Source organism: Pseudomonas sp. CBZ-4 (assembly GCF_000346755.1).
In the GTDB taxonomy this organism is placed as follows: Bacteria; Pseudomonadota; Gammaproteobacteria; order Pseudomonadales; family Pseudomonadaceae; genus Aquipseudomonas.
The window spans coordinates 1-57,671 of sequence record NZ_ANNV01000066.1; the positions used below are offsets into that span (position 1 = coordinate 1).

27 protein-coding genes (1 of these 27 running past the window's edge) are annotated in these 57,671 nt (G+C 62.5%); 6 read left to right on the forward strand and 21 right to left on the reverse strand.

The window, feature by feature from the left end; genetic code table 11:
- The 12 genes from B348_RS0107820 to B348_RS0107870 form a co-directional block, all read right to left on the reverse strand.
- Positions 1-806: hypothetical protein (locus B348_RS0107820; protein WP_017735576.1), on the reverse strand; the 806-nt coding region annotated here is incomplete at its 3' end.
- The gene (locus tag B348_RS0107825; RefSeq protein ID WP_017735577.1) at positions 799-2,835 is read right to left on the reverse strand and encodes a lipase family protein; all 2,037 of its coding nucleotides are present in this window, start codon (positions 2,833-2,835) and stop codon (positions 799-801) included. The genes B348_RS0107820 and B348_RS0107825, both read right to left, overlap by 8 nt.
- Complete coding sequence (locus B348_RS1000000131515) at positions 2,832-3,380, reverse strand: hypothetical protein (protein WP_157356484.1); 549 nt, start codon at positions 3,378-3,380, stop codon at positions 2,832-2,834. Before B348_RS1000000131515 ends, B348_RS0107825 begins: the two co-directional genes overlap by 4 nt.
- Positions 3,381-3,391: 11 nt before the next feature.
- The gene (locus B348_RS0107830) at positions 3,392-6,718 is read right to left on the reverse strand and encodes a type VI secretion system Vgr family protein (RefSeq protein WP_017735578.1); all 3,327 of its coding nucleotides are present in this window, start codon (positions 6,716-6,718) and stop codon (positions 3,392-3,394) included.
- A gap of 2 nt (positions 6,719-6,720) precedes the next feature.
- On the reverse strand, positions 6,721-9,351 hold the full coding sequence (gene tssH / locus B348_RS0107835; protein ID WP_017735579.1) for a type VI secretion system ATPase TssH: 2,631 nt from the start codon (positions 9,349-9,351) through the stop codon (positions 6,721-6,723).
- A 101-nt stretch (positions 9,352-9,452) separates the two neighbouring features.
- Entirely contained in the window at positions 9,453-9,944 is a 492-nt protein-coding gene (locus tag B348_RS0107840) for an Hcp family type VI secretion system effector (RefSeq protein ID WP_017735580.1), read from the reverse strand.
- Positions 9,945-9,966: 22 nt separating this feature from the next.
- Entirely contained in the window at positions 9,967-11,682 is a 1,716-nt protein-coding gene (locus B348_RS0107845; protein WP_026136648.1) for an OmpA family protein, read from the reverse strand.
- A gap of 7 nt (positions 11,683-11,689) precedes the next feature.
- On the reverse strand, positions 11,690-12,367 hold the full coding sequence (gene tssL / locus B348_RS0107850) for a type VI secretion system protein TssL, short form (RefSeq protein ID WP_026136649.1): 678 nt from the start codon (positions 12,365-12,367) through the stop codon (positions 11,690-11,692).
- Positions 12,364-13,713 (reverse strand): type VI secretion system baseplate subunit TssK, encoded by a 1,350-nt coding sequence (gene tssK, locus B348_RS0107855; RefSeq protein ID WP_017735583.1) that lies wholly within the window; start codon positions 13,711-13,713, stop codon positions 12,364-12,366. Before tssK ends, tssL begins: the two co-directional genes overlap by 4 nt.
- 23 nt (positions 13,714-13,736) lie before the next feature.
- Positions 13,737-15,275 carry a type VI secretion system contractile sheath large subunit gene (gene tssC, locus B348_RS0107860; protein ID WP_026136650.1) on the reverse strand — a complete coding sequence of 513 codons (1,539 nt, stop codon included), beginning with the start codon at positions 15,273-15,275 and terminating at the stop codon, positions 13,737-13,739.
- A gap of 33 nt (positions 15,276-15,308) precedes the next feature.
- Entirely contained in the window at positions 15,309-15,806 is a 498-nt protein-coding gene (gene tssB, locus B348_RS0107865) for a type VI secretion system contractile sheath small subunit (RefSeq protein ID WP_017735585.1), read from the reverse strand.
- A gap of 468 nt (positions 15,807-16,274) precedes the next feature.
- Complete coding sequence (locus B348_RS0107870; protein WP_017735586.1) at positions 16,275-17,906, reverse strand: hypothetical protein; 1,632 nt, start codon at positions 17,904-17,906, stop codon at positions 16,275-16,277.
- A gap of 142 nt (positions 17,907-18,048) precedes the next feature.
- Here B348_RS0107870 and pvdM point away from each other — a divergent pair, with 142 nt between their 5' ends.
- Genes pvdM through B348_RS0107885 form a run of 3 tightly spaced genes read left to right on the forward strand, consistent with a single transcriptional unit; the run spans position 18,049 to position 21,589 of the window.
- Positions 18,049-19,398: a pyoverdine-tailoring dipeptidase-like protein PvdM gene (gene pvdM, locus B348_RS0107875; protein ID WP_017735587.1), complete on the forward strand. Its 1,350-nt coding sequence runs from the start codon at positions 18,049-18,051 to the stop codon at positions 19,396-19,398.
- Between the two features lie 18 nt (positions 19,399-19,416).
- The gene (locus tag B348_RS0107880; protein ID WP_017735588.1) at positions 19,417-20,685 is read left to right on the forward strand and encodes an aminotransferase class V-fold PLP-dependent enzyme; all 1,269 of its coding nucleotides are present in this window, start codon (positions 19,417-19,419) and stop codon (positions 20,683-20,685) included.
- Positions 20,686-20,716: 31 nt separating this feature from the next.
- Positions 20,717-21,589, forward strand: coding sequence for a formylglycine-generating enzyme family protein (locus B348_RS0107885; RefSeq protein ID WP_017735589.1), 873 nt, complete (start codon positions 20,717-20,719; stop codon positions 21,587-21,589).
- Positions 21,590-21,713: 124 nt separating this feature from the next.
- Here the strand turns inward: B348_RS0107885 and B348_RS0107890 are convergent, their stop codons facing one another.
- Positions 21,714-22,538, reverse strand: coding sequence for a N(5)-hydroxyornithine transformylase PvdF (locus tag B348_RS0107890; RefSeq protein ID WP_017735590.1), 825 nt, complete (start codon positions 22,536-22,538; stop codon positions 21,714-21,716).
- A 199-nt stretch (positions 22,539-22,737) separates the two neighbouring features.
- On the opposite strand from B348_RS0107890, the gene B348_RS0107895 reads away from it, so the two are divergent.
- Entirely contained in the window at positions 22,738-24,390 is a 1,653-nt protein-coding gene (locus tag B348_RS0107895; protein ID WP_017735591.1) for a cyclic peptide export ABC transporter, read from the forward strand.
- A gap of 154 nt (positions 24,391-24,544) precedes the next feature.
- Positions 24,545-26,911, forward strand: a complete 2,367-nt coding sequence (locus B348_RS0107900) for a TonB-dependent siderophore receptor (RefSeq protein WP_017735592.1) — start codon at positions 24,545-24,547, stop codon at positions 26,909-26,911.
- Between the two features lie 249 nt (positions 26,912-27,160).
- Here the strand turns inward: B348_RS0107900 and B348_RS01000000129830 are convergent, their stop codons facing one another.
- From B348_RS01000000129830 to B348_RS0107915, 3 genes are all read right to left on the reverse strand, one after another.
- A complete protein-coding gene (locus B348_RS01000000129830) occupies positions 27,161-40,714 on the reverse strand; it encodes a non-ribosomal peptide synthetase (RefSeq protein WP_017735593.1) in 13,554 nt (4,517 codons plus the stop codon).
- A 3-nt stretch (positions 40,715-40,717) separates the two neighbouring features.
- The gene (locus B348_RS0107910; RefSeq protein ID WP_017735594.1) at positions 40,718-51,643 is read right to left on the reverse strand and encodes a non-ribosomal peptide synthase/polyketide synthase; all 10,926 of its coding nucleotides are present in this window, start codon (positions 51,641-51,643) and stop codon (positions 40,718-40,720) included.
- A 266-nt stretch (positions 51,644-51,909) separates the two neighbouring features.
- Positions 51,910-53,082 carry an MFS transporter gene (locus B348_RS0107915; RefSeq protein ID WP_017735595.1) on the reverse strand — a complete coding sequence of 391 codons (1,173 nt, stop codon included), beginning with the start codon at positions 53,080-53,082 and terminating at the stop codon, positions 51,910-51,912.
- 141 nt (positions 53,083-53,223) lie between these two features.
- Here B348_RS0107915 and B348_RS0107920 point away from each other — a divergent pair, with 141 nt between their 5' ends.
- A complete protein-coding gene (locus B348_RS0107920; protein ID WP_026136651.1) occupies positions 53,224-53,811 on the forward strand; it encodes a TetR/AcrR family transcriptional regulator in 588 nt (195 codons plus the stop codon).
- Here B348_RS0107920 and B348_RS0107925 read toward each other — a convergent pair.
- The 5 genes from B348_RS0107925 to pncB all read right to left on the reverse strand — a co-directional run.
- Positions 53,795-55,150: an MATE family efflux transporter gene (locus B348_RS0107925; protein WP_017735597.1), complete on the reverse strand. Its 1,356-nt coding sequence runs from the start codon at positions 55,148-55,150 to the stop codon at positions 53,795-53,797. The genes B348_RS0107920 and B348_RS0107925 overlap by 17 nt on opposite strands.
- A 19-nt stretch (positions 55,151-55,169) precedes the next feature.
- Positions 55,170-55,748, reverse strand: a complete 579-nt coding sequence (locus B348_RS0107930; RefSeq protein WP_026136652.1) for a DUF2239 family protein — start codon at positions 55,746-55,748, stop codon at positions 55,170-55,172.
- Between the two features lie 156 nt (positions 55,749-55,904).
- Positions 55,905-56,681 carry a hypothetical protein gene (locus B348_RS1000000131720; RefSeq protein WP_177325319.1) on the reverse strand — a complete coding sequence of 259 codons (777 nt, stop codon included), beginning with the start codon at positions 56,679-56,681 and terminating at the stop codon, positions 55,905-55,907.
- A 129-nt stretch (positions 56,682-56,810) separates the two neighbouring features.
- Positions 56,811-57,638, reverse strand: a complete 828-nt coding sequence (nadE, locus tag B348_RS0107940; protein WP_017735600.1) for an ammonia-dependent NAD(+) synthetase — start codon at positions 57,636-57,638, stop codon at positions 56,811-56,813.
- Position 57,639: 1 nt separating this feature from the next.
- Positions 57,640-57,671, reverse strand: the final stretch of a protein-coding gene (pncB, locus tag B348_RS0107945; RefSeq protein WP_017735601.1) for a nicotinate phosphoribosyltransferase. It continues 1,186 nt past the right edge of the window; the window shows 32 of its 1,218 coding nt (coding positions 1,187-1,218); its start codon lies off the right edge, out of view; the stop codon is at positions 57,640-57,642.

Sequence of the window (57,671 nt, forward strand, 5' to 3'; positions counted from 1 at the left end):
CACTCGCGGGCGCGGCCGGTGCGTAGGGTTTGGAGTTTTAAGAAATCGGGTTGTGATCGGCGATCGGATACGACACTGCCGTCGGGATAGGTGAATGTAATGTAGTTCCTATCGCTCTTAACCTTTACGCCCTCTGACTTTACTAGGAAGTCGGAGTGAAACACGGGTTCGAAATACACATTGCGAGCTTGTAATGCCCGATACATCAGATATATATCGCCCTCCCCGGCAAGACTGATATGTTTTCTATAACCGCCAATAAAGGCTTCACTCAGCCACGGATAATAGTCCCTGCGGATTGTGAGATCCCCATCAACGTTGAAATCCGCACCACCGCGTGGTGAGTTATTGCGGTCAAACATCACAACGACACCGCCGCCGCCGCCCCAAATCACGTTCTCGCCAAAACGTGTCAGGTCGGCATACTCCACGCCAAAGGTCACATTCGCCAGGTGCCAGCGGCACGCGCCCCCCCCATCCTTTGGTAGCTCTACCTGGTAGAGATCGCTCTGTCCTTGACGTTCCAACTCCTTATAAACCGAGTGATAGCCATCCCGCTCGGTGCGCTGGCCGCTGGCTCCAGTGCCGATGTGTTTACAGGTGGCCGAACGATACATGACCCAGATTGTTTTATTTTTCAGTCCCTCAGGCAGCTTTACTGTCACGGTTATCTTTTCACTGTCGGCAGGCGGCGACAGGCTGTAGTCCTGACGGCAACCACCAAGAGTGAAAAGAAGTGCGCACAAAACTATGGCCAATCGAAGGGCGCTGGTTGGGTTCTTGAGCATATTGATTTGCTTAACCATAGGTTTTCTCGTAATAGGCCCGTGGATCGGCGATGGCATCAAAACGCTCTAGTGCTTCGTTGCCTCCATCGGCTTGCTTGGTGACATGCAGGGCTTTATCTACGAGGCGTTGCAAGTCGAGAAACACACGATTGCGAGCCAACTCTTCCTCAGGAACACGCCCGTAGTAATCCTTGATCTGTTGTTCGAATTTTCGTCGTTGTATCTGGCGTTCCAGCAAGGGTTCACGCGCGGGGTTGATGGACTCCAGCAGTTGGTTGTGGATATAGGGTTGGTACTGCGACATGAAGTGGTCGCCAATCCGCAACACGCGGCCCACAGGAGTGTTGCTGTAGTGCGGAAAGTACCGGGCACGGTTTTCAGGACTCAGCGAAGCGTTGAAACGCCGCGTGGCCTCCTCGGCTTCTTGCTCATCGGTTTCACTGAGACTGGGGACCAGATAAAGCTTGGCTTTTTCAGGTAATGCAGCAGTGATCGTGCCGCGAATGGGTGCGCCATCCGGCCTACGATAGGCAGGGTATGCCACGATCTCTTGGTAGTGGTGTTGTTCCGCCCTGAAGAACATGGCGATCTTGCCGTGATGGCTGAACGCATCCTCGTGCTTGTACACCATGCCAATTAACGCTTGGCGTAGTGATCGTTGAAGTCCGAGTACGTTGCCAAGTGGGCCGTATCGGTCATACAGGTCGTTGTCCAGATCGGCTTCGGGGGGGACCCGCGGGATGGCATCGGTATCGTTGACGTGGCGGAAGTGCCAAAGGTCGCCCAAATATTGCACGGCGAGAAGAGTGAAGGTGCGGGGCATGCCGTAGGTGTAGAGCAGCGGGTTGTGTTTCAGCAGCGAGGCGGCGTGGATTAAGCCGAGAGCACCGCCGAGGCTGTGGCCGCAGATGAAGAGCTTTCTGTCGAGCGCCTTTTCAGGAATCGTTTCACCAAGCCCCTTGGCAAAAATCCTTCTCGCAACCTCAAATGCATCACGAAAACCTAGATGAACACGGCCTAGCGAAGTTAGATCTGCACAAGGGACCTTAGGCTCGCATAGCGCCGCAATCTCCGGCTTCACAGGACGAAAAGTAGCATCAGTAATTAGATCAGCAAGCCCCTCCATTTCAGTACCGCGCCAAGCAACCAACACTTGAGATGCACTGATAGCGTAAAAAAGTTGGGTATGCCCTTCCGGCGGATCAGCTTTAGCAGTGTCCAGAGCTTCGACTTCTAAATAGCGATCACTGAACGGCACATCCACCACAACGCAAGGCCACGCCTGACCACTATCCCAAACACGCAGCGTACGCGATAAATCCAGACATTGACGTTCGAAAAGCTCCTTCACGGAACCCAGATCTTCTTCACCCCGATTGCTATACGCCAAAATACTCATCAACCCCAGGTTGTAAGCATTCACCAGGCTGTACTCCTCCTGATGATGCAAAACCAGCGACCAAGCACGAAACGGGCAGACTTCCAGCACATGCCGACGATCCAACTGATCGTCACCTACAGTAAAGCCACCAAACTCCGGGTCTGGAAAATGAAATTCCGGGGAAAGCTTCGGGTCCGCCGCCGGTGGGTCAAGCGTCGGCAAGTCGTCGCTTAATTGCCCAATCCGCACATAGTGATAAGCGTGACCTTGCGCAAGCGCCTCCTCCTCAATCGGCGAAAACCCCGCGCGCTGCGGCCCGTACATCGGCGTACAATCCCCGATTCCCGGTCGGGGCGGCTCCGCACGTACAGCACGCAAACGTCGGGTTTGCAGTTGCTCCGCCAACGGGTCTGCCTCCATCCGCAACGTAATGGCCAGTGGGTGCAGCCCCTCCAGACGAATCACGCCCTCGGCATCGCTGTATCCCACGAACGCAGGCACATAGCCGCCACGCGAAGCCTCGTTCGACGCACGATAGGGCAGATTCGCCAAAGGTTGACCTCGTTCATCCAGCAACTGGAACTCGACCCAATGCTGTATCTGCTTGCCGCCAATAACGTCCTTAAAGGGATTGAGCGTATCCGTGTAATGCAGGGAGTCGTTCATTGTTCAAGACCTCTCCTGTGAGCCCGACTCGATCCATAAGCGTTACGTTTGCCACCGCATGAAGGAACGACCTGGCTACCATCCGCCAAGCGCCTGTACTGAAGAAACTCCAGCGTGCCCGTCGCCGTCTGCACGACACAAAAAATGGCTTCATAGCTATCTGTCGGATGGTCTGCGCTACTCAACGTAAAGACATAAGTTCGATTGACCACAAGCACCTGAAGCACTTCGTTAGTTTTAAAGTCATTTAACTTGTAGCCCTCAGGCAAGTGACCAAACACTAAACAGGCGCCGGGCATTAGTTTCAGTGGCTCGCCCGCCGGCAAAAGTGATGCCCCCCAGGAAGGCGGGTTTCGCCTATAACTTTCGGTCAACGAAAACCCACCCACTGCAAACCCTTCACGCGCATTGTCAGGCAGACAAATTGCCGGCCCATCATTGATCGAAACAATATTGCCAACCTCCCTGCGCCCAAATGAAGTTGCATAGGTAAAAGAGGAAACCATCCAGTAAATAACAAACATCAAAACCGTCACACGCTTCATACAACCCCCTTTCACCTTGGAAGATGCTTTTTATCCGCAGGATTTCTCAAAAACGACTCAAGCGTTGCAGCCAGGAGCACCGGACTCTTGCTGCTATTGGAAGCGCTCCACACAGCACTGGGATTACCCAACACACAGATCACGTAGTAGTCGGAGATGATTTCGCCTTGTTGTTCCATGTTGTAGTCGCAAAGCGCACTTGTTTCAGTCAAGGTATAACGATAAGCCGGCGCTCCGCGGCTGGTAACAAACAGGCCCATTAACTTGACTGAATAACCCAGCTGGTATTGCCACACATGGGTCATTTCATGCATGAACAATGCTTTGTCTTTATCACTGGCCGTCGTGGAGAAGTCATCCCTGTAATACCCGGTACCTACGGGGTAGTACATTTCACCATTAGGCGTTACCGCTGTATTTTGTATGCCTGCGAACACCCACCAACCACTGTGATGCACCTTGACCTTGGTGTAATCGATGGCATCCCTGAACAGGGTGCCGGCCATTGCAATCTCTCCTGGCGTCAAAGAACGTTTTTTGCCTTTAGGCAATGACACCTCTTTGGTTGAACGTCCCACGTCAATGTCATTTGTGGAGACACTGCTGGATGCCAGGTCAATAACAACCGGCGCTTGATCGGTTAACGCCGCGCAACAGAAAACCCCGGCAGTCTCCGGCGGGTATAGCGCGACCTGGGTAATCGGCGTCGGTGTCTTGGTCTCGATGCGCTGCGTATAACCTTGAGCGTCCGTAACCCCCTCGAACGTCAGACCATCTGCGAGCGTCGCCAAATACTTCAGTTCGCTGGCTGGCTCACCGCTCGGACCGATCAAGCGCAGTTGTTCGTCAAAGGTTGCTGAGCCTGGAAATTCAATGCTCAGCGCCCCCGGCAAAAGCGTATGAACACTCATCGTCTTGCCGTCTTTATCCGTCACCCCACTGAACACCTCGCCTTGCGCCGTGGTAATCCGGTAACGGCTGAAGCGCATGACCGCCTCTGTCGCATCTTTCAGCGTGTAGCCACCGGCATAACCCGTTGGTAACGGTGATGCGGGTGTATCGAGACGAGTGCCACCTAGCTTCTGTACGGCGGTGGCTTTCAGGTAGATATTGCCCGGTGCCCCCAGCTCGATATCGCCGCCCTTGAGGCGGATGTAGGCGCCGCCGCAGTTGAGCAGCAGCTCTTGTGGGGCGCTGATCTCAACGCGACCTGCAACGCTTTCGATCTTGATGTCGGTCTTGGCCAACGCGTGGAGGCTGTTGCCTCGGGCATGCAATTGGACTTTGCCTTGATCCGCCTTCAGTTGCAGGTCGGCCTGTTGTGCAAGCACGCTGACACCGCCCTCCGCTGCGGCGGTGATGTTGCGCCCGGCGCTGATGTCGGTGTTGTGTGCCGCCATGATGCCGATGCTTTCCGCACCCGATGACAGGCAGACGGCCTTGGGGCTGAGCATGCCAATCCCCTCTGGCGCATGAAGCAAAACACAGGGTTGCGCCAGACCTTTGAGTCGCTCGTGCAAGCCTTGTTGGCTGTCGATGTCACCGGGGGCCACTTGAGCGCTGCTGGCTGCCTGGGCCATGGAGCGAGCCAGGGACAACGCGCTTTCAAGTTGCCCGATGGCAGCGGCCATATCGAGTTGCTGCCCTTCGGCCTGGCCCTGCTCATCCGCACTGATAAACAATCCTTTCCCACCCCGAATAGCCCCCCAGCCATCCGTGCGCAGCTCAAACCCTTCGCCGCGTTTTTGCTTCCGTGCATCCACCAGATGCCCCAGGTTCAACTGGCTCTTGCCACTGTGCTCCGTACTCAACTTGATGTGCTCCTGCCCCTGCGTGTCGTCCATGCGCAACTTGTTGTTGGCCGGGGTGCGCAGCACATTGCGTTTGTAGTTGCGCAAGGTCACGTGGTCCACATGCTGGCTGTCATGCAGGGCGTGGGCGATGTAGGGGCGGTCCGGGTCGCCTTGTTCGAAGGCGATGGCCACTTCGGTGCCGGGGATCAGGGGCAGGTGCAGGCCGTGGGTGTCACCGGCGTAGGGACGGGCCAGGCGCAGCCAGAGGCTTTCTTCGCCGGGTTTCCAGGTGTCGCGGTCGAAGAGGAAGCTCACGCGGTAGCGGCCTTCCATATCGATATGAGCGTAGGGGTCGTTCGCCTGGGGGCTGGTGATGCGGGCCGGGACGGTGCCGGCGATTTGCGGTTTGGCTTGTGGGGCTGGGCGAAAGCAGAGGGTTTCCGAATAGGGGATGGCCTTGAATGTGGCTTCGAAACTGCTGTCGCGGGCCGCTGTGGTGGTCATGCACGTGATCAGCGCGCCCGGGTTGAAGGCCTGGGGCGCGCCGCCGCTGATCTTGAGGGCCTGGCCCGGCGCGAGGGTGGCGCTGCTGCTGACGCCACTCAAAAGCGTCTGCTGGTTCAGGTACTGCTCGTGGCGCAGGCGTGCGTAGAAGTAGCCGCTTTCGCTTTGCAGGTCTTCGTCTTGATCGAGTCGATTGCCGAGGACCGTGTAGGGTTCGGCGTAGTGGTACGCATCGCCGTAGGTACTGGTTGTGTAGTCGACCTCGCCGTTGAGCTGGGCGCTGGCGTCACGGTGGTGGTAGGCGCGCACGCTGACGTGTTGCTCGACCACCTGGTGGCTGGATTGCAACGCCCACACGCCGTCCTGTCCGCTGCTGCCCAGCCCGGATTGCGGGCGATGTGGCAGCTCAATGTCGAACTGGTAACCGCGCTGGCTATCGAAAAACTCGACGACGTCGATGCGCAGGCGTTCGTCGCTGGTGAAGCGATACCAGATGCCCACGTCGGCCAGCAGCCGGCTGATGAAGGCCAGGTCGCTTTCGCCGTATTGCATGACCTGTTCGCGTCGGGGGTAGTCGCGTTTGAGGTTGAAGAGGAAGTCCTGGCCTTCGAAACCGTGGCGGGTGCGCAGGATGTGTTCGACGATTTCGGGCACGGATTGGTGTTGGTAGATGCGCAACTGTCGGCCGCGTGCGAGCAGAGCGAGACGGGGTTGCAGGGTGAGTATGTAGGTGGCCTGGTCGTTGGAGCCGGACTGGCGGGCGAAGGCGGTGACGACGCCGTGCAGCACACGCAGGGGGTTGATCTTGGGTGGCGTCATGCTCAGCAACGGCAGTTTTTGCGGTGGAGCGTGCAGGCTGAAGCTGGCTGTTTTGCCCAGCAGGGAGTCGGCGGCGAGGTCGAGGTCGGGGCTGGTGAATTCCACGCAGTAGCTGAAAGGCTCGCTGAGCTGCTCGGTACCCTTGAAGGCCAGGACGTCAAGCTGCGCTGCAACCTTGCTCACCCAAACTGTGTGCCGGCTGTGATCGAAGAAAACACTCATCCTCAGGCCTCCATGATGGCGGTTTGAGATTCAGGATCGTCATCGGTGAAGCTCAGGCTGATGCCCTCCTCTTCGCTGTACTCAAGGCTGACGCTTTGGCAGCGCTGTTGCGCCGCCCGCCTTTCCAGCAGTTGCTGGCTGAGTACGGGCAGGATCTGTTCGTTGAGCAGGCTGTCGATGTTGCGTGCTCCCGTGTCGGGCAGCAGGCAGGCGGCAACCAGGGCGTCGTTGAGTGAGTCGCCCAGCCGGCAGTCGAGGTCGTAGTGCAGGCGCAGACGCTTGGCCACCTGGGCCAACTTGAGCGCGACGATGCGCTTGAGTGCGTCGGCTTGCAGCGGGCGATAGATCAAGGTCTGGAACCGTGCGAGCAACGCCGGCTGGAAGTGCTCCCGCAGGATTGGCCGCAGTTGTTCGTGCAGCACGCTGTCGGGGGCGTCGGGCTGGGCCTGCAAGCAGTTGTGCAGCAAATCGCTGCCGAGGTTGGAGGTCATGAGGATGACGGTGTTGCGAAAGTCGATCTCGCGCCCTTCGCCATCGCGCATGAAGCCGCGATCAAACACTTGATAGAACAGATTGAGCACGTCGCGGTGGGCCTTTTCGACTTCGTCCAGCAGCACGACACTGTAGGGCCGCTGCCGTACGGCTTCGGTCAGGACACCGCCCTTGCCGTAGCCGACGTAACCGGGCGGCGAGCCTTTGAGTTGGCTGACGGTGTGGGCTTCCTGATATTCGGAAAAGTTGAGGGTGATCAGGGATCTATCACCGCCGAACAGGCTGTCGGCGAGGGCCAGGGCGGTTTCGGTTTTCCCCACGCCGCTGGTGCCCACCAGCAGGAACACCCCCAGCGGTGCGTGCTCATGGGTCAGCCCGGTCTTGGCCGCGCGCAGCCGTTGTGCCAGTGCGTTGAGCGCTGGGGCCTGGCCGATCACGCGTTGCGCCAATTGTTGTTCCAGCGCCAAGAGGTGGGTTTGTTCGTCCTTGAGCAGGCTGCCCAGCGGAACCCCGGTCCAATCGGCAACGACGTGCGCCACGCTGCGCACATCGACATCCAGTGACAGCAACGGCTGAGCGCCTTGAATACTGTGCAGTTGTTGTTGCAACTGCGCACATGTGTCCCGCTGCAACGGCTGCGCTTGGCGCGCTTCCAGCAGTTGCTTGATCAGGTCGAGTTCTTGCCGGTGTTGCTGTTCCAGTGCGGTGTACTCACGTTGCAAATCAGCGGACTGTGCGTCAATCAACGTCAGGCGTTCTTCGACGCTCTCGCCACTGAGGGCCTGGTCTTGCTCCAGTGCCTGGCGCTCCAACGCCAACGCCATGCAACGGGCGTGCAGACGCACAAGCGCTTGCGGCTCACAGTCCAGGCTCATGCGCACCCGGGCGCTGGCGGTATCCAGCAGGTCCACCGCCTTGTCCGGCAGTTGACGCCCGGTCAGGTAGCGCCGCGACAGGCTCACCGCAGCCTGCACTGCCGCGTCCTGGATATGCACGCCATGGTGGCTGGCGTAGCGCACCTTCAGGCCGCGCAGCATCAGGCTGGCGTTGGTGTCGTCCGGCTCATCGACCTTGACCATTTGGAAGCGCCGTTCAAGGGCCGCATCGCGCTCGAAGTACTGTTTGTATTCACCCCAGGTGGTCGCGGCGATGGTACGCAACTCCCCACGGGCCAAGGCCGGCTTGAGCAGATTGGCCGCGTCGGTGCCACCGGCCTGGTTGCCAGCGCCGATCAGGGTGTGGGCCTCGTCAATAAACAACAACACGGGGATTTCGGACTGTTGCACGGCATCGATCACGCTTTTCAGGCGCTGTTCGAACTCGCCTTTGACACCGGCGCCTGCTTGCAACAAGCCCAGGTCCAGGGTGCGTACGCAAACGGATTTGAGGCTGTCAGGCACACGCCCCTGGGCGATGCTCAAGGCCAGGCCTTCCACCAGGGCCGTTTTGCCAACGCCGGGTTCGCCCACCAGCAGCGGGTTGTTTTTCCGCCGCCGACTGAGGATGTCGATGACCTGGCGGATTTCATCGTCACGGCCAAACACCGGGTCGATCTTGCCTTGTGCTGCCTTGGCGGTGAGGTCTTGGGTGAACCGGTCGAGCGTTGCCTGCCCGGCGGTATGTTGCATCGGCTCAATGGCTACCGGTTCAGTGGCACTCTTCAACTCGGGACGCTCCTCCGAGGTTTGATCCAGCAGCACCATCAAGCGCTGCAGTTGCGCCTGGCTGAGACTGAGCAACGGCCATGCGGCTTCACATGCCAACAGGCTGGGCGTCTCGATCAATGCCCCCAGCAGGTGTGCCGAGCGCAGGCTGTCCTGGTTGTCGTCGAGCGAGGCGCGCAGCCAGGCATTCCTGATCAGTTGTTGTAAGGGCTCGGACAGCCGCGGCTTGCCCCGCATGCTGCGTGGCTGGCTGTCGAGGTGTTCAAGCAAGCCATGCCACAGCGCGTCCAGATCCCACTCGTAACGCCGCGCGATGACCGTCAGGTCGCCCTCCCCCTGGCCCAGCAGCTTGAGCAGCCAGTGCTCGATCGTGACCTGCGCGTGCGCACTGCCGTGGCACAACGAGGCTGCCGCACTCAACGCCTGGGCACAGTAGGGATTGAGTCGCCGCAGCAAGCGGGTGGAGTCATGAACCATACGAAATACGTCCTTACCAAGGGGCTGGTTGTGCCTTCAGTCTTGAAACGCGATGTGTTCGGTTGAGCGCCCGCGCAAGCACGCTCAACCCATCACCGTCATCAGGCGCTTTGGCGTTCGCTCCAGGCATCGGAGTGAATGATGTTGCCGTCCTTGTAGGTCCAGGTGACCTTCTCGTAGCGCAACTCGATCTGTTCAAGGTGGTTGTGTTTCTCTTTGCCGGGGTCTTTGACGTCATGCATTTTCGGCGCGACCTTCACCACCTTGACTTGCTCCAGCTTGGTGATGAAGTACTCGACCTCCTGCCCCGCATCGTCGATGCGATACCACTTGAACTCGGCACTCTTGAGGGTTTGCCCGGTGGTGACGGCTTTGTAGAGGTAGGGGCTGGAAGCATCGATCTCCTTGCAGAACAGGAACGGGGTGTGCACCCGCGTCCCGGTCAACTTGCCGGTGTTGTTGTCCGTCGGGATGTACAGGCTGTGGTCCTGGGCGATCACTTCGATACTGCCCTCGCGCTTTTGCACATCCACCGAACCTTTGATGTCGGCGCCGCCGTCGTCTTGTAGCCAGAGGTAAACGGGAATTGCCATGTGAAGCTCCTTTTCTTGGGACTCAAACGTCGCGATAAGCGACAGGGGGTTGCCTGTCGGGTGCCTGGGCCGGGTGCGAGCACGCTCCCGCCGAAGGCACCAGACGGATATCGACGCGGCGGTTGGCTGCTCGCCCCGCGTCAGTGTCGTTGCTTGCAATCGGCTGGCTGGCGCCGAACCCCTGCACCGCAAAGCAGCTGTCGGGGATCCCGCCCATTTGCTGCATCCAGCCATGGACGGCAGCGGCGCGGGCGTAGGAAAGTCGGAGATTTTTCTCGGCGTCGCCGGTCGCATCGGTGTGCCCGGCGATCACAATCAGAAGGCCGGGCTGCGCCTTGATGTCGACCAACGCGTTGATCAGGACCTTGGTCGAACCCGGCTTGAGCCGGGCGCTGCCGCTGGCAAACAGCGAAAGGCTGTCCAACCGCACGGCACGGGCCGGCCCCGTAGGCAAGACAGTCATTGGCGGCTCGACATGGGCGGCCAACACGGCCAGCAAAGGCGCGCGCAAATGCTCGCCGCGATACAGGCCCAGCCCCAGGGCCAGGGGCTCGCCCTGTCGGTAGTAAGTGTCCAGGCGCCGGGCCGCATGACGCAGCGCGGTGATAGCGTCTTCACGGAGCAGGAACGCGCGTTGTTCACGGTGTGTCGGCGGTGGGATCGAGGTATAGCGGCGCAGGTCATCGCTGACCTGGCGCAGCAAAAGGGTGTTCTGCCAAGCCGAACTGGCCAGGGCAACGGCGCTGGCGCTCACCCATAACCACAACGCCACGACGCTTGCCCGTTGCAGTGACGTGTACGCGGGGCCGCGCTCGAACGCGCTGAGCAACGCATCGGGAAAGGGCAAAGCCGCACTCGCATCGCTCACCCGGCTGTCGACCAGCGCCACCTTTTGCGCAAGCCATTGGCACCACAGGTTCCCTTCCACCCCATGGGCAAGCGCCGGGACCATTTTGATCGCGCACACAAAGGCTGCATCCGTGTCGTGCTGAACGAGGCTGGGCAACACTCCATCGTGCAGCCACTGCGCGACACTGTTCAGTTGAACGCAGGCATGCAGACGTGCGGCGCGGGAGGGCGTATCAACGACTTGCTGCTGCCACTCGTCCAGCGTGGCGCACTGGTTGTTGTCCCGGGCAAAAGCCTTGGCCTCACCCTGCTCCCAGCTGAACCACGGGTCAGCACCTTGCGAGGTTTGCAGGTAACTCACCAGCAAGAGCGGCAGCTTGATCCCACGCTTGCGCACCAGGGCGGCCTGGTAGCCAAAGGTTCGCACCCGCCCCAACAACGCCGCGCTGTCAGCATGGGCACTGGGGTTGACGACAAACATCACGCAAAGTTGAGCCCCCCAACCGGGACGCAACGCGAGGATGGCGTCGCTGATCGACGGCAATTGTTCCAGGCTTGGCACGCGCACATAACAACCCGACGGAATCACCCGCAGCTCCAGCCGCTCGGCGCAGGCCGGGCCAAACAGTGCATCGAGCCCATCGCCACAGACCAGCAGCACCGGATGCCGGAAGGACGCCGCCGGCAAGGCGGCCGCATCGTCAAGCTGCACGGATGCGCGCAACGCGGCTGCCCTGCGGTTCACGGCGACCCAGGCCAAGCCGATGCCACTCAGCCCGAGCAAGACCCCGGTAGCGCGCACCCAGACGGTGAGTGGAACGATGGCCAGCAGCGCCAGGAGCAATCCCCCACCCCACAGGACGAGCACTCGATGAGAAGTGATGCTCATCTGGCCCTCACGCTTGATCAGGCAAGAGCGAAACCACCGTATCGCTCAACAGTTGATCCAACCCCCACCACATCGCCGCCAACATCACGGCGGCAGCGAGCACATGCAGCAACGGCGATCGCAGCCAGCCTAGCCCCCAGACCACGCCGCCACGCGCCTGGGTAATCAGGCTCTGGCTGAGCCTCAAGGGTGCGACATGGGCATTGAGCGCGTTCAACAGGCGCTCGCGTTCGGGGTCGTTCGGGTCACGGTAGCGACCCTGGAACCCGAGCATCAGCACACGCTGGAACACCGTCAGGACCTGCCGATCAGGCGCGGGTTCGCCTAATACGGCCTGCATGTCCTCGTATAGGAACTCGCCCGCCTGGTGATGGTTGAAGAACTCGGCCTGGAGCGGTTTTGCCCACGCGGCCTGATCGTCTTTTTTCGCAAAGGTGAGCACCGTCTCGTCCAGCAACGCGCACTGCGCGTGGGAGATGTAGTCGATGGCGCGCGGGGCCATGCCCGCCGCTGCGAGCCGCTGCCGTACCCGTTCGACCTGCTCGACACAAAGCGGCCACAGCGGCGGCTGACCCTCGGAGAAAGCGCCCTGGCGCAACTCGACCACCAGGAGATAGGTGTCCTGCAACAGCTCATCGATGTCCACAGGCAATACGCTGCGCCCGCTCGAATTGACTCGGCTCATGTGCGCAACACCGCAAACAGTTCGAGTTTGACCTCGACCAATGTGCTGGGGACGTAGAACGCACACACCCCTTCGGCCAATACCGCCTGCCCTTTCGGATGCGCAAAATTGAGCGCGAAATACTGGTTTTCCAGCCGCAGGGGAATCGCCGCGGGCACATGAGCGAGCGCCAGCAAGGGCACACCGTCGAGTGCCGCGTTGATCAGGTAATCGACCTCGTCCGGCGTTCCCACCTTGCACAGCTGCGGGAACTGCTCCTGCAACTGCGCAGCCGGCAGGCGGCTGCGTACCGACAAGTAGAAATCCGCGCCGTCAGGCTCGCGCAGGCGCGGGTCATGCAATTTGACCTGCCAACGATTGGCGCCGTGCACCTCCAGTTCCAGGGCAACCACCCGCGACGGCAGGCTGGCTTCCAGCAACAACGAAATGGTGTTCATCAGGGGCGCGAACACCACTTCCAGCTGGTCGTGATGGTAGGCCGGCACCTTGTCGATATCGTGTTCCAACGAAAACGTCAGCAGGCTGCCTGCGAGTTTGATCAGTTCCCCATAGACCTGCTCGGGATGCCTGGCAGGAAAGTCCCGCAGATCGGCCAGTACCGGCTGGTAGGTATTCAGCGCATTGAGCAGCCAGAACAACGAAACGTCGGCCACGGCAAAGTCGGCCATGCGTTGGTTGCTCTCACGCCGCATGCCCATGAGCCGCTGCCGTTTCGCGGCCAATTGCGTCAACAGGTTGTCCAGCTGGCGCAGCAAGCCTGGATGCGCCGCAAAACTCAGCAGCGGCGGCACATAGACCGGGTCAAGGCTCCAGGCGCCCTGCCCGTCGCGGGCCAGGCGCGCAATGGGACAGGTGACGTAATCGGCGTTGTCATCACTGTGCAGGCGCAGGCTCAGGGTGTGCTCCAGCACGCCGATGGATTGCTTCTCATCGGCGTAGAGGTCCTGGACTTCGCGCCAGTCCTGGCGATAGCGGGTGGGCCGGTCGGGGTTGCCACCGTCAAACAGGCAGTTGTTGCCATTGGCCTGTTCCAGCGGCAACGCCACGTGCACGAGCACCGCTTGATCGGCCGGCAACGGTGCCAACTCCAAGGCAGGCGGCAGGCGGTCCACAGCGTCGGTATCGACCCACGTACCGTCAGGCAGGCGTACACACAATTGGCTGGCCTTGAGTTTGCCCAGGCGCAAGGCGTCCAGATCAAACCCGACCGCCTGGACACCCCACGGGTGCACCAGGCTCAGATGAGCGAGCTGTTGGTGGGCCCAGGCCTCCCATCGGGCCTGTTGCTGGAACTGCTGCGCCGACAGCAATACGCCGCTGGCCCATAGTGGGCGATCAATCTTCATGGCATCGTTTCCCTACGATGGACTCAGGCCTTGGCCTTGGGCATTTGCGAAACCAGCGAGAGGTTCACGTCCATGCCCTCCACCTGGAAATGCGGCACGGCGTACAACTTGACGCGGAAGAAGCCCGGGTTGTCGTCAATGTCCTCCACCGTCACCTTCGCCTCGCGCAGCGGGTGCGAGGCCTGCAGGTCATCGCCGGGATCGGTCATTTCGGTGACAAGCCCGCCAATCCATTTGTTGAGTTCCAGCTCCAGCAGGCGCCGGTCTTTGGTGGTGCCGATGTTTTCGCGCTGGATCAACTTCAGGTAGTGGGCGATGCGCGACAGCAAGAAGATGTACGGCAGCCGCGCGTTGATGCGGCTGTTTGCCGTGGCATCGGCGGTGTCGTACAGGGCGGGTTTCTGCGCGGAGTTGGCAGAAAAGAAGCATGCATAATCGCGATTCTTGTAGTAGGACAGGGGGATAAACCCGAGGTTGGCAAATTCGAACTCGCGGGTTTCCGGGATCATCACCTCCGACGGAATCTTCACCTGGTTGCCAGTGCCCAGGTCGTACAGGTGAATGGGCAATTCGGTGACCGCACCACCGGACTGCGGCCCCCGGATCTGCACACACCAGCCATTGGCGATGAAGCTCTTGACCATGTTGGCGGCGAACGCGAAGGAGGCGTTGGTCCACAGGTACTTGTGGTGATCCGGCCCCTTGACGCTTTCGATGTAGTTGAAACTGCGCACGGGAACGGTGTCGGGACCATAGGGCAGCCGCCCCAGCACACGCGGCATCGTCAGGCCGATGTAGCGCGCATCATCACTGTCCCGGAACGACTTCCACTTGATGTATTCGGCACGGTCAAAATAATTGCCGATATCCTTGATCGCGGCCACTTCTTCCATGGACGCCTTGCCAAAGAACGCTGGCCCCACGGCCCCCACGAATGGCATATGGGCAGCGGCCGCCACTTTGGAGATATTGCGCAGCAGAGCTATGTCCTGGGGGCTGCGGTCGAATTCGTAGTTGGAGATGGCGGCAGCGATGGGTTCACCGCCCGGCGTGTCGTATTCCTGGGTGTAGGTATGCAGGAAGAGGCCACTCTGGGCAATTTCCGGCGCGTCTTCAAAGTCCTGTACCAGATGCTCTTTACTGATATCCAACAGTTCGATGCGCACGTTCTGGCGGAAATCCGTCTGGTCGATCAGCGATTTCACCCCACGCCAGGTCGATTCGACGCGTTGAAAGTCCGGGTGGTGCATGATTGCATCGAGTTGACGGCTTATTTGCCGGTCCAGCGCCGCGATATGTTCATCCAACAGCACCTTGTCCAAACGCTCGACTTTATGTGAAGACCGTTTCAGCAATTGCAAAAACACATTAACCGCCGCAGTAACCCGCTCATCAACAGACACTTCGGAAAGCGCTTCGGTATTTTGAAACACTTCAAGCCCGCCCAGCTCCATCACGGGATTCAAGTTGATCTTGCTGAACAGCGCAGCGTAGACCCCGCCACTGTTTTCCGACACGGCAGCATTGCCGTTGGATTGAGATCCAGAATGTTCTACCGACATAGTCAAACCTCCCTTTAAACCGATAGAAATGAATTAACGGCTTGGCGCCAGTGCAGCCAATTCAGCCCGAAGTTCATCACTGAGCGCATCGTCCTTGAGGATGCGTTCCAACTCATGGCGAAAGGTCACGTTATCCAACAGGTTGGATTTGAGATCGCGCAACAGATTGCGCATCGCCAGCAGTGCACGCAGCTGCGGGACCTGCCGCGCGACCTGCTCCGGCTCGAAGTCCTTCAGGCGCTGGAAGCTCAACTCGACGGCGGTGTCGGCGGCCTCATCCGGCAAGGTGTTTTCCACCACCAGTTTGAGCCCTGGCGAGAATTCGCCGAGGACGCTGTCAACGTTGTTCTTATTGATATTGATCTTGCCCCGCTCCGACAGCGGGCGTTGTTCCTTGCCGTTGCTGTAGTCGCCCATCACCATCAACTTCAAGGGCAACTCAACTTTCTTCTGGGCGCCGCCGGTATGTAAGTCCAGCTTGATATTTACCCGCGCCTTGGGCACTTCATTTTGAAAACTATCGAGCGTCATAACCCCTTCCTTGCCGTATGGCGAACTAATAAATCAGCCGAAGAGAGACTTTATAGTCTGCCCCTGCCGTACCGATGTCTGTCGCCGCAAGAATGGAGTATCCCGGATATTTTTTACCAGCCCCCGAAACACGCACGGGAACTTTCGCCAGAGTTTTGAGGATCCATCCTACAAAGTACCCAGATAAACTTTATTTCAACTTTTCATTTATTCACAAACAACAAACCACGAAATATCTGTCAGAAGAAGAGCTATCACCCAGATAACAAACTACAACTCGATTAATAAATTTGGGTATAGACAGATATTTCCTAGCATCAGCAGGCGTGAGTCCTACAAATACAGGAAGGGGAAGAGAACGACCGCCCGCCTTTCAAAAGGCGATACACGACCGCTACCGCAGTGGGCACATTAACGCCCCACTGCGGTTCATTGACATCGTAATAGTTGTAGTTAGGTGCAGCGCAATCAGGCCTCTGGCCGCTTCACCTTCAAATGCCGCGCATACCAGGGCCGTTGCGGCACCCGCTTGAACAACCCCTGCAGCACGTCATCCTCCGTGCCAAAGGTGATGCGCAACGCCAGTTTCATGGTCTCCGGGTCCATCTCCATCGACCGCCCCATCTGCAACCCTGGCGTGGTGCTGCAACCATGGGTATCCGGGCCTAGCCACGGGTCACCGACTTCCACCCAGCGCCCCGGCGCAAACCACGCCACGCCGTTGACCTCAAGGCGGCTGACTTCGCCCGGATTGAAGCGTTCGTGGGCACGGAACCAGTCTTCGACACGGTCGTCGATCCAGCCGTGGAAATGCCAGAACACCGGGTTCACATGGGACGAAAACGGATCGCCGAGAAAGTCGTTTTCCGCCGCATACCAGCGCGCGGCAAAGTCTGCGGGGTCGCGGGCGAACGGCACCGGGCCGCCGCTGGAGGGGTCGCGCGGCACCGAGGCCCAGCGCATGTGCAGCCAGTCGTGCAAGCCCAGTTCCATTTCGGAACCGAGCTGGCCCAGGGTCAATTTGGCCAGGTAGCGGGGATCGCGGTATTGGGATTCCCACACCTGGAAATTGCTGTGGTAGGTCTCGGCCGCCTTGATGTCGCTGACCCACTGGGTGTAGTCACCGTCTTCGGGCGCCGACCAGGTGGGCGGCAAGGCGAAGCCGTCGTGGTTATCGAAGTAGCGAACGAAGCCTAGGCGATCACCCTCCAGCGCCGGTTGTGGCTCTGGAAATTGCGGCCAGGATGGCAGGTCTTGCATCGAGCGCGCCGTGCCGAGCATATGGCGGTGCATAAAGAAGAAGTCGATGCCCGAGCCGTTGCGGTCCTTGCGTTTGCCCCGTGCATCGCGCTCCTGGCCACGCGGGCCGGGTTGCCAACCGATACCGCGCAGAGCATCGCGTTTTTCTTCGGAGAGCTTGTGCCATTGGTCACGGGTCGCGTGCCAGAGTTGGTGGAACAAGCGGTGTTCGGCGGAGATCAGCCAGGCCAGCAGGGTTGGATTCAGGCCGATGCGCTCGCGGGCTTCGGGGAACAGTTGTTTGTGCGCGACGAAACGGTGGTCGCGCTCGGTCAGGGCCAGCGGGCGATCAAGGTTGAGGATCTGCCCGCTGAGGGTGCCGCTGCCGGCGTTGCCGAACACGCCCCAGACTTCGTCGAGGGTCATCTTGAATTCATAGGCGGGCACACCGCCGGGGGCGTCGCGGTCGATCAGGCGCCAATAGAGCGTGGCGCCCTCCCCCGTAAGCAGGTCGCCAAGGATGCGGTAGCGCGGCTCCCCGGCCGCGCGCAGGTTGGCGGCGGTGTCGAGGTAACCGCGCAGGCCACGGCCACGCGGGGCGATGTCCAGCAGCAGTTCCAGGCCTTGCAGCGGCAGGCCTTTGAGGCCGGCATCGCGACCTTCCAGGCGCAGGCTCCAGACCCCGCGCAGGCTGTTCGCCAGGTGCTGGCCGGTGGTGTCGGCCAGGTCCACCGTGGCTTCGCCCGGTGTAATGGGGAATTCTTCTTCACGCGTCAGCTCGCGATGGGCATAGAAGGCCGCCGGCACGGCCGCGCCGGTCAGGGCCAGGCCTGCGATGAACCCACGTCGAGAGATCGTCATTGTCTACCTTAGGAAACGGCTTAATCAGAGCTAGAACGTTTGCTGGCCGGGGAAATTTACCGCGCGCCCTTTGGCGCCTAAATTTTTGCCCCCAGCGCTCGTTCTTCCCTGATAGCAAAGGCCGCAACTGACTGAGATGGCAATGACAAAACCACGTTCGAAAAAGGCGCTGTACATCGGCTTGCCGCTGGCACTGGCCATCGGCGCCGGGGCCGGTTTCCTGGCCTGGGATCACTGGTTCAGGGGCAACGCCGGCTACCCGCTGGAGGTGATCAAGCAGGCCAATGAGATGCAGGATCGCCTGTTGTCGTTCGACAGCCATATCACCGTGCCCCTGGATTTCGGCGGCGTCGGCAGCGAGGCCGACAAGGATGGCAGCGGCCAGTTCGACTTGGCCAAGGCGGCACGCGGGCGCTTGTCCGGCGCGGCGCTGACCATCTTCGGCTGGCCGGAAATCTGGAACGGCGAAAACGCGCCACACAAACCCACCGAGGGTTTTGTCGAAGAGGCCCGCCACGAACAGGAAGTGCGCTACAAGATCATCTCCGGCATGGTGCGCGACTTTCCCAACCAGGTGGGCATCGCCTACACCCCGGACGACTTCCGCCGCCTGCATGGCGAAGGCAAGTTCGCGATCTTTATCAGCATGCTCAACGCCTATCCGTTGGGCAATGACCTGAACCAGCTGGATTTCTGGGCGGCGCGCGGCATGCGCATGTTCGGCTTCAGCTATATCGGCAACAACGCCTGGTCCGACTCGTCGCGGCCGCTGCCGTTTTTCAATGACTCCACCGATGCCCTCGACGGCCTGTCGCCGATTGGCCAGCAAGCCGTGCACCGCCTCAATGACCTGGGGGTGATCATCGATGTGTCGCAGATGTCGACCAAGGCCCTGGAACAAGTGGCGCAATTGAGCCGCACGCCGATGATCGCGTCCCATTCGGCACCGCGTGCGTCGGTGGATATTCCGCGCAACCTCAGCGACAAGGAACTGCAACTGATCAAGCACAGCGGCGGTGTGGTGCAAGTCGTCGGCTTCCCGGCGTACCTGCGCCCGTTGAGCCAGCCGACCCAGGACAAGCTCAACACCCTGCGCGCGCGTTTCGACTTGCCGCCGCTGCCAAATCTGGCCATGGCCTTGATGCCCGGCGACGCAATCATCGCCGCCTGGCCCGAGCAGAAATTCGGCCAGTACGCCCAGGGCCTGTACGGCATCCTCGAGGAAGAACCCAAGGCCAGCCTCAAGGATTGGGGCGACGCCATCGACTACACCGTGCGCAAGATCGGCATCGATCACGTCGGCATCGCGTCGGACTTCAACGACGGCGGCGGTATCGACGGCTGGGAAAACGTCGGCGAGGTGCGCAACGTCACCGCCGAGCTGATCCAGCGCGGCTACTCCGAAGCCGATATTGCCAAGCTGTGGGGAGGCAACTTCCTGCGGGTGTGGGACCAGGTACAAAAAGCCGCCAAGCCCTTGGCCAATCGCTAATTACCTAGAAGCACGTCCATGACCGACCGCCGTACATTTCTCAAGCAGGCCGGCGTCTTTGCCGCCAGCCTGCCGCTGCTGCCCGAGGCGCTGGCCGCCACTGCCGCGCCTGCGGCAAAGAACCCATGGACGGACCTCAAGCAGCTATTCAACCAGGACCCGAGCTACCTGCACTTCTCCAACTTCCTCGTCGCATCGCACCCCAAACCGGTGCGCGACGCCATTGAACGCTACCGCCAGCAGATCGACCGCAACCCCGGGCTGGCGATGGATTGGGGCCTGGAGGAAACCTGGAAACGCGAAGGCCAGGTGCGCGAATGGGCCGGCCGTTATCTAAAGGCCGCACCCGCGCAGATCGCCCTCACCGGCAGTACCTCCGAGGGCCTGGCGATGATCTACGGCGGCCTCCAGCTGCGCGCCGACCAGGAAATCCTCACCACCGTGCATGAGCATTACGCGACCCAGAACGTGCTGGATTTTCGCGTGCGCAAGCAAGGCACCCAGGTGCGCCGGTTCCAGCTGTTCGAGAGCGCCAACCGCATCTCGGCCGACGAAGTGCTCGGCAATATCCAGCGCAACATCCGCCCCAACACCCGCGTGCTGGGCATGACCTGGGTGCAGTCCGGCAGCGGCGTGAAGCTGCCCATCGGCGAGATCGGCCAACTGGTCAATGAACACAACCGCCACCGCGATGACAACGACCGCATCCTCTACGTGGTCGATGGCGTGCATGGCTTTGGCGTGGAAAACCTCGATTTCCCGGACATGCACTGCGACTTCTTTATCGCTGGCACCCACAAGTGGATGTTCGGCCCACGCGGCACCGGGCTGGTCTGCGCCCGCGACAGCGAGAACAAATACGTCACGCCGATGGTGCCGACCTTCTCCGAAGACACCAATTTCGCCACCACCATGACGCCCGGCGGTTTCCATGCGTTCGAACATCGCTGGGCGGCGGATGAGGCCTTCAAGCTGCACCTGCAATTGGGCAAGGCGCCGGTGCAGGCGCGCATCCATGCCCTCAACAGCGAGCTGAAAGAGCACCTGCTGGCCCACCCGCAGATCGAACTGGTCACGCCGCGCAGCCCTGAACTGTCGGCCGGTTTCACCTTCTTCCGGGTCAAGGACCGCGACAGCAACGACATCGCCGATGACCTGATGAAACAGCGCGTGGTCATCGATGCGGTGAACCGCGATGCCGGCCCGGTGATCCGCACCGCGCCTGGCCTGCTTAATTCCTCCGACGAGATCCAGCGCTTCATGGCCCTGCTGAGCCCGCTGCTGTGATGTCCATTTTTCCTTTTGACAAGAGGCCCACATGATTCCATCCCGACTCAAACCCCTGGCCGCCCTGACGCTGGCGACCCTGTGCGGCGCCCTGTTGCCGGGCCTGGCCCAGGCCGCCACGCCGCAGCCGGGCAAGGTATTCAAGGACTGCAAGGACTGCCCGGAAATGGTCGTGCTGCCCGCCGGCACCTTCACCATGGGCACGCCCGAGGATGAAGTCGGCCGCGAGCCCGACGAAGGCCCGATGCACGACGTGACCTTCGCCAAGCCCTTCGCCATGAGCCGCTTCCACATCACCGCCGGCGAATGGGACAGCTACGTGCGCCAGACCGGCGTGAAGATCGCCAACGGCGACACCCGCCCCGGCCGCGAATGCATCGCCAGCAAACCCCGCTACCCGCAAGGGCCGCGCCAGCCGGCGGTGTGCATGGACATGGACGACATCAAGCAGTACGTCAGTTGGCTGTCGAAAAAGACCGGCCAGCAGTACCACATGGTCAGCGAAGCCCAGCGCGAATACGCCGCGCGCGCCGGCACCAAGGGGCCCTTCCCGTTCCCGTTTGACGCAGGCAAGGGCTACAGCATCGCCGAGCACGCCAACACCTACGGCCCGGCGGACGGCTACAGCTATTCCTCGCCGGTGGGCAGCTACGCACCGAATGGGTTTGGCCTGTATGACATGCACGGCAACGTCTATGAACGGGTTGCCGACTGCTACCACGAGAACTATGTGGGCGCGCCGACTGATGGCAGTGCCTGGTCGGAGCAGACGTGCGAGGCCTATATCATTCGCGGCAATGACTGGGGCGAAGCGCCGGTGTTTTCGCGCTCGGGCAACCGCAACAATATCTATCCGCAGACGCGGGGGGATTGGATTGGTTTCCGGGTAGTGCGCGACCTCTGAAGCACTGAATATCCGAATGTGGGAGCTGGCTTGCCTGCGATAGCGGTCTATCAGTGATTGATGTGCAAACTGACCCACCGCTATCGCAGGCAAGCCAGCTCCCACATTTAGAACTGTGTCTGCCTTACGCTTTTGCCAACAGCGCCAAACCTTCATGCAACGCCGGGAACAGGCTGTTATTGAAATTGTTCCAGCGCAATTCGAGGATGGTGTCCTCAGGCGAAATCTCCGTCTTCAACACATCGTGAAACACCTCCCCCGAATCAATGCCGTTATCCACGTAATGAAACGATGCACCGGTGAGGTACAGCGGCTCCGACGGCGTGGTGGCCTTGGTCGCCCAATCCGTCACCGTCAACCCGCGCGCGCCGTACAGCGCATTCCACGTGGCATACGCGCCGCGACGCTCGTAGGGCGATTCGATGCGGGTAATACCGGGGTGAATGTTCATGATGCGCCGCGCAAACGGTGCACCCGGCCGCACCAGTTCATCGAGGATCACCAGCAGGCCATCCAGCACCACGATGTCAGCCTTCAATTCCACCAGCGTGTCATGCAGGCGGCGTTCGAAGTCCTGCTTGCCAGCGATGTGTTCCGCACTGCCCCGTGGCAGGCGGCGATAGGTGGATGGCACGCTCAGCAGCAGGTCGTTGACCAGCTTGCCCTGCACCCGCAGTTCCGCCGGGTACAGCCATTGGCGGCCAGGTTGGTAGGCAAACCCGTAATCCTTGACCAGTTGCTGGTCCCGTGGATTCTGCTCGTCATCGTCGTACACCACGCCGACCAGGTTGTAGGCCTCGCCCAGCGGCGTGTCGTTCAGCGAACCCGCGAGGAACTCCAGCACCGACTTCATATAACGCTCGTGATCCTTGTAGGCCACCGGCTGCCCGGCCTTGTCGGCGGCGGCGTTTCTCAGGGACCACACGTACACCAGATTCTTTTTCGTCATTATTTCGCTCTCGCTGGATGGACTGCGCGCTGCGTCGGTACGCGTGCGCCTACACCACAAGAACGAACCAGCCCGCCGCCAATTTATCCACGCCGGCCACCGCCGGGCACGCCGCGCTAAATACTCGCCGCGATGCTTCGTTTGTCATGGGTAAGGGTCTGTGTGCCCAGCCCCTCTATTCACTCTCCGGGAAGTATTTATGACCGACCCCAAGCGCGGCGCCTTCAATGGTCTGCTCGCATTGCTCAGACCCTTTCGAACCCTGGTGACGGTGTCCGTCGCCCTGGGCATGGCGGGTGGCCTGGCCATCACCTTCTTGCTGGCCACCATCAACAACGCCCTGCACTCCTCCACCGGCATGACCCAGGGCGTGGTGCTGACGTTTGCCGCCCTGTGTGTGCTGGCCCTGACCAGTTCGATTGTGTCCGACATCGGCACCAACTATGTCGGCCAGCGCATCATCGCGGCGTTGCGCAAGGAGCTGGGTGAGAAGGTGCTGTCGGCGCCCATCGAACAGATCGAACGCTATCGCTCCCACCGCCTGATTCCGGTGCTGACCCACGACGTCGACACCATCAGCGATTTCTCCTTCGCCTTCACCCCGCTGGCCATCGCCACCACCGTGACCCTCGGCTGCCTGGGCTACCTGGCGTACCTGTCGGTGCCGATGTTCCTGCTGATGATTGTCGCCATCGCCATTGGTTGCAGCGTGCAGTTCATCGCCGGGGCCAAGGGTATTCGTGGCTTTGACGAAGCCCGCGACCTCGAAGACGAACTGCAACGCTACTACTCGGCAATCGCCTCGGGGGCCAAGGAACTGCGTATCCACCGGCCACGACGCTACCGCATGAACACCCACCGCATCCAGGAAACCGCCGACCGGATCAGCGATATCCAGGTGCGTTCGGTGAACATCTACATCGTCGCCAAGACCTTTGGCTCGATGCTGTTCTTCGTGGTCATTGGCCTGGCCCTCGCCCTGCAGGCCTACAGCCCCAACCCGGATCCGGCGGTGATCACCGGTTTCGTGCTGGTGCTGCTGTACATGAAAGGCCCGCTGGAACATGTGGTGGGTTACCTGCCGATCATCGGCAAGGCGCGCATCGCCTTTGCCCGCATTACCGAGCTGGCCGACCGGTTCTCATCGCCGGAACCGCACTTGCTGATGGACGCCAGCGAAGCCCCGCACCCGCAGGTGCACAGCCTGGAACTGCGCGGCGTGAGCTACAGCCCGCCGCCGGTGGAAGGCAGCGAGCCGTTCCACCTGGGGCCGATCAACCTGAGCATCAAGCAGGGCGATATCGTGTTTATCGTCGGCGAAAACGGCTGCGGCAAGACCACCCTGATCAAGCTGCTGCTGGGTTTGTATCAACCCCAGGCCGGGGAAATCCGCCTCAATGGCGACACCGTGACCGACCCGGTACGCGACGACTATCGCCAGTTGTTCACTACCGTATTTGCCGACTACTACTTGTTCGATGACCTGGTGCAAGGCAGCGCCACGCAGTCGCTGGACAGTGCGACCAAATACCTGGAGCGCCTGGAAATTGCGCACAAGGTCAGCGTCAAGGACGGCGTGTTCAGCACCACCGACCTGTCCACCGGCCAGCGAAAGCGCCTAGCGCTGGTCAACGCCTGGCTCGAAGAACGCCCGGTGCTGGTGTTCGACGAATGGGCCGCCGACCAGGACCCGGCCTTCCGCAAGATTTTCTACACCGAGCTGCTGCCGGACCTCAAGCGCCTGGGCAAGACCATCATCGTGATCAGCCACGACGACCGCTATTTCGACATCGCCGACCAGTTGGTACGCCTGCGCGCGGGCAAAGTGGTGCACGAAATGGAGCCGGCGTGAAAAAAGTTTTCCGGTTTCTCCAAGTAGGAACGTCTCACTAGTGGTAATGAGAATCTAACTCAATAAACATCTATAATCTGCCCACTAAAACATAGAAGAGAAAGCATTCATGTCAGTACGACTCGGTCTGAGCCCCCTGAGCAAAGCGCTGTCCATGCGCCGGGCCCTGCACTTCAACCTGTTGCCCAGCGCGCTGGCCCTGGCCGTGTCGCTGCCGATTGCTGGCTATGTGCAGGCACAGGAACTTGAGATCGACGTTCCGGCCCAGTCCCTGGGGAGCGCACTGCAAGAATTTGGTCGCCAGACCAACCTGCAAGTGCTGTACAGCCCGACCGACGTGGAAGGCAAGCGCAGCAATGCGGTCAAGGGCAAGCTCGACCCGGACCGCGCCATCACCAGCCTGCTCAAGGGCACCGGCGTCGGTTACGGCCTGCAAGGCAACACCATCAGCATCAGCGCCCATGCCGCTTCCGGCATGGAACTGGGCGCGACCCAGGTGACCGCCAACCAACTCGGCACCGTGACCGAAGGCACCGGTTCCTACACGCCGGGCACCATCGCCACTGCAACGCGCCTGGTACTGACCCCACGGGAGACGCCGCAATCGATCTCCGTGGTTACCCGCCAGGCGATGGACGACTTCGCCCTCAACTCGATTGACGACGTGATGCGTCATACGCCCGGCATTACTGTGTCGACCTATGACAGCGAGCGTACCAACTACTACTCGCGCGGCTTCTCCATCAACACCTTCCAGTACGATGGCATCCCGACCCTGCGTGACGCCCAGTACTCCGCCGGCCAGACCCTTACCGACATGGCCCTCTACGACCGCGTCGAAGTGCTCAAGGGTGCCACCGGCCTGCTCACTGGCGCCGGCGGCGTGGGTGGCACGCTCAACCTGATCCGCAAGAAACCGACCGCCGAGTTCCAGGGCAACATCGAGCTCGGCGCCGGCTCCTGGGACAACTACCGCTCGCAGATCGACGTCAGCGGCCCGTTGACCGAATCCGGCAACATCCGTGCGCGTGCGGTCGCGGCCTACAACGACAAGCACTCGTTTCTCGACCACTACACACGCAAGACCAGTGTGTTCTACGGGATTCTTGAAGCCGACCTCGACGAAGACACCCTGCTGACCGTCGGCGCCGACTACCAGGACAGCGACCCCAAAGGTTCCAGCTGGACCGGCAGCCGCATGATCTTCGACGCCGAAGGCAAAGAACTGGACTTGCCACGCTCGTTCAACAACGGGCCGAAATGGGGTTCGTGGGCGCAGTACACCCGCACCGCCTTCGCCACCCTGGAACACAACTTCAGCAATGGCTGGGTCGCCAAAGGCCAGTACAACCACCAGATCAACGGCTACCACGCGCCGCTGGCCGCCCTGTCCCAGGATCGAGGCAACCAAAGCTCGCTTTACGCACGTAAACACGTCGGCGAAACCACCAGCGACAGCCTGGATGGCTACGCCACCGGGCCGTTTGAACTGTTTGGCCGCGAACACGAACTGGTGGTGGGCCAGTCCGTCTCCATCAGCAAATGGAAAGGCAAGAGCTACGACGCCACCTTTGCGCCGGGCACCAACTCTGCGGACTTCTACAACTGGAACGGCAACATTCCGGAACCGGCGTGGTACCTCACCCGCGTCCTCGACCAGACCAGCCGCCAGACCGGCAGCTACGTCACCAGCCGTTTCAGCCTGACCGACGAAATGCACCTGCTGCTCGGCGCGCGCCTGGCCAACTACCAGGTCACTGGCACCAGCCGCTCTACCGAAAGTGGCAAAGTCGTGCCGTATGCCGGCCTGACCTACGACCTGAACGACAACTTCACCGCCTACACCAGCTACACCGAGATCTTCCAGCCGCAGACCGACTACCGCGACCGCAACGACCAGATGCTCGAACCGGATGAAGGCAAAAACTACGAAGTCGGTATCAAGGGCGAGTTCTTCAACGGCGCCCTGAACACCAGCCTCGCCTACTTCGAAGTGCACGAGACCAACCGGCCGGAACTCGATACTTCTGAGGGTGCGAGCCTGATCAACGACTCGCCGTACTACGGCATCAAGTCCAAGACCAAGGGCTACGAAGCGGAAATCTCCGGCGAAATCGCCACCGGCTGGCAGTTGCAGGCGGGTTACACGCACAAGGTGGCACGCGACGACAGCGGCAACAAGATCTCCACCTGGGAACCGGAAGACCAGGTCAACCTCTACACCACCTACAAACTCACCGGCCCGCTGGACAAACTGACCATCGGCGGTGGCGCACGCTGGCAGAGCGAGGGTTGGAAGTCGATCCGCAACTCTGGCCTGCGCCGCTCCGAAATCCTCACCCAAGACCCGTACTGGCTGGTTGACCTGATGGCCCGCTACCAGATCACCAAGAACCTGTCGGCGAGCGTCAACGTCAACAACGTGTTCGACAAGAACTACTACACCAACATCGGTTTCTATGACTCCGCCTACCCTGGCGACCCGCGCAACTTCATGGTCACCACCCGCTACAACTTCTAAACCCGGCGTCCAAACAAAAGCCCCGTATCGCGAGATACGGGGCTTTTTTTGTGCCTGCAAAAACACGGTGAGTCAGGTAACAAGGATGTCGTCTGTGCCGCCGCCATCGCAGGCAAGCCAGCTCCCACATTTTGAACGGTGTACACCTGACACAGCCTGTAAACCCAATCCCCTGTGGGAGCTGTCGAGCTTTAGCGAGGCTGCGAAGGCGGCGGCACAGACAATAGAGATATCGCCTGTGCCGCCGTTTTATGCCAGCGCGGCCACCAGGCTCTTGATGAACTCGGCATTATCGACAATCCGGTGGTGAGTCGTGTCGATCACCACCGAACGCTCGATCCCCGCCTGCCCAATCACTTCACGCAAACCACTTTCAATCAACGTCTGGTGCATCCCCGCTTCGCTGCGCGCCGCCCACCAGCAACTGACCGAGGCCTTGATCGGCCGGAAATCGGTAGCCTGCAAACGCTCATCGAGGATCTGCTTGATCGCCCACGACCGCTCGGTTTCACCACCGCTTTTCAGCTCGGCCTTGAGCGCCTGGAAGCTGGCGCCCAATGCCCCATCCGCCCAGTCGCACAGGTGCTGCCACTGCTGCTCCTCATCGTCATCCACCTGCTGAGCCTGCTGCCACTGCGCCTGGATCTGCTCGGCAGACGCCGGGAACATCACTTCCAGCATCTGTGCCCGGCGTTCAACCGCACTCGATTCCGGCTGCGACTGTGCAGCGCCCTGCTCCCAGAACGCGGTAAACCGCGCCGGCGGTGGTGCGTCGATCCAGCCGACAAACTCCACCGTGCGCCCGGCCTGCTCCAGCTGGTAAGCCACTTCCATCGCCAGGTTGCCACCCAGCGACCACCCCGCCAGGCGGAATGTACCCTGCGGCTGCGCGTCCAGCAGTTGCTGCGCATAGTCCGCGACCATCTGCGTCCAGCCCGGCACCGTACCGTCCTCCGTCACCAGGGCCCGGCAAATGATGCCGAACACCGGCCGTTGCTCACGCAACGCCAAGGCAATCGGCTTGTAGCAATGCACCGAGCCGAAACTGGGGTGGAACAGGTACAGCGGCGTACCTTGGGTCTGGCTGTTGAGCGGCACGATCAACGAACTGGGCGCATCACCCTCGATGCAACGGGCTTGCCCGGCCACCGTAGGGTTCAGCATCAGCTGGTTGACCGCCAGCGCGGCGCCGCAGAGACGGTTGATCCGTTCCTTGAGCAGCAACACCAACAACGAATGGCCACCCAACTCAAAGAAGTTGTCGTGCACACCGACGCGCTCAACCTCCAGCACTTCGGCCCAAATCCCCGCAATCCGCTGCTGCAACGCGGTTTGCGGCGCCGCGAATTCACGGCCTTGGCCAGCGGCATCCGGCTTGGGCAGCGCCTTGCGGTCCAGCTTGCCGTTGGGACTCAACGGCATCTGCTCCAGCACCACCCATTGCGCGGGCACCATGTAATCCGGCAAGTGCTTGGCCAGATGGCCGCTGACGTCCCCACGCCACTCGACGTCGGCGGCGTGCAGCACCACATAGCCCACCAGCTGTTTGTTATCGACCACCAGCACCGTGGCTTCGCGCACCGATGGGTGCTCCAGCAGACGCGCTTCGATTTCACCCAGCTCAATACGCAGGCCGCGCAACTTGACCTGATGATCGAGGCGCCCGAGGTATTCGATCACCCCGTCGCCACGCTGGCGCACGCGGTCGCCGGTGCGGTACAGACGCGCGCCGCTGTGGAACGGGCATGGCACAAACCGCTCGGCCGTCAACGCCGGACGCCGGTGATAACTGCGCGCCAGGCCTTCGCCGCCCAGGTACAACTCGCCGGCAACACCGACCGGCACCGGCAGCAGCTGCGCATCCAGCACATGGGTGCGCAGGTTGGCGATGGGTTCGCCGATAGGCACGGTGTCGCTGCCTTCATCGATACAAGTCCAATGGGTCACGTCGATGGCCGCTTCGGTCGGGCCGTACAGGTTGTACAGTCCAGCCTCCGGCAGCTTGGCGAAGACCTGTTGCTGCGCATCCACCGGCAACGCTTCGCCACTGCACACAATGCGTTGCAGGCTGTGGCAGGTGGACACGGCCGGGTCTTGCAGGAAAGCCTGCAACATCGACGGCACAAAGTGCAGCGTGGTGACGTGCTCGGCGTTGATCAGGCTGACCAGCCTGGCCGGATCGCGATGATCGCCCGGCGCTGCCACCACCAGGCGTGCGCCGGTCATCAGCGGCCAGAAGAACTCCCACACCGACACGTCAAAGCTGAACGGGGTCTTTTGCAGCACCGTATCCTGCCCATCCAAACCATAGGCCTGCTGCATCCAGCACAGCCGGTTGGTCAGTGCCGAATGGCGATTGCCCGCGCCTTTGGGTTGGCCGGTGGAGCCGGAGGTGTAGATCACATAGGCGAGGTTTTCCGGGTCGATCACGATGCCCGGGTTGTGCTCGCCATAACCGTCGAACCACGACTCACCCAGCACCAGGCTGTGCAGCCCCACCGGAATCGGCAGTTGTGCCAACAAATGCGCCTGGGTCAGCAGCAGCTTCACGCCGCTGTCTTCGAGCATGTAGGCCAGGCGTTCACGCGGATAGTCCGGGTCCAGCGGCACATAGGCACCGCCCGCCTTGAGGATCGCCAGCAAGCCGACGACCATTTCGATGGATCGCTCCACCGCCACGCCCACCAACACATCCGGCCCCACGCCCGCTTCGATCAAGCGATGGGCCAGGCGGTTGGCGCGACGGTTCAGTTCGGCATAGCTCAGACGGGTTTCGCCAAACGCCAGCGCCGGCGCATCCGGGGTGCGGACGACTTGCTCTTCCATCAACTGGTGTACACCGCGTTGCAGCGGATAAGCCTGCGCGGTGGCGTTCCAGTCGTGGACCGACACTTGCTGCTCGCCCTCGTCCAGCAACGGCAACTGGCCGATGTGCTGCTGTGCATCGCCGGCCATGCCTTCCAGCAGGTTCAGCCAGTGGCGTGCCATCCGCGCCGGGGTGGCCGCGTCGAACAAGTCCGTGGCATAGATCAGCGAGGCGAACAACGCATCACTGGATTCCTGGGTGCTGAGGCTCAGGTCGAACTGCGCGGTGCGGGTCTCCCACTCCAAACCGCTGACGTGCAGGCCCGGCAGCTGTTGCAGCTGGTCGGTGCTGTCGGTCTGGTGATTGAACATCACCTGGAACAACGGGTTGAAACTCAGGTTGCGCTCGGGGTGCAACGCCTCAACCAACTGTTCGAACGGCAAATCCTGGTGCGCCTGGGCTTCCAGCGCCCGTTGCTTGACCTGTTGCAGCAGTTGGCGGACGGTCAGTTGCCCGTCGATGTCGGCCTTGAGTACCTGGGTGTTGACGAAGAAGCCGATCAACCGCTCGGTTTCCTCACGGTTGCGGTTGGCAACTGGCACGCCGACGCGGATGTCCTGCTGCCCGCTGTAGCGGTGCAGCAAGGTCTGGAACGAGGCCAGCAGCAGCATGAACAGCGTGACTTCCTCACGTTGCGCCACCTGCCGCAGCTTCGCCAGCAAGGCCGGCGGCACGCTGATGTCGAGGCTCGCGCCGCGATGGCTTTGCAGGGTCGGGCGCGCATGGTCCAACGGCAATTCCAGCACCGGTTGCTCACCGCCCAGGCGCTCGCGCCAGTAGTCGAGCTGGCGGTGTTTTTCGCCGGCTTCCATCCAGCCGCGCTGCCAGCTCGCGTAGTCGGCGTATTGCAGCGCCATGTCCGGCAGTTGCAGGGCCTGGCCCTGGCTGTAGGCCGCATACAGGTGCACCAGCTCATCGACCATCACCTGCATCGACGCACCATCGGAGACGATATGGTGCTGCACCAGCACCAGCACGTGCTCATCCTCGGCCAAACGCACCAGGCTCACACGCATCAGCGGGCCGTGTTGCAAGTCGAACGGCTCGGCGATCTGTGCTTCCACCAGCGCCTGCAAGCCCGCCTCATCGGCCTCCAGTCGCAGGATCTCGACGTCGGCGTGCGCGGCAATCACCTGCACCGCGCGCTCGCCGTCCTGTTGCACGTGGGTGCGCAGGCTTTCATGACGGGCCACCAGGGTGTCGAAACTGCGCTGCAACGCGGCCGTGTCGAGGTGCCCCTTCAGGCGCAAGGTCCCGGGGATATGGTAAGCAGCGCTGTGCGGGTCCAGCTGCCAGAGGAACCACTGGCGCTCCTGGGCATAGGACAGCGGCAACGGCTCTTCACGCCCCACCGCCAGCATCGGCGGCGCCAACGGCTGGGCGTTCACGGCGTCGGCCAGCACGCTGGCGACGAAGCCGTGCAGGCGCGGCTGTTCAAACAGGCTGCGCAGCGGCACTTCGCGACCGAGCAGATTGCGCAGGCGCGAGATCACTTGCATCGCCAGCAACGAGTGGCCGCCCATTTCAAAGAAGTGGTCGCTCAGGCCGATGCGTTCGGCGCCGAGGATGTCGGCCCAGATTGCGGCGACTTGTTGTTCCAGTGCGGTGACCGGTGCGACCCAATCCTGTTGCGACTGGCTGGCGTCCGGCTTAGGCAACGCCTGGCGGTCCAGCTTGCCGTTCGGGTTGAGCGGCATGCGGTCGAGGAAGATCAGGTGCGCGGGCACCATGTAGTCCGGCAGTTGCTCGCGCAGCACGGCTTTCAGGGCTTCGGCATCTGTTGAGGCGGCGACAAGATAGGCGACCAATTGATTGTCAGCGGCCAACACCAGGGTTTCGCGCACACCTTCCTGGGCCAGCAACAGCGCCTCGATTTCCCCCAGTTCGATACGGAAACCGCGGATCTTCACCTGATGGTCCACGCGGCCAACGTATTCGATCACGCCGTCGGCGCGGTAACGCGCAAGATCACCAGTGCGATACAAGCGATCACCGCCGAACGGATCGGGGACAAAACGTTCGGCAGTCAGCAACGGACGATTCAAGTACGCCCGGGCCAGACCGCACTCGCTGCCGATGTACAACTCGCCGACAGCACCCAACGGCGCCAGATTCAAATCGCGATCCAGCACGTACAGCGCACGCCCCGGCAACGAACGACCAATCGGGCTGGCGGTGGCACCTATGGTTTCCGCGCCGCTGGTGCAATCCAATACGCTCGACACCACGGTGGCTTCCGTCGGGCCGTAGGTGTTCAGCAGACGTACATGACCAAGACCCGCCTTGAGCCACTGCGCCGGACCGTCCAGCGGCATCGCTTCGCCGCCGATATGGATCTGACGCAACGCCCCATAAGAACGCGGCCCCGCTGCCAGGCAATCGAGCAGGAACAGGTTCCAATAAGCGGTCGGCAAGTCCGCCAGGGTGATGCCTTGGCGGATGATTTCCGCGTACAGGCGGCCGCTGTCCCACAACTCCGCACCGCGCAAAACCACGGTCGCGCCATGGGTCAGCGCCGGATACAACTGCTCGACGAAACCATCGAAGTTCAGGGTAGCGAATTGCAGGACACGATCATCCTCGGTCAACCGCGAATAACCCGCCGCAATGCTGGAAAACTCGGTCAACGCCGCGTGGTTGATCGCCACGCCTTTCGGTTTGCCGGTGGAGCCCGAGGTGTAGATCACATAGGCGAGGTTCTGCGGATCAACCACTGCCTGCGGATTATCCTCGGCAAACAGAACGACCTGATCAATCGCCACGCTGCGCAGCCCTTCGGGCAACGGCATCGGCACATGGGATTGGGTCAGCACCAGGCTGACGCCGCTGTCTTCGAGCATGTGCAGCAGGCGTTCGCGCGGGTACTGCGGGTCCAGCGGCACATAGGCGCCGCCAGCCTTGAGGATCGCCAGCAGGCTGACCACCATGGCAAACGAACGCTCCACCGCAACACCGACCAACACCTCGGGGCCGACGCCTTGGGCGATCAGATAATGCGCCAACTGGTTAGCCTGCCGATTCAGCTCGGCGTAAGTCAGCGTCTGCTCATCGAGACACAGCGCAATCGCGTCGGGACGCCGTTGGGCTTGCTGCTCAAACAGACCCTGCACACCCAACGGGCTTTGGAACGCGGCGGCGCCGTTGTTCCACTGCACTTGCTCGACACCGGCCAGCAGCGGCAGCTCGGCGACCCGTTGGTGCGCATCGGCGGCCACCGCGTGCAGCAGGTGCTGCCAATGCTGCGCCATGCGCGCGATGGTCGCGTCGGTGAACAGGTCGGTGGCGTAAGTCAGCGTCGCAAACAGGCCATCGGCCGAGGCCTGGGTATCCAGGCTCAAGTCGAAATGCGCCGGATGGTTGTTGGACTCCAACCCCTCCAGACGCAGGCCCGGCAGTTGTTCGCCGCGCTGCACACGCAGCTCGGACTGGTGGTTGAACATCACCTGGAACAGCGGGTTGTGGCTCAGGCTGCGCTCCGGTTGCAGCGCTTCCACCAGTTGTTCGAACGGCAAATCCTGGTGCGCCTGGGCTTCCAGCGCGCGGCGCTTGGTCTGTTGCAGCACCTGGGCAAAGCTCATCTGCCCGTCGAGATCGGCCTTGAGCACCTGGGTGTTGACGAAGAAGCCGATCAGGCGCTCGGTCTCCACGCGGTTGCGGTTGGCAATCGGCACGCCGACGCGGATGTCCGACTGGCCGCTGTAGCGGTGCAGCAAGGTCTGGAACGAGGCCAGCAACAGCATGAACAGGGTCACGCCTTCACGCTGCGCCAGGGCCTTGAGACCGGCGACGGTATTCGCCTCCAGCGCCACATCCAGGCGCGCGCCGCGATAGCTCTGCACGGCCGGGCGCGGATGGTCGAGGGGCAATTCCAACACCGGTTGCTCGGCGCCCAACAGCTCGCGCCAATAGTGCAGCTGGCGTTGCTTCTCGCCGGCGTCCATCCAGGCGCGTTGCCACAGAGCGTAGTCGGCGTATTGCAGGGGCATGGCCGGCAACTGCGCGTCATGGCCCTGGCTGTACGCGGCGTACAGCTGCACCAACTCATCAACCATCACCTGCATCGACCAGCCGTCCGAGACGATATGGTGCTGCACCAGCACCAGCACATGTTCCTGCGCGCTCAATTGCAACAGCGTGACCCGCAGCAACGGGCCCTGGCGCAGATCGAACGGGCGGGCGATTTCCGCTTCCACCAGCGCTTGCACCTGTTCGGCGCTCGGGTGGTCGAGGGTAACGCTGTCGATGTGCAGCGTGGCCGCCGGCAGCACCTGTTGCAAGGTGCGCTCGCCGGCGCTGACAAATACGGTGCGCAGGGTTTCATGGCGCGCAAGCAGGCTGTCGAAGCTGCGCTGCAACGCCGCGCGGTCCAGTTCACCGCTCAGGCGCAAGGCGTTGGGCACGTGATAGGCGGCGCTTTGCGGCTCCAGTTGCCAGAGGAACCACTGGCGTTCCTGGGCGTAGGACAGGCTCAACGGCTGATCGCGCCCCACCGCCAGCATCGGCGGCGCCAACGGCGTTTCATCGGTTTGCAGGGCCTGCAAGGCCAGCACAAAACCTTCCAGTTGCGGCTGTTCAAACAACGTACGCAAGGCGATTTCCCGCGCCAGCAATTGGCGCACCCGCGAGATTACTTGCATGGCCAGCAGGGAATGCCCGCCCAGCTCGAAGAAGTGATCGCTCAGGCCAATGCGTTCGGCGCCGAGCACATCGGCCCAGATCGCGGCGACTTGCTGCTGCAACGCGGTGACCGGCGCGACCCACACGCCTTGAGACTGCGCGGCATCAGGTTGCGGCAGGCCCTTGCGGTCGAGTTTGCCGTTGGGGGTCAGCGGCATTTTGCTGAGGAACATGAAGTGCGCCGGCACCATATAGTCCGGCAGGTGGGTTTTCAGGGCGCGGCGCAGGGTTTCGCGGAACTCGGTTTCGTTGGCCAGCGGCGCATCGGCGGGCACGACGTAGGCTACCAGTTGCTTGCCGGTCGGGCTGTCTTGCGCGACGACGACGGTTTCACCGACGCTGTCCTGTTCCCGCAGGCGTGCTTCGATCTCGCCCAACTCGATGCGGAAACCACGGATTTTCACTTGGTGATCGACGCGGCCAAGATAGTCCACCACGCCGTCCGGGCGGCCACGGGTCAGGTCGCCGCTGCGGTACACACGGCTGCCGGGTTTGCCGAACGGGTCCGGCACGAAGCGTTCGGCGGTGAGCGCCGGACGCTCCAGGTAACCCCGCGCCACGCCCTCGCCGCCCAGGTACAACTCACCGGCCACGCCGATGGGTTGCAGGTTGAGTTGGGCGTCCAATACGTAGCCGCTGCGATTGCCCAACAGTGTGCCAATCGGTGCGTAAACGGCGCCGCATGGATCGCCACGGCGGGCCTTCCACAACAGCGGTGTGACCACGGTTTCAGTGGGGCCGTAGCCGTTGAACAGATACGTCGGCTTGAGCGCACGCCAGGCCAGATCGTAACTGGCCTGCGCCACTGCATCTCCACCGAAGCAGTAGACCCGCACAGCCGGTGGGTTGCCGTCGCGCTCGGCGTGCTCGGCCAGCTGTTGCAGGTACACCGGCGGGAACACCGCCATGGTCACGTTGTGGCGATGCATCTGCGCGTAGGTGTATTCCGGCAACCATAGGCTGTCGTCACGGATCAGCACGCTGGCACCGTTGATCAGCGGGTGCATCCAGCCTTCGTGGGAACCGTCGAAGGCGAAGGACATGAAGTGCAGTTCACAGTCGCTCGGGCTGGTTTCGTAGCGTTCGCCGGTGGCGATGATGTGTGCCACCAACGGGCCGTGGGAGACGGCGACACCTTTGGGCATGCCGGTGGAGCCAGAGGTGTAGATCACATAGGCGAGGTTGTCGCCGTCCAACGCCACTTGCGGCGCCGTCTCGGCGTAATCCTCGGTGTGATCAATCGCCAGCACTGCAAGACCTTCAGGAATCGGCAGTTGCGGCACCGCACTGCTGTGGCTCAGCAGCAACTTCGCGCGGCTGTCTTCCATCATGTACAGCAGGCGATCACGCGGATACTCGATGTCCAGCGGCACATACACGCCACCGGACTTCATCACGCCGAGGAACGCCACCAGGCTTTCGGCACAGCGCGGCATGGCGATGGCCACACGCACTTCCGGGCCGACGCCACGGGCGATCAGCGCATGGGCCAAACGGTTGGCCTGACGGTCCAGCTCGCCGTAGCTGAGGGTTTGCGCGTCGAACTTGACCGCCACCGCCTGGGGATTTTCACGGGCGCGGTCAGCGAACAGCTCATGCACCAAGCGGGCACTGGAGAAGCCCGACCCGCTGCGATCCCACAGTTGCAGGATGTGCTGCTGCTCGTCGCTATCAAGCAGGTTCAACTGCGCCACGTTCTGCTGCTGATCGGCAACCATCGCCTGCAACAGGTTCTGCCAATGCCGCGCCATGCGCGCAATGGTCGGCGCGTCGAACAGGTCGGTGCTGTAGCCGAGGGACGCCCACAGGCCGTCGCGGCTGTCGTGGGTGTCCAGGTCGAGGTCAAAGTGCGCGGTGCGCCGCTCCCAGGCCAGGTTTTCAATGTTCAGGTGCGCCAGTGCCAGCGGCTCACGCGGGCCGTCGGTCTGGTAGTTGAACATCACCTGGAACAGCGGGTTGAGGCTCAAGCTGCGTTCCGGTTGCAGGGCTTCCACCAGTTGTTCGAACGGCAGGTCCTGATGGGCCTGGGCGTCCAGCGCCCGTTGCTTGACCTGTTGCAGCAGCTGCGCAACGGTGGTCTGGCCGTCGATATCCGCCTTGAGCACCTGGGTGTTGACGAAGAAGCCGATCAGGCGCTCGGTCTCGACCCGGTTGCGGTTGGCGATAGGCACGCCGACGCGGATGTCCTGTTGGCCGCTGTAGCGGTGCAGCAAGGTCTGGAACGACGCCAATAGCAGCATGAACATCGTCACACCTTCGCGCTGGGCCAGGGCCTTGAGACTGGCCGCCAGCGCCGCCGGCAACGGCACGTCGAGGCGCGCGCCGCGATGGCTTTGCTGGGCCGGGCGCTGGTGATCGAACGGCAGTTCCAGCACCGGTTGCTCGCCGCCCAGCAGGTCGCGCCAGTAGCTCAACTGGCGTTGCTGTTCGCCAGCCTCCATCCAGTCGCGTTGCCACAGCGCATAGTCGGCGTACTGGATCGGCATGGCCGGCAACTGCGCCACTTCGCCCCTGCTGTAGGCGCTGTAGAGCTGCACCAGCTCATCCACCATCACGGCCATCGAGCCGCCATCGGAGATGATGTGGTGCTGCACCAGCACCAGCACATGCTCATCCGCCGCCAGGCGCAGCAAGGTCACACGCAGCAGCGGGCCTTGTTGCAAGTTGAACGGCCGCGCGATTTCGGTGGCGACCCGCGCGTGCAGGTCGGCCTCGTCGATATCGGCCAGCTCGATAGGCAGCGTGACCTGCGCACCAATCACCTGCACCGCGCCCTCGCCTTCCTGCTGCACATAGGTGCGCAGGCTATCGTGACGCGCGATCAGGGTGTTGAAGCTGCGCTGCAAGGCTTCGCTGTCCAGCTGGCCGCTAAGGCGCAAGGCGCTGGGGATATGGTAGGCGGCGCTGGCGGGGTCCAGTTGCCAGAGGAACCACTGGCGCTCCTGGGCGTAAGACAGCAGCAGCGGTTGCAGGCGATTGCGCGCCAGCAGCGGTGGTGCCTGTTCGACGCTTTCCAGCGCCTGCACCGCCGCGACAAAACCGGCCAGCCGGGGTTGTTCGAACACCAGTTTCAACGGCACTTCCTGCGACAGGACGTGACGCAGGCGTGAGACCACTTGCATCGCCAGCAACGAGTGACCGCCCATTTCAAAGAAGTGGTCGCTCAGGCCGACGCGTTCGGCGCCAAGGATGTCGGCCCAGATCGCGGCGACTTGTTGCTCCAGTTCGGTGACTGGCGCGACCCACGCCTGTTGCGCTTGGCTGGCGTCCGGTTTTGGCAGCGCCTGGCGGTCCAGCTTGCCGTTCGGGTTGAGCGGCATGCGGTCGAGGAAGATCAGGTGCGCGGGCACCATGTAGTCCGGCAACTGCTCGCGCAGCACGGCTTTCAGGGCTTCGGCGTCTGTTTCGGCGGCCACAAGATAAGCGACCAATTGATTGTCCGCCGCCAACACCAAGGTTTCGCGCACGCCGTCCTGGGCCAGCAACAGCGCCTCGATTTCCCCCAGTTCGATACGGAAACCGCGGATCTTCACCTGATGGTCCACACGGCCGACGTACTCGATCACGCCATCGGCGCGGTAGCGGGCCAAGTCGCCGGTGCGATACAGGCGGTCGCCGCCGAAGGGATCGGGCACGAAGCGCTCAGCAGTCAGTAACGGGCGATTCAGGTAAGCGCGAGCCAGACCGCACTCGCTGCCGATATACAACTCGCCGACAGCGCCCAACGGCGCCAGATTCAAATCGCGATCCAGCACGTACAGCGCACGCCCCGGCAACGAACGACCAATCGGGCTGGCGGTGGCACCTATGGTTTCCGCGCCGCTGGTGCAATCCAATACGCTCGACACCACGGTGGCTTCGGTCGGGCCGTAGGTGTTCAACAAGCGCACATGCCCCAGCCCAGCCTTGAGCCACTGCGCCGGACCGTCCAGCGGCATCGCTTCGCCGCCGATATGAATCTGACGCAACGCCCCGTAGGAACGCGGCCCCGCTGCCAGGCAGTCGAGAAGGAACAGGTTCCAGTAAGCCGTCGGCAAGTCGGCCAGGGTGATGCCTTGGCGGATGATTTCCGCGTACAAACGGCCGCTGTCCCACAGCTCTGCACCGCGCAATACCACGGTCGCGCCATGGGTCAGCGCCGGATACAGCTGCTCGACGAAGCCGTCAAAGTTCAACGTGGCGAATTGCAGGACACGATCATCCTCGCTCAACTGCGAATAACCGGCCGCGATGTTGGAGAACTCGGTCAACGCCGCGTGGTTGATCGCCACGCCTTTCGGTTTGCCGGTGGAGCCCGAGGTGTAGATCACATAGGCCAGGTTCTGCGGATCGACCGACACCTGCGGATTGCCCTCGGCACACCGCTGCAACGCGTCTGCGGCGTTGTCGATATCCAGCCGCGCCACGTCGGCGGGCAGCGGCAATTGCTGGGCGGACTGGCACAACACCAGGCGCACATGGCTGTCTTCGAGCATGTGCAGCAGGCGTTCGCGCGGGTATTGCGGGTCCAGCGGCACATAGGCGCCACCGGCCTTGAGAACCGCCAACAGGCTGACCACCATGGCGAACGAACGCTCCACCGCGACGCCCACCATGACTTCCGGGCCAACGCCCTGGCCGATCAGGTAGTGGGCCAACTGGTTGGCCTGGCGATTCAGTTCGGCGTAGGTCAGCGTCTGCTCATCCAAACACAGGGCAATCGCGTCGGGACGTCGTTGGGCTTGCCCCTCAAACAGGCCGTGCACACCCAGCGGGCTTTCGAAGGATGCACCGCCGCTGTTCCAGGCGTTCAGCATGTCGCGCTGTTCAGCGTCGGCCAGCAACGTCAGTTGCGCGAGACGGTTGCCAGCGCTGGCGACCATCCCGTGCAGCACGGTTTGCCAATGCTGCGCCATGCGCGCCACGGTGGCCGCCTCGAACAGGTCAGTGGCAAAGGTCCAGGAGGCCCACAGGCCGCTGTCGGTTTCTTCGGTGTCCAGGCTCAAGTCGAACTGCGCGCTCTCGCTGGCCCACTCCAGTGACGTCACGCCCAGCCCCGGCAATTGCTGCGCGCCGGCGTCTTTGCGGGTTTGCGCCTGGTGGTTGAACATCACCTGGAACAGCGGGTTGTGGCTCAGGCTGCGTTCCGGTTGCAGCGCCTCCACCAGTTGTTCGAACGGCAGGTCCTGGTGACTCTGGGCCTGCAACGTGCGTTCCTTGACCTGGGCCAGCAACTGGCGAAAGGTCATCTGGCCGTCAAGGTCGGCCTTGAGCACCTGGGTGTTGACGAAAAAGCCGATCAGGCGCTCGGTCTCGGCGCGGTTGCGGTTGGCGGTCGGCACGCCGACACGGATGTCCGACTGCCCGCTGTAGCGGTACAGCAGGGTCTGGAACGACGCCAGCAACAGCATGAACAGGGTCACGCCTTCGCGCTGCGCGAGGGCCTTGAGGCCGGCGACCAGCGCCGGTTCCAGCGCCATATCCTGACGCGCGCCGCGATAACTCTGGCGCGCTGGCCGTGGGTGATCGAACGGCAGTTCCAGCACCGGCTGGCTGCCGCCGAGTTGTTCGCGCCAGTAACCGAGTTGGCGTTCCTTCTCCCCCGCTTCCATCCAGCGCCGCTGCCACAGGGCGTAGTCGGCGTATTGAATCGGCAGTGCACCGAGCTGGCAGTCCTGGCCCTGGCTGTAGGCGGCGTAGAGCTGCATCAGCTCCTGCACCATCACGCCCATCGACCAACCATCGGAGACGATATGGTGCTGCACCAGCACCAACACCTGCTCGTCTTCGCCCAGGTTGAGCAGGTTCACCCGCAGCAAGGCACCCTGCTGTAAATCGAAGGGTTCGGCGATCAGCGCCTGCACCCGCGCTTGCAGCCCGGCTTCGCTGACCGCGCTTTCATCGATCTCGACGACGGCGTGGGCGAGCACCACCTGGGAGCGGTGGTCGCCGTCCAGGTGCAGGCGCGTGCGCAGGCTTTCATGGCGCGCCAGCAGGCTGTCGAAGCTGCGCTGCAAGGCGCTTTTATCCAGGCGCCCGCTCAGGCGCAGCACGCCGGGGATGTGGTAGGCGGCGCTGTGCGGGTCCAGTTGCCAGAGGAACCATTGGCGCTCCTGGGCGTAGGACAGCGGCAGCGCTTCACCGGCCTCGCGGGCCGCGGCAATCGGCAGTTGCCCGAAGCTCATGCCACGGGTTTGCAAACGTTGGTAGAACTGCTGGCGTTGTTCCAGAGGCAGGCGAAGAAAGCGCGACACCAGGTCGATATTAGGGTTGGAAAGCATGGTTCAAATCGCCTCTAGTTCGCTCAAAAAGTCACGAAGATCATCAAAGTCTTCCGCGCTGCCGGCACGGAATGTCGCGGCGGCCTGGACATAGGCGCGCAGCGTTTCGGTCTGGAACACTTCCACCAGCGGCACTTCCAGGCCCAGTTCGGCCTGCACCCGCGAGGTGATCTGGATCGCCAGCAGCGAATGGCCGCCGACTTCGAAGAAGTTGTCGTTCAGGCCCACTTGTTCAAGGCGCAGCACATCGGCCCAGATGGCGGCGATCTGCTGTTCCAGCTCGGTTTCGGGGGCCACGTAGTGTTGCTGCAACTGGCTGGCGTCCGGCTCGGGCAGGCCCTTGCGGTCGAGCTTGCCGTTGGGGGTCAGCGGCATTTGCGCGAGGAACATGAAGTGCGCGGGCACCATGTAGTCCGGCAGGCGGGTTTTCAGGGCGCGGCGCAGGGTGTCGCGGAACTCGGTTTCGTTGGCCAGCGACGCATCGGCCGGGACGACGTAAGCCACTAGCTGCTTGCCGGTCGGGCCGTCCTGGGCCACCACCACGGTTTCGCCGACGCTGTCCTGTTCCCGCAGGCGCGCTTCGATTTCCCCCAGTTCGATGCGGAAGCCACGGATTTTCACTTGGTGATCGACGCGGCCGAGGTAGTCGACGACGCCGTCGGGACGCCCACGGGTCAGGTCGCCGCTGCGGTACACGCGGCTGCCGGGTTTGCCGAACGGGTCCGGTACAAAGCGTTCGGCGGTGAGTGCTGGACGCTCCAGGTAACCCCGCGCAACGCCCTCGCCGCCCAGGTACAACTCGCCGGCGACGCCGATGGGTTGCAGGTTGAGTTGGGCATCCAGTACGTAGCCGCTGCGGTTGCCCAGCAAGGTGCCAATCGGTGCGTAAACGGCGCCGCAAGGGTCGCCTTTGCGGGCTTTCCACAACAGCGGTGTGACCACGGTTTCAGTCGGGCCGTAGCCGTTGAACAGGTAGGTTGGACGTAATGCACGCCAAGCCAGGTCGTAACTGGCCTGCGCCACTGCATCGCCGCCGAAGCAGTAGACCCGCACGGCCGGTGGATTGCCGTCGCGCTCGGCGTGCTCGGCCAGCTGTTGCAGGTACACCGGTGGGAACACGGCCATGGTCACGTTATGCCGATGCATCTGCGCGTAGGTGTGTTCCGGCAGCCACAGGCTGTCGTCACGGATCAGCACGCTGGCGCCGTTGATCAGCGGGTGCATCCAGCCTTCGTGGGAGCCGTCGAAGGCAAAGGACATGAAGTGCAATTCGCAGTCGCTTGGGCTGGTTTCGTAGCGTTCACCGGTGGCGATGATGTGCGCCACCAAAGGCCCGTGGGACACCGCCACGCCTTTAGGCATGCCGGTAGAGCCGGAGGTGTAGATCACGTAGGCGAGGTTGTCGCCATCCAATTCCACCTCTGGCGCGGTCTCGGCGTAGCCCTCGGTGCGATCAATCGCCAACACCTCCAGGCCGTCGGGAATCGGCAATTGCTGCAACGCGCTGCTGTGGGTCAGCAGCAATTTCGCGCGGCTGTCTTCCATCATGTACAGCAGGCGATCACGCGGATATTCGATATCCAGAGGCACATACACGCCACCGGATTTCATCACGCCGAGGAACGCTACCAGGCTTTCGGCACAGCGCGGCATGGCGATGGCCACGCGCACTTCGGGGCCGACGCCACGGGCGATCAGCGCGTGGGCCAAACGGTTGGCCTGACGCTCCAGCTCGCCGTAGCTGAGGGTTTGCGAGTCGAACTTGACCGCCACGGCCTGGGGATTTTCACGGGCGCGATCGGCGAACAGTTCATGCGCCAAACGGACACTCGGGAAGCCAGACTCGCTGCGATCCCACAGTTGCAGAATGTGCTGCTGCTCGTCCGCATCCAGCAGGTTCAGTTGGCCAATGCTCTGTTGCTGATCGGCAACCATCGCCTGCAACAGGTTCTGCCAATGCCGCGCCATGCGTGCGATGGTCGTGGCGTCAAACAGGTCGGTGGCGTAGCTCAGCGAGGCGCGCAGTTGCGCCGCCGACTCTTCGATATCCAGTGTCAGGTCGAACTGGGCGACCGCTTCGTCCCAGGCGACCGGACTGATAGCCAACTCGCCCAGGCGCTGCAAATGCCCGCCCGCCAGGCTGATATGGTGGTTGAACGCTACCTGGAACAGCGGGCTCAGGCTGAGGCTGCGTTCCGGTTGCAGTGCCTCCACCAGTTGCTCGAACGGCAGGTCCTGATGGGCCTGGGCTTCAAGGGCGCGCTGTTTGACCTGGGCCAGCAGTTCACGCACGGTGGTGTGCCCGTCGATATCCGCCTTGAGCACCTGGGTGTTGACGAAGAAGCCGATCAGGCGCTCGGTCTCGACCCGGTTGCGGTTGGCGATAGGCACGCCGACGCGGATGTCCTGCTGGCCGCTGTAGCGGTGCAGAAGCACCTGGTAGGACGCCAGCAACAGCATGAACAGCGTCACGCCTTCGCGCTGGGCCAGGGCTTTGAGGCCGTCCAATAGCTGCGCAGGCAGCGGCACATCGAGGCGCGCGCCACGATGGGTCGGCACCGCCGGGCGTTGGTGATCGAACGGCAGTTCCAGCACCGGCTGTTCGCCGCCGAGCAGTTCGCGCCAGTAATCGAGCTGACGGGCCTTCTCCCCCGCTTCCATCCACTGGCGTTGCCACGCCGCGTAGTCGGCGTATTGCACCGCCAGCGCCGGCAGTTGCAGGCTTTGCCCCTGGTTGTAGGCGGCGTAGAGCTGCACCAGTTCATCCACCATCACTTGCATCGACCAGCCATCGGAGATGATGTGGTGCTGCACCAGCACCAGCACATGTTCGTCCGCCGCCAGGCGCAGCAGGCTGACGCGCATCAGCGGGCCCTGGCGCAGGTCGAACGGCGCAGTGATGCGCGCCTCGACCAGGGCTTTCAAGCGTGCCTCATCGGCGTCCACCAGCGTGAGTTCGATCGCCACGTGCGGGCGGATCACTTGCACCGTGCGGTCGGCGTCCTGCTGCAAATGGGTGCGCAGGCTGTCGTGGCGCGCGGCCAGGGTGTCGAAGGCGCGCTGCAAGGCGGCGTGATCCAGCGGGCCCTTGAGGCGCAAGGCGCTGGGCACGTGATAGGCGGCGCTGCGGGGGTCCAGTTGCCAGAGGAACCACTGGCGTTCCTGGGCGTAGGACAGGGCCAGCGGCTGGTCGCGTTCGATGGGTTGGATCTGACTGATCTGCACCTGTGTTTCACCCAGTGCGCGGACGAAGTCGCCGAGCACGGGTTGATCGAACAGGGCCTTCAAGCCCACCTCGAGGCCGAGATCGTGGCGGATGCGCGACACGGTCTGGGTCGCCAGCAGGGAATGCCCGCCCAACGCAAAGAACTGATCGTTGAGGCCGACCTGCGCCACGCCGAGCACCTCGGCCCAGATCGCGGCGATCTGTTGTTCCCGCTCGGTGTGCGGCGCAAGGTATTCACGCGCCTGCACGTCGACTTTCGGCAGGGCCTTGCGGTCGAGCTTGCCGTTGGGGCTCACGGGCATGCGCTCAAGCGCCAGCCATTGCGCCGGGACCATATAGTCCGGCAGGTGCGCGGCCAGATGGGTGCCCAGCACTTCACGCCAGTCATCAGCGGCGTCATGCAGCACCACATACGCCACCAGGTAGTGGCCATCGACCGCCAACACGGCGCTCTCGCGCACCGTGTCGTGTTCCAGCAGGCGCGCTTCGATTTCCCCCAGTTCGATGCGTTGGCCACGCAGTTTGACTTGATGGTCGATGCGCCCGGCGTATTCGATCACGCCGTCGTCGCGGTAACGCGCCAGGTCACCCGTGCGGTACAGGCGCTCACCGGCAACAAACGGATGGGCGATAAAACGCTCGGCCGTCAGCGCCGGGCGACGGTGATACCCGCGCGCCAGGCCGATGCCGCCGAGGTACAACTCGCCCAGCACGCCAACGGGCGCGGGTTCGAAGTGGCTGTCGAGGATGTAGCAACCGACGTTGGCAATCGGCCGGCCAATCGGCACGGCGTCGCGGCCTTCATCGACGCAGGTCCAATAGGTCACGTCGATGGCGGCTTCGGTCGGGCCGTAGAGGTTGTAGAGCCCGGCCTCGGGCAGTTTGGCGAAGACTTGCTGCTGGGCGTCCACCGGCAGGGCTTCACCGCTGCACACGATGCGGTGCAGGGTGTGGCAGGTGGCAACGGTCGGTTCTTGCAGGAACGCCTGCAACATCGACGGCACAAAGTGCAGCGTGGTGATTTGCTCGGCGTTGATCAGGCTGACCAGCTTGGCCGGATCACGGTGATCGCCCGGCGCTGCCACCACCAGGCGGGCGCCGGTCAGCAGCGGCCAGAAGAACTCCCACACGGAGACGTCGAAGCTGAACGGGGTCTTTTGCAACACGCTGTCGCTGACGTCCAGCGCGTAGGCCTCCTGCATCCAGTGCAGGCGGTTGGCCAGGGCGGCATGGCGGTTGCCGGCGCCTTTGGGCTGGCCGGTGGAACCTGAGGTGTAGATCACGTAGGCGAGGTTTTCGCCGTGCAGTTCAATGTGCGGATTGACGTCGCTGTAGCCTTCGAAGGCTGATTCACCCAGCACTAGGGTGTCGAGGGTCGACGGAATCGGCAGCTGTACCTGTAAATGCGCCTGGGTCAGCAGCAGTTTGACGCCGCTGTCCTCCAGCATGTAGGCCAGGCGTTCGCGCGGGTATTCCGGGTCCAGCGGCACATAGGCACCACCGGCCTTGAGCACGGCGAGCAGGCCCACGACCATTTCGATGGAACGCTCCACTGCCAAACCGACCAGCACGTCCGGGCCCACGCCGGCTTCGATCAAGCGGTGCGCCAAGCGGTTGGCGCGGCGGTTCAGCTGGGCGTAGGTCAAGCGTTGTTGCGCGAAGGCCAGCGCCGGCGCATCCGGCGTGCGGGCAGCTTGTTCTTCGATCAGGTGGTGCACGCAATGCTGCAACGGATAGTCGCGGGCGGTGGCGTTCCAGGCGTAGACCACCTGTTGGTGTACGGCGTCGGTCAGCGCCGGTACATCCCCCAGGCGCCGAGGTGCTGGCTGGCTCAAGCCGTGCAGCAGGTGCTGGAAGGACTCGGTCAGTTGGCGGATTTCATCTTCGCCAAACAGCTGCGTATCGAAGCTGAACTCAAACTCCAACGTCGTACCCGCGCCGAGCAACACGGTGAGCGGATAGTGCGTCTGCTCCAGGTTTTGCACATTGCTGAACGCAAGCCCGGCAGGCGCACCATGGGCCAACGCCTCGGAGACCGGATAGTTTTCCACCACCAGCAGCGTGTCGAACAACGCCACACCGCCCGCCCCCGCCCAGCGCTGGATATCGAACAGCGGCGTGTGCTCGTGTTCGCGCAGGCTGAGGTTGAGGGCCTGCACCTGTTGCAACCACTCGCCGACCCACAGTTGCGGGCTCGGCGTGGCAATGACCGGCAAGGTGTTGATGAACAGGCCGACTTGCTGTTCAACCCCCGGCAAACCGGCCGGGCGCCCGGAAACGGTCGCGCCGAAGGCCACGGTATCCTGGCCGGTGTGGCGTTGCAGCAACAGCAGCCAGGCCGCTTGCACCAGGGTATTGAGGGTGACTTTGTGCGACTGCGCGAAGGCCTTGAGTTGCGCGCTGTGCGCCGGGCTCAGGTGCAGGTGTTGGCTGCCCTTGGCCGCTGCGGGCGCCGTCGAAACGCCGCGCGCCAGTTGCGTCGGCGTGTGCAGCGTTGCCAACTGGTTTTTCCAGAACGCTTCGCTGAGGGACGCGTCCTGCGCCTGCAACCAGCCGATGTAATCGCGGTAGTGCCCGTGGATCGCCGGCAACGGCTGGCCGGCATAGTGCTGCAAGACTTCGCCGAACAGCTGCGCACGGCTCCAGCCATCCAGCAGGATGTGGTGGTTGGTGTAGATCAGATGGAAGCAGTCGTGGCCGGTGCGTACCAGTTTCAGGCTGAGCAGCGGCGCCTGTTCCAGCACAAAACCCTGGGCGCGGGTGGATTCGCTCAGTGCGTCCAGCGCTGCTTGCTGATCGGGGCGCGCCTGCCAGTCGTATTCGGCGAACGGCAACGCGACATCCCGATGGACCGCTTGCAACGCTTGCGCTTGCGCGTCCTGCCAGATGAACCCGGTACGCAACATGTCGTGCCGCGCCAGCACCTGTTCCCAGGCCCGCTGGAAGCGCGGCACGTCGAGGCCGTGGATGTCGGCGCGCAGCTGGCTGACGTAGATGTCGTCCTGGCCTTGCTGGTACAGGCTGTGGAACAGCATGCCCTGCTGCATCGGCGACAGCGGGTACAGGTCCTGCACGCCACGGGGAGTGAGCGCCAACTCATCCAGTTGCGCCTGGGTCAGGCATGCCAGAGGCACGTCGGCCGGGGTCAGGCCGCCGTGTTGCGGGTCGAGGCAGTGGGCGATCAGCGCCCGCAGTTCCTGCTGGTAATCGTCTGCCAGGCGTTGAATGGTCGACGCCTGGAACATCTCGCGGCTGAAGCCCCAGCTCAGGCTCAGTTCACCGCCGTACACCTGCCCTTCCAGCGTCAGCCAGTTGGCCAGCGGCGCCTCGGCGTCCTGGGCCTGGCCGCTGCCTTGTGTGGCGGGAACGAACAGCGCGGACGCGTCGAACTGCCGGTCGAACTGCCCCAGGTAGTTGAAGGTGATGCGCGGTACTGCCAGGCCGGCCAGGGCTTCGCGGGACTCAGGCGTGCCCAGGTAGCGCAGCAGGCCGTAGCCCAGGCCCTTGTCGGGCACGGCGCGCAGTTGCTCCTTGACTGATTTGATCGCGCTCGACAATTCGCCGTCGGCCTGCAATCGCACGGGGAACAGGCTGGTGAACCAGCCGATGGTGCGGCTCAGGTCGACGCCGTCGAACAGGTCTTCGCGACCATGGCCTTCCAGCTGGATCAGCGCCGCGTGCTGGCCGCTCCAACGGCTGAGCACCCGCGCCAGCGCGGTCAGCAGCAGGTCGTTGACCTGGGTGCGATAGGCCGCCGGGGCGTCTTGCAGCAGTTGGCGCGTTTGCTCGGCGTCGAGACGGATGTCGATTTTGCTGCCCAGACGGTTTTGCAGGCCGCCCTGGGGGTTGTCACACGGCAGGTCGGCGTCGACCGACTGCGCCTGCCAGTACGGCAGTTGCGCGTCGAGGCTGTGGGCGTGGGCCTGCAACTGCTGCGCCCAGGTTTGATAGGCGCTGGTTTTGGCCGGCAAGGCGGCTCTGTTGTAAGCCTGTTGCAGGTCTTCCAGCAGGATGCGCCACGACACGCCATCGACCACCAGGTGATGGACCACCAGCAGCAGGCGCTGGGTGCCATCGGCCAGCGTGATCAAGGCGGCACGCAGCAGCGGGCCGTGTTCCAGGTCGAGGCTACGCTGGGCTTCATCGCACAGGGCGGCCAGTTCGGCATCGCTGCTGGCGTGGGATTGCCACAACGCCGCGTCGGTGACGGCTGCGCCATGGCTTTGCTGCCAGCCATCGGCCTGCTGAACGAAGCGCAGGCGCAGGGCATCGTGATGGTTGATCACCTGGGTCAACGCCGCTGCAAGACGCGCAGGCTCCAGGGCCTCACGCGGGGTCAACAGCAGTGACTGGTTCCAATACTGACGCGCCGGGATCGCCTGGGCGAAGAAGGCGTGCTGCACCGGGGTCAGGATCACCTCGCCGCTGACCGGACCTTGATCGATCAGCGCGGCCTGCTCGAAGCTCGCCACCAGCGCCAGGCTGCGCACGCTCTGGTACTGGAACAGGTCGCGCGGGCTGAGACGAATCCCCGCCTGCCGGGCACGGCTGACCACCTGGATGGAGATGATCGAGTCGCCGCCCAGCTCGAAGAAGTTGTCGTCCAGGCCGACTTGCGCGATGCCCAGCACATCGCTCCAGATCGCCGCCAAAGCGCTTTGCAAAGGGTTTTCCGGGGCACTGTAGGCCTGTTGCGGCGCGGCGTCCGGCAAGGGCAGCGCCTTGCGGTCGAGCTTGCCGTTGGCGGTCACCGGCAGCTTGGCCAGGGCGATGAAGTGGGTCGGCACCATGTATTCCGGCAGGCTGCCGAGCAGCCAGGCCTTGAGGTCGGCGGGCTCGTCCTGTTCGTGGACGAGGTACGCGACCAGTTGCTTGCCGCCGTGCACCAGCACCACGGCTTCACGCACCGCGGGGTGTTGCATCAGGCGCGTCTCGATTTCACCGAGTTCGATGCGCAGGCCGCGCAGCTTGACCTGATGGTCGAGGCGGCCGAGGTATTCGATGACGCCGTCGGCGCGTTGGCAAACACGGTCGCCGGTGCGATACAGGCGCTCGCCAGCCACGAACGGGCTCGGCACAAAGCGCTCGGCGGTAAGCGCCGGACGCCGGTGATAACTGCGGGCCAGGCCCGTGCCGCCCAGGTACAGCTCGCCGGACACGCCGGCCGGTACCGGGTTGAGTTGGGCGTCGAGTACGTAGGTGGCGAGGTTCGCGATGGGCCGCCCGATGGGCACGCTGTCGGCGCCTTCGTCGATGCAGGTCCAGTGGGTCACGTCGATGGCGGCTTCGGTGGGGCCATAAAGGTTGAACAAACCGGCCTGGGGCAACTTGGCGAAGACCTGGGTTTGCGCATCCAGCGGCAAGGCTTCGCCGCTGCACACAATGCGCTTGAGGCTGGCGCAGGCGTGCACGCCCGGCTCATGGATAAACGCCTGCAACATCGACGGTACAAAGTGCAAGGTGGTGATGCCGTGGCGGCCAATGGTCTCGATCAGCCGCGCCGGCTCGCGGTGTTCGCCAGGGGCGGCGACCACCAGGCGCGCGCCGGTCATCAGCGGCCAGAAGAACTCCCACACCGACACATCAAAGCTGAACGGGGTTTTCTGCAGGACCGCGTCACTGTCGTCCAGTGCGTAGGCCTGCTGCATCCAGCACAGGCGGTTGACCAGCGCGTGATGGCTGTTGCCGGCGCCCTTGGGTTTGCCGGTGGAGCCGGAGGTGTAGATCACGTAGGCGAGGTTCAGCGCCTGGATCGGCACGGCAGGCGATTGTGCGCTGTAGCCGTCAAGCCACGGCGCGGGCTGGTCCAGGGCGATCACCCGGATGCCTGCGGTCGGCAGTTGCGCCAGCAGGCTGTGCTGGCTGAGCAGCAGCGTGATGCCGCTGTCTTCGATCATGTACGCCAGGCGTTCCTCGGGGTACTCGGGGTCCAGCGGCACATACGCGCCGCCCGCCTTGAGAATGGCGAGCAGGCCCACCACCATGTCGATGGAGCGCTCGATGCAGATACCCACCAGCACGTCCGGGCCAACGCCGCTCTCGCGCAGCAGGTTGGCCAGCCGGTTAGCGCGGGCGTCGAGCTGGGCGTAGGTCAGCGTGGAGCTGGCGAACGTCAGCGCCGGAGCATCCGGGGTGCGCTGCACCTGGTCTTCGATCAGGTGATGAATGCCGCGCTCGGTCGGATAGGCCTCGGCGGTGTGGTTCCAGGCGACGACCTGCGCGTGGCGGTCCTCGGCGCTGAGCATCGGCAACTCGCCAATGCGTTGCTCGCCATCCGCGACCATGGCCTGCAACAGGCTGATCCAGTGCGCGGCCATGCGTGCGATGGAGGGCGCGTCGAACAGGTCGTTGGCGTAGGTCAGCGCCGCATGCAGGGTGCCGGACTTTTCGTAGGTGTCGAGGGTCAGGTCAAACTGGGTGGTGCGGCCTTGCCACTCCACAGCGGCCAGCTCCAGGCCGGAGGCGGTGCGGATGCTGGCGATGTCCGCCACCAGCGGCTGGTGGTTGTACATGACCTGGAACAGCGGCGTGTGGCTGAGGCTGCGCTCGACTTTCAGCGCTTCCACCAGGCGCTCGAACGGCAACTCCTGATGATCCTGGGCACCCAGCGCGTGCTCCTTGATGCCTTGCAGCAACTCGCCGACGCGGGTTTGCCCGGTGAGTTCGGTGCGCAGCACCTGGGTGTTGACGAAAAAGCCGATCAGGCCCTCGACTTCACTGCGGTTGCGGTTGGCAATGGGCACGCCGATACGGATATCGCCCTGCCCGGTGTAACGATGCAACAGCACGTTGAAGGCGCCGAGCAGCAACATGAACAGGGTGACGTTGTGCTGCTGGGCACAGCTGCGCAGTTGCGCGGCCAGCGCCGGCTCGATCGCGAAATTATGCCGCGTGCCCTGGTAACTGGGCATGGCCGGGCGCGAGCGGTCGGTGGGCAATTCCAGCACCGGGTGTTCGTCGCCCAGGCGCGCCTGCCAGTAGTCGAGCTGGCGCGCCTGCTCGCCCGCTTCCAGCCAGCGGCGCTGCCACAGGGCGTAGTCACTGTACTGGATCGGCAACGGCGGCAGTTGTGGTGCTTCGTTGCGCTCATGGGCGTCGTAGAGGCGGATGAATTCGTCGATCAGCACGTTCATCGACCAGCCATCGGAGACGATGTGGTGCAGGGTCAGCAAAAGCACGTGCTCCTGGGTGTCGAGCTTGAGCAGTTGCACGCGCAGCAGCGGGCCGTGTTCCAGGTCGAACGGGTGCAGCGATTGTGCGGTCGCGGCGGCATTGACGGCGGGCTCGCGCTCGGCTGCGGTCAGGGCGCTGAAATCCAGGTGCTCGATGACCAGCGAGGTCGGCGTGGCGACTTGCAGCAGGCGCTCATCGGCCTGGCGCTGGAACACGGTGCGCAAGGTTTCGTGCCGCGCCACCAGGCTGGCGAACGCCTGTTCCATGGCCTCCAGGTTCAGCGCGCCCTTGAGCCGCACCGCGCCCGGCAAGTTATAGGCGCCGCTGGCCGGGTCCAATTGCCACAGGAACCACATGCGCTGCTGCGCGTAGGACAGCGCCTGGCGATCCTCCGTCTCCACCCCTGCCGGAATCGGAAACCGGGAAAAATCCACGCCTTCTTTCTGCAAGGCTTGCAGGAACAGTTGGCGTTTTTCCAGGGGCAACCCGATAAACCGGCGAGCAAGTTTCAAGGAGTCTTCAGCATTCATTTCTTGGAGTCCGGGGCAATAGGCGGGAAGCACAAAGGCACGTCGTCCCTATAAAACGAACCGGAAGGGGAAAAATTAGCGGGGGGATGGAGGCTGCGTGGAACCGCCCTACAAGAAACCGGAGAGCCATTGCGACTCAGTAGAAATCAGCGTCGAAGACGACTGCCTGTCTGGCAAGCTTTTGTACATCGACGCCCTGCACAGTTATGAAGGACAAACCCGAAAAGAACTTGAGATTGCCTTTCGCGCAGCAGTGGATGGGTTCATCACCCCAACCGCCGGTACCCCAGCACCGCTGACCCCAACACCACCGCCCCCGCCACCAACGCCACCCAGAACCCGCTGGTGGCGCCAAAGTGGTCGATCATCCAGCCGGAGCTGGCGGCGCCGATGGCCACGCCGATGCTCAGGCCAGTAATCAGCCAGGTCATGCCTTCGGTCAGGCGGCTGGGCGGGACGATGCGCTCCACCAGGGCCATGGACACGATCAGGGTCGGCGCGAAGAACAGCCCGGAAATGAAGATCGCCACCGCCAGGCCCGGGATGTTGGTCACCAGCAACAACGGCAAGGTGGTCAACGCCGTGGCCACGCCGCAGCACAGAAACTGCTTGGGCAACGGCGCCTTGAGCTTGAGCGTGCCAAACGCCAGCCCCGCCAGGCACGAGCCGATGGCGTACACCGACAGCACGATGCTCGCCGCCGCCGGCTGGCCCTGGTGCTGGGCGAAGGCCACGCTGACCACGTCGACCACGCCGACGATCACGCCCATGGCCAGCAACAGGATCATCAGGATCAGCACCGACGGCGAGGCGATCAACCAGCCGCTGTGATGGTCGTGGTGCGCATGCACGGGCGGTTCGGTTTCACGTTGCAGCACAAAGGTGGTGACGCCCACCGCCAGCAACAGCGCGGCGACCAGCGGCCCGGCCTCCGGGAACAGCACCACGCTCAGGCCCACCGAAATCGGCGGGCCGATGATGAAGCACACTTCATCCAGCACCGATTCCAGGGCAAACGCGGTTTGCAGCTGGGGTTGCCCGCGGTACAACTCGGTCCAGCGCGCCCGCACCATGGCGGACATGTTCGGCATGCAGCCGGCCAGCGCGGCGAACAGGAACAACGTCCAGCTCGGCGCCTGCAAACGGGTACACAGCAGCACCATCAACAAACCGCCGCCACCGATCAACGCGGCGATGGGCAGCACCCTGCCCTGGCCGTAACGGTCCACCAGGCGGGAAACCTGCGGCGCGCAAAACGCCGTGGCCAACGCAAACACCGCCGCCACCGAGCCTGCCAGGCCGTAGCCGCCATGCACCTGGGCAAGCATGGTGATCAGGCCGATGCCGGTCATCGACACCGGCATGCGCGCAAGCATCCCGGCCAGTACAAAAGCCCGGGCGCCTTGGACCTGGAACAACGCGGCGTAAGGGTTTGCCATCTTGCTGGACCTCTTCCTCTGCGCCTTGGGACTTGCTATCTAAAGTCATCAAGGCAAAATACATACGGTGCGTATGTGACGAATCATGCTTAACATACGCAGCGTATGTCAATCACTCACTTGCCCATAACGAGCCACCCCATGAGCCGAGCCCGTGCCGAAATGATCGAAGACACCCGCGCCCGGCTGATCGCCAGCGCGCGCCAGGCGTTCGCCACACAAGGGTACGCCAACACCTCGATGGACGACTTTACCGCCCGCGCCGGGCTGACCCGGGGTGCTTTGTACCATCACTTCGGTGACAAGAAAGGCCTGCTGGCCGCGGTGGTTGCGCAACTCGACAGCGAGATGGATGCGCGATTGCAACGCATCACCGAACAGGCCCTTGACCCCTGGGCCGGTTTTTGTGAGCGCTGCCAGACGTATCTGCGCATGGCCCAGGATAGCGAGATCCAGCGCATCGTATTGCAGGACGCCCCGGCCGTGCTGGGAGACAGCGGCGCCCAGCAACATTGCGTGGCCTCCCTGAGCCAACTGCTGGAAGCCTTGATGCAGGCCGGGGTGATCCACCCGGTGCCGAGCCAGGCGCTGGCTCAGTTGATCAATGGCAGCCTGGTCAGCACCGCGCTGTGGATCGCCCGGGACGAAGACCCGGACGCGCGCCTGAAGGAAGGTTTGCTCGGTTTGGAGCTACTGCTGCGTGGCCTGACAGTCACACCAACCGCGTGATCTGCTTGTGCCGCCACACCAGCCGGTAATACGCGACCTGCAACCCGAGCATCGCCAGGTAAGTCACCGGAAACGCCATCCACACGCCTTCCAGGCCGAAGTGCGCGTTGAACAAGTACGCCATCGGTAGCTCCACGCACAGCACGCAGAAGATCGAGATCGCCACCGGCATCAACACTACGCCGCTGGCGCGCATGATGCCGCCCACCACCGCCTGGAAGCCGAACACCAGGATGCTCCACAGCATGATATGCAGCAGGTGCTCGGCGTTGACCCGCGCCGCGTCGTCGGTGATGAACAAGCCGAGCAGCCAGTGTGACAACACATAACCCAGCACAATCAAGCCGCCGGTGAGGCAGGTGTTGATCAGCAGCCCGGTGCGCAGGATCGGCCCGATGCGCTCCAGGCGCCCCGCACCAATGGCCTGGGCGCCGAGGATCGACGCGGTGATGGCAATCGACAACGCGGGGAACTGCACGTAGTTGACGATCTGCGTCACCGCACCGTAGGCCGCCGTGGCTTGGGAGCCGTGACCGTTGACCAGGGCGAGAATGACCAGTTCCGATAGCGACAGCACCACCATCTGTAAGCCGGTAGGCAGGCCGATGCGCAGGACTTTGCCGAGGATCACGCGGTCTAGGCGCAAGGCGGCGAGCAGTTCGCGGTCGGGCGCCATGACGTGCTTCTTGTGGCGCAGGCGCAGGACCAGAAACAGCATGGCCAAGGCGTTGCCCACCAGCCCGGCGAACACCGCGCTCTGGATGCCCATGGGCGGCAAACCGATCCAGCCGCGAATCAGCGCCGGGGTCAGCAACAGGCCCACCAAGGTGGAAACCACCAGTGCCAGCAACGGCGACACCGTATCGCTGACACCGCGCAACAACTGGGTATAGAGGATAAAAACCAGCAGCAGCGGCATGATCAACATCATCATCTGCGCATAGCCCACCGCATCGTCCAACACGTCAATCGGCGTGCCCAACGCTTGCAACGCCGGGCGCGCAAACAGGCTGCCGAGCACCGCAGCAATCACGCCCACCAACGCGCCCAGGGTCAGGGTGGCACCGGTAATCACCTTGACCAACCCGGTCTCCTGCGCGCCCCAGGCCTGGCCGATCAGCACCGAAGCGCCGGCCCCCAGGCCAATCACCAGGGCGATAAAGAAAAACACAATGGGGAACATCCCCGACACGGCCGCCAGCGCCTGGGTGCCGAGCATTTGCCCGACATAGATGCCGTTGAGGGTGCCGGAAAAACTTTGCAGGAAGTTGGACAGCACCATCGGTGCCAGAAAGATCAGGTAGATCTGCCACAACGGCCGTTGCTGGGTGACTTCCATGGGGGTTCGAATCCGTGAATTATGGTTGGGCGGTAAAGGCATTGCGCGACAGCCAGGCCAGGTACGTCTGCACGTCCAGCGGCCAGTGCGCGATCGTGTGGGCAAAGGCGGCGGCGTCCTGGGCAAACAGTGCGCGCGAGGCGTCTTCAAAACCGGGCAGGTTGCCAGCGATGGCAACCATGAAACGATAGCTGGCCTCCTTGGCCTGGCGTATCTGATCACGGGAGGCGTGCAGGTTGCGAGCGTCATCCACCAACCGGCGCAAAGCCGCCGAGGCGCCACCGCGTTGCTGGCCCAGCCATTCCCAGTGGCGTGGCAACAAGGTGACTTCGCGCGCGACCACGCCCAGCTTTGGCCGCCCCACGGAGGGCGCAACGGGCGGCTCATCAGCAACCTCGGCCGGCACTGGCTGGCCAGGCGCATAGCCAGCCGGCCAAGGGTAATCGACCTGGGTGCCGGTGGCGTCATCGAACACCAGGAAACTGCCGGTGGCCAGGTCAAGGCCTGACAGCGTGTGGGCCACATCGGCGTAGGAACCCGCCGCCACACGTTGATGGCTGACGAAGGCAGTGCACAGGGGAGTGTTTGGCGTAGACATGGTTTATCACCCGGGTCATATTTGTTTTACCCGGGTGATATTAGTCGAATTCTTGTCGCCTGCAAGAAATTTGTTGTGAACACTCGCGGTATTCACGCCGTATAGGGTTGTAGGTGCTGCCGACCCGTTGGGTCGGCCCTTTCTCAGATCAAAGCATCAAGGAAACCTAGCCCTTCGGGAGGTTTTACCATTCATATAGGTGAGGTTTTCTTTGTCGAATCGCTCATCTTTACTGCCTGAAAACCCCCACAATCCCACCCCCACATCCAAATCATTGAGCAGCGAGGTACGCTTTAGAAGTTCGGCAGCAACGGACTTTGCCTTCGGGGAAAAGGTTCGATCACTCGGTACCAAGCCTGCTGCCTGTCGCAACTCATTAAAATTGACATATCGATCTGCACTGCCGCCGGCAGCGTACTCATTAAAGTAAAGATACGTATGTTGAATCAACGAGTTGTCACTCATCAAATCAGCCCGATCTGCCTCCAATGCCAAGTCACTCACTTCAATCAGATCCGAGCGTTTGACCTCGTTAGTGTTCATCAAGCGGTGGGTCAGGCCAGTACCCAACGTTTTAAGGAGTTCAGGCCGGGCGACCAATTCTCGGGCAATATTTTTCTGCTCGTCGCTATACGAACCGTTTAATGCGGATCTGTTGTCGGCGGCATCTTCGATGAGACGCTTGGATAAGCTGCCGCCACCCAGGAATGCTCGATTATTGTCGAGTAACAGCCGAGCAAGTTCTTTATTGCTTACATGTTGCAAGGGGCGGGCGTCGGCGGAGGCAGCTACTTCTGACAGGGGTAGCATGGTTTGCGCGGCGGCATGTGGAACAATTGTGTTGCCAAAGGAATAAGTCATCGTGATAGCCCGATAAAGAAAGACAGTTTCCATTCTGAAATGCGCGTGACGTTTAAGCGTCATAAACAGCACGGAATGGACCTATTTTATGTGGCGTATGGTTCGACCAAGTTCCACAGCGTCATACGTCGTATAAATATAGGGTTAGCAAAAAAAGCGCAGCGCTGGAAGTACTTGCCCCCTTTCAGATACTGGCGACTCTCAGACTAAACATGTATCAGGCGATATCGGTAGCGCGCGTTTGTGCGCCGTCTTGCCGTACGCCGCCTCTACAATTCCCCTCACCCGCTCGCTGACCGGTTGCCCCATCAGGTATGCGTCGATCTCGGCATAGGTGCAGCCATAGGCGTGTTCATCCAACTTGCCCGGCAGCAGCTCTTCCAGGTCGGCGGTCGGGTGTTTGTGCACCAGATTGTCCGGCGCGCCCAGGGCCGTGGCCAGCAGGCGCACTTGGGTCTTGGTCAGGCCGGACAGCGGCGCGAGGTCGCAGGCGCCGTCGCCGAACTTGGTGAAAAATCCCATCAGCGCTTCAGCGCCGTGGTCGGTGCCGACGACCAGGCCGTTGTGCAGGTTGGCCACGGCGTATTGCGCGATCATCCGGGTGCGCGCCTTGACGTTGCCCTTGATGAAATCGACGTGGGCGGCACTGGCTTCGCTGGCGGTCAGGCTGGCCATCAGGCCGTCGACGCTGGCGGCGATGTTCAGGGTGTCGACCTGGTCCGGGGTGATAAAGCCCAGGGCAGCCTGGGCGTCGCCTTCATCGGCCTGGGTGTTGTAGGGCAAGCGCATGGCGATAAACCGCGCGGCGTAGCCTACCTCGCGCAATTGCTCGCACGCCAGCTGGCACAGGCGCCCCGCCGTGAGGGAGTCAACACCGCCACTGATACCCAGCACCAGGGCCTTGCAGCCCGACTGGTGCAACGTGGTCTTGATGAAGTCGATGCGCCGTTGAATCGCCTGGGACTCGCCGCCCCTGGCCAGCGTGCGGTCGATATTCAGTTCCCGAGCGATACGTTCCTGGGTTTGCATGTCACACCTCCACGCTGGCGACGTTGAACACCT

What these genes read in the sequence shown, in the direction of transcription:
- B348_RS0107845 (WP_026136648.1), bottom strand. Translation starts at nt 11,682, where the DNA reads ATGAGCATCACTTCTCATCGAGTGCTCGTCCTGTGGGGTGGGGGATTG.
- nadE (WP_017735600.1), bottom strand. Translation starts at nt 57,638, where the DNA reads ATGCAAACCCAGGAACGTATCGCTCGGGAACTGAATATCGACCGCACG.
- B348_RS0107840 (WP_017735580.1), bottom strand. Translation starts at nt 9,944, where the DNA reads ATGGCAATTCCCGTTTACCTCTGGCTACAAGACGACGGCGGCGCCGAC.
- B348_RS0107895 (WP_017735591.1), top strand. Translation starts at nt 22,738, where the DNA reads ATGACCGACCCCAAGCGCGGCGCCTTCAATGGTCTGCTCGCATTGCTC.
- tssK (WP_017735583.1), bottom strand. Translation starts at nt 13,713, where the DNA reads ATGAAGATTGATCGCCCACTATGGGCCAGCGGCGTATTGCTGTCGGCG.
- B348_RS0107885 (WP_017735589.1), top strand. Translation starts at nt 20,717, where the DNA reads ATGATTCCATCCCGACTCAAACCCCTGGCCGCCCTGACGCTGGCGACC.
- tssC (WP_026136650.1), bottom strand. Translation starts at nt 15,275, where the DNA reads ATGTCGGTAGAACATTCTGGATCTCAATCCAACGGCAATGCTGCCGTG.
- B348_RS0107930 (WP_026136652.1), bottom strand. Translation starts at nt 55,748, where the DNA reads ATGTCTACGCCAAACACTCCCCTGTGCACTGCCTTCGTCAGCCATCAA.
- B348_RS0107925 (WP_017735597.1), bottom strand. Translation starts at nt 55,150, where the DNA reads ATGGAAGTCACCCAGCAACGGCCGTTGTGGCAGATCTACCTGATCTTT.
- B348_RS0107825 (WP_017735577.1), bottom strand. Translation starts at nt 2,835, where the DNA reads ATGAACGACTCCCTGCATTACACGGATACGCTCAATCCCTTTAAGGAC.
- tssB (WP_017735585.1), bottom strand. Translation starts at nt 15,806, where the DNA reads ATGACGCTCGATAGTTTTCAAAATGAAGTGCCCAAGGCGCGGGTAAAT.
- B348_RS0107900 (WP_017735592.1), top strand. Translation starts at nt 24,545, where the DNA reads ATGCGCCGGGCCCTGCACTTCAACCTGTTGCCCAGCGCGCTGGCCCTG.
- B348_RS0107915 (WP_017735595.1), bottom strand. Translation starts at nt 53,082, where the DNA reads ATGGCAAACCCTTACGCCGCGTTGTTCCAGGTCCAAGGCGCCCGGGCT.
- pvdM (WP_017735587.1), top strand. Translation starts at nt 18,049, where the DNA reads ATGACAAAACCACGTTCGAAAAAGGCGCTGTACATCGGCTTGCCGCTG.
- B348_RS01000000129830 (WP_017735593.1), bottom strand. Translation starts at nt 40,714, where the DNA reads ATGCTTTCCAACCCTAATATCGACCTGGTGTCGCGCTTTCTTCGCCTG.
- B348_RS0107920 (WP_026136651.1), top strand. Translation starts at nt 53,224, where the DNA reads ATGAGCCGAGCCCGTGCCGAAATGATCGAAGACACCCGCGCCCGGCTG.
- B348_RS0107890 (WP_017735590.1), bottom strand. Translation starts at nt 22,538, where the DNA reads ATGACGAAAAAGAATCTGGTGTACGTGTGGTCCCTGAGAAACGCCGCC.
- B348_RS0107830 (WP_017735578.1), bottom strand. Translation starts at nt 6,718, where the DNA reads ATGAGTGTTTTCTTCGATCACAGCCGGCACACAGTTTGGGTGAGCAAG.
- tssL (WP_026136649.1), bottom strand. Translation starts at nt 12,367, where the DNA reads ATGAGCCGAGTCAATTCGAGCGGGCGCAGCGTATTGCCTGTGGACATC.
- B348_RS0107910 (WP_017735594.1), bottom strand. Translation starts at nt 51,643, where the DNA reads ATGAATGCTGAAGACTCCTTGAAACTTGCTCGCCGGTTTATCGGGTTG.
- B348_RS0107870 (WP_017735586.1), bottom strand. Translation starts at nt 17,906, where the DNA reads ATGACGATCTCTCGACGTGGGTTCATCGCAGGCCTGGCCCTGACCGGC.
- B348_RS1000000131515 (WP_157356484.1), bottom strand. Translation starts at nt 3,380, where the DNA reads ATGAAGCGTGTGACGGTTTTGATGTTTGTTATTTACTGGATGGTTTCC.
- B348_RS0107880 (WP_017735588.1), top strand. Translation starts at nt 19,417, where the DNA reads ATGACCGACCGCCGTACATTTCTCAAGCAGGCCGGCGTCTTTGCCGCC.
- tssH (WP_017735579.1), bottom strand. Translation starts at nt 9,351, where the DNA reads ATGGTTCATGACTCCACCCGCTTGCTGCGGCGACTCAATCCCTACTGT.